Annotated in this window: 49 protein-coding genes and 1 other RNA gene (2 of these 50 cut by a window edge); 35 read left to right on the top strand and 15 right to left on the bottom strand. The window is 37.9% G+C overall.

The annotated features are described in order from the left end of the window. The 8 genes from ACFIMS_RS07145 to gshB form a co-directional block, all read right to left on the bottom strand. Nucleotides 1–290, bottom strand: the beginning of a protein-coding gene (locus ACFIMS_RS07145) for an aminopeptidase (protein WP_375639437.1). It extends 958 nt beyond the left edge of the window; 290 of the gene's 1,248 nt are visible here — the first part of the coding sequence; its start codon is at nucleotides 288–290; its stop codon lies beyond the left edge, outside the window. A 177-nt stretch (nucleotides 291–467) separates the two neighbouring features. Continuing rightward, a complete protein-coding gene (locus tag ACFIMS_RS07140; RefSeq protein WP_375613326.1) occupies nucleotides 468–1,301 on the bottom strand; it encodes a cell wall hydrolase in 834 nt (277 codons plus the stop codon). Between the two features lie 549 nt (nucleotides 1,302–1,850). Then, a complete protein-coding gene (phoU, locus tag ACFIMS_RS07135; protein WP_375611791.1) occupies nucleotides 1,851–2,573 on the bottom strand; it encodes a phosphate signaling complex protein PhoU in 723 nt (240 codons plus the stop codon). 21 nt (nucleotides 2,574–2,594) lie between these two features. Next, nucleotides 2,595–3,353 (bottom strand): phosphate ABC transporter ATP-binding protein PstB, encoded by a 759-nt coding sequence (gene pstB, locus ACFIMS_RS07130; RefSeq protein ID WP_375632304.1) that lies wholly within the window; start codon nucleotides 3,351–3,353, stop codon nucleotides 2,595–2,597. A gap of 51 nt (nucleotides 3,354–3,404) precedes the next feature. Next, nucleotides 3,405–4,694 (bottom strand): phosphate ABC transporter permease PstA, encoded by a 1,290-nt coding sequence (pstA, locus tag ACFIMS_RS07125; protein ID WP_375611793.1) that lies wholly within the window; start codon nucleotides 4,692–4,694, stop codon nucleotides 3,405–3,407. After that, nucleotides 4,691–6,151: a phosphate ABC transporter permease subunit PstC gene (gene pstC / locus ACFIMS_RS07120; RefSeq protein ID WP_375611794.1), complete on the bottom strand. Its 1,461-nt coding sequence runs from the start codon at nucleotides 6,149–6,151 to the stop codon at nucleotides 4,691–4,693. Before pstC ends, pstA begins: the two co-directional genes overlap by 4 nt. A 75-nt stretch (nucleotides 6,152–6,226) precedes the next feature. Next, nucleotides 6,227–7,273: a PstS family phosphate ABC transporter substrate-binding protein gene (locus ACFIMS_RS07115; protein WP_375611795.1), complete on the bottom strand. Its 1,047-nt coding sequence runs from the start codon at nucleotides 7,271–7,273 to the stop codon at nucleotides 6,227–6,229. Between the two features lie 133 nt (nucleotides 7,274–7,406). Further along, nucleotides 7,407–8,354: a glutathione synthase gene (gene gshB, locus ACFIMS_RS07110; RefSeq protein WP_375611796.1), complete on the bottom strand. Its 948-nt coding sequence runs from the start codon at nucleotides 8,352–8,354 to the stop codon at nucleotides 7,407–7,409. A gap of 87 nt (nucleotides 8,355–8,441) precedes the next feature. Here gshB and ACFIMS_RS07105 point away from each other — a divergent pair, with 87 nt between their 5' ends. Continuing rightward, nucleotides 8,442–9,236: a molybdopterin-synthase adenylyltransferase MoeB gene (locus ACFIMS_RS07105; RefSeq protein WP_375613322.1), complete on the top strand. Its 795-nt coding sequence runs from the start codon at nucleotides 8,442–8,444 to the stop codon at nucleotides 9,234–9,236. 926 nt (nucleotides 9,237–10,162) lie between these two features. On the opposite strand, the gene ACFIMS_RS07100 is transcribed toward ACFIMS_RS07105, so the two are convergent. Then, on the bottom strand, nucleotides 10,163–10,726 hold the full coding sequence (locus ACFIMS_RS07100; RefSeq protein ID WP_375638368.1) for a c-type cytochrome: 564 nt from the start codon (nucleotides 10,724–10,726) through the stop codon (nucleotides 10,163–10,165). A gap of 104 nt (nucleotides 10,727–10,830) precedes the next feature. On the opposite strand from ACFIMS_RS07100, the gene ACFIMS_RS07095 reads away from it, so the two are divergent. The 24 genes from ACFIMS_RS07095 to truB all read left to right on the top strand — a co-directional run bounded on the left by ACFIMS_RS07095 (nucleotide 10,831) and on the right by truB (nucleotide 36,847). Continuing rightward, a complete protein-coding gene (locus ACFIMS_RS07095) occupies nucleotides 10,831–11,562 on the top strand; it encodes a 3-deoxy-manno-octulosonate cytidylyltransferase (protein ID WP_375632301.1) in 732 nt (243 codons plus the stop codon). After that, nucleotides 11,559–12,422 (top strand): prephenate dehydratase, encoded by an 864-nt coding sequence (locus ACFIMS_RS07090; RefSeq protein WP_273790573.1) that lies wholly within the window; start codon nucleotides 11,559–11,561, stop codon nucleotides 12,420–12,422. The genes ACFIMS_RS07095 and ACFIMS_RS07090 overlap by 4 nt, the downstream gene beginning before the upstream one ends. Nucleotides 12,423–12,959: 537 nt before the next feature. Then, entirely contained in the window at nucleotides 12,960–13,367 is a 408-nt protein-coding gene (locus ACFIMS_RS07085; protein ID WP_375668310.1) for a hypothetical protein, read from the top strand. A 1,581-nt stretch (nucleotides 13,368–14,948) separates the two neighbouring features. After that, nucleotides 14,949–15,046, top strand: an RNA gene (gene ffs / locus ACFIMS_RS07080) — signal recognition particle sRNA small type. 223 nt (nucleotides 15,047–15,269) lie between these two features. After that, nucleotides 15,270–17,210 carry a DNA polymerase III subunit gamma/tau gene (locus tag ACFIMS_RS07075; protein WP_375692280.1) on the top strand — a complete coding sequence of 647 codons (1,941 nt, stop codon included), beginning with the start codon at nucleotides 15,270–15,272 and terminating at the stop codon, nucleotides 17,208–17,210. A 14-nt stretch (nucleotides 17,211–17,224) separates the two neighbouring features. Further along, complete coding sequence (locus tag ACFIMS_RS07070; protein ID WP_375611802.1) at nucleotides 17,225–17,548, top strand: YbaB/EbfC family nucleoid-associated protein; 324 nt, start codon at nucleotides 17,225–17,227, stop codon at nucleotides 17,546–17,548. A 30-nt stretch (nucleotides 17,549–17,578) separates the two neighbouring features. Continuing rightward, entirely contained in the window at nucleotides 17,579–18,184 is a 606-nt protein-coding gene (gene recR / locus ACFIMS_RS07065) for a recombination mediator RecR (RefSeq protein ID WP_273790577.1), read from the top strand. A 68-nt stretch (nucleotides 18,185–18,252) separates the two neighbouring features. Further along, nucleotides 18,253–19,281: a YeiH family protein gene (locus tag ACFIMS_RS07060; protein ID WP_375696528.1), complete on the top strand. Its 1,029-nt coding sequence runs from the start codon at nucleotides 18,253–18,255 to the stop codon at nucleotides 19,279–19,281. A gap of 734 nt (nucleotides 19,282–20,015) precedes the next feature. Next, complete coding sequence (gene tsaB, locus ACFIMS_RS07055; protein WP_375696527.1) at nucleotides 20,016–20,702, top strand: tRNA (adenosine(37)-N6)-threonylcarbamoyltransferase complex dimerization subunit type 1 TsaB; 687 nt, start codon at nucleotides 20,016–20,018, stop codon at nucleotides 20,700–20,702. Continuing rightward, a complete protein-coding gene (gene rimI, locus ACFIMS_RS07050; RefSeq protein WP_375696526.1) occupies nucleotides 20,702–21,193 on the top strand; it encodes a ribosomal protein S18-alanine N-acetyltransferase in 492 nt (163 codons plus the stop codon). Before tsaB ends, rimI begins: the two co-directional genes overlap by 1 nt. A gap of 31 nt (nucleotides 21,194–21,224) precedes the next feature. After that, on the top strand, nucleotides 21,225–22,601 hold the full coding sequence (gene miaB / locus ACFIMS_RS07045; protein WP_375696525.1) for a tRNA (N6-isopentenyl adenosine(37)-C2)-methylthiotransferase MiaB: 1,377 nt from the start codon (nucleotides 21,225–21,227) through the stop codon (nucleotides 22,599–22,601). Nucleotides 22,602–22,760: 159 nt separating this feature from the next. Beyond that, complete coding sequence (locus ACFIMS_RS07040; RefSeq protein ID WP_375613339.1) at nucleotides 22,761–23,885, top strand: PhoH family protein; 1,125 nt, start codon at nucleotides 22,761–22,763, stop codon at nucleotides 23,883–23,885. Continuing rightward, entirely contained in the window at nucleotides 23,882–24,349 is a 468-nt protein-coding gene (gene ybeY / locus ACFIMS_RS07035; RefSeq protein ID WP_375611807.1) for an rRNA maturation RNase YbeY, read from the top strand. The genes ACFIMS_RS07040 and ybeY overlap by 4 nt, the downstream gene beginning before the upstream one ends. Nucleotides 24,350–24,458: 109 nt before the next feature. Next, complete coding sequence (locus ACFIMS_RS07030) at nucleotides 24,459–25,484, top strand: hemolysin family protein (protein ID WP_375613314.1); 1,026 nt, start codon at nucleotides 24,459–24,461, stop codon at nucleotides 25,482–25,484. Continuing rightward, complete coding sequence (gene lnt, locus ACFIMS_RS07025; protein ID WP_375613313.1) at nucleotides 25,447–27,081, top strand: apolipoprotein N-acyltransferase; 1,635 nt, start codon at nucleotides 25,447–25,449, stop codon at nucleotides 27,079–27,081. The genes ACFIMS_RS07030 and lnt overlap by 38 nt, the downstream gene beginning before the upstream one ends. Before the next feature lie 148 nt (nucleotides 27,082–27,229). After that, complete coding sequence (locus ACFIMS_RS07020) at nucleotides 27,230–27,643, top strand: helix-turn-helix domain-containing protein (protein ID WP_375611810.1); 414 nt, start codon at nucleotides 27,230–27,232, stop codon at nucleotides 27,641–27,643. Nucleotides 27,644–27,773: 130 nt separating this feature from the next. Then, nucleotides 27,774–29,042: a methionine adenosyltransferase gene (gene metK, locus ACFIMS_RS07015; RefSeq protein WP_375613312.1), complete on the top strand. Its 1,269-nt coding sequence runs from the start codon at nucleotides 27,774–27,776 to the stop codon at nucleotides 29,040–29,042. Then, complete coding sequence (locus ACFIMS_RS07010) at nucleotides 29,039–29,740, top strand: tRNA (guanine(46)-N(7))-methyltransferase TrmB (protein WP_375613311.1); 702 nt, start codon at nucleotides 29,039–29,041, stop codon at nucleotides 29,738–29,740. Before metK ends, ACFIMS_RS07010 begins: the two co-directional genes overlap by 4 nt. Nucleotides 29,741–29,867: 127 nt before the next feature. Continuing rightward, nucleotides 29,868–30,518 (top strand): ribosome maturation factor RimP, encoded by a 651-nt coding sequence (gene rimP / locus ACFIMS_RS07005; RefSeq protein ID WP_375611870.1) that lies wholly within the window; start codon nucleotides 29,868–29,870, stop codon nucleotides 30,516–30,518. A gap of 47 nt (nucleotides 30,519–30,565) precedes the next feature. Then, nucleotides 30,566–32,197 carry a transcription termination factor NusA gene (gene nusA / locus ACFIMS_RS07000; protein WP_375696524.1) on the top strand — a complete coding sequence of 544 codons (1,632 nt, stop codon included), beginning with the start codon at nucleotides 30,566–30,568 and terminating at the stop codon, nucleotides 32,195–32,197. Beyond that, the gene (locus tag ACFIMS_RS06995) at nucleotides 32,198–32,833 is read left to right on the top strand and encodes an RNA-binding protein (RefSeq protein ID WP_375630008.1); all 636 of its coding nucleotides are present in this window, start codon (nucleotides 32,198–32,200) and stop codon (nucleotides 32,831–32,833) included. Next, the gene (gene infB, locus ACFIMS_RS06990) at nucleotides 32,830–35,349 is read left to right on the top strand and encodes a translation initiation factor IF-2 (RefSeq protein ID WP_375639486.1); all 2,520 of its coding nucleotides are present in this window, start codon (nucleotides 32,830–32,832) and stop codon (nucleotides 35,347–35,349) included. Before ACFIMS_RS06995 ends, infB begins: the two co-directional genes overlap by 4 nt. 123 nt (nucleotides 35,350–35,472) lie before the next feature. Next, nucleotides 35,473–35,880: a 30S ribosome-binding factor RbfA gene (rbfA, locus tag ACFIMS_RS06985; protein WP_375696523.1), complete on the top strand. Its 408-nt coding sequence runs from the start codon at nucleotides 35,473–35,475 to the stop codon at nucleotides 35,878–35,880. Between the two features lie 4 nt (nucleotides 35,881–35,884). Beyond that, nucleotides 35,885–36,847 (top strand): tRNA pseudouridine(55) synthase TruB, encoded by a 963-nt coding sequence (gene truB, locus ACFIMS_RS06980; RefSeq protein WP_375696522.1) that lies wholly within the window; start codon nucleotides 35,885–35,887, stop codon nucleotides 36,845–36,847. Nucleotides 36,848–37,309: 462 nt separating this feature from the next. Here the strand turns inward: truB and ACFIMS_RS06975 are convergent, their stop codons facing one another. After that, nucleotides 37,310–38,938 carry an MFS transporter gene (locus ACFIMS_RS06975; protein WP_375696521.1) on the bottom strand — a complete coding sequence of 543 codons (1,629 nt, stop codon included), beginning with the start codon at nucleotides 38,936–38,938 and terminating at the stop codon, nucleotides 37,310–37,312. Nucleotides 38,939–39,252: 314 nt separating this feature from the next. Between ACFIMS_RS06975 and rpsO the strand changes: the two genes are divergently transcribed. From rpsO to ACFIMS_RS06960, 3 genes are all read left to right on the top strand, one after another. Continuing rightward, nucleotides 39,253–39,522 (top strand): 30S ribosomal protein S15, encoded by a 270-nt coding sequence (rpsO, locus tag ACFIMS_RS06970; protein ID WP_375613306.1) that lies wholly within the window; start codon nucleotides 39,253–39,255, stop codon nucleotides 39,520–39,522. A gap of 250 nt (nucleotides 39,523–39,772) precedes the next feature. Continuing rightward, nucleotides 39,773–41,968 (top strand): polyribonucleotide nucleotidyltransferase, encoded by a 2,196-nt coding sequence (pnp, locus tag ACFIMS_RS06965; protein ID WP_375696520.1) that lies wholly within the window; start codon nucleotides 39,773–39,775, stop codon nucleotides 41,966–41,968. Between the two features lie 72 nt (nucleotides 41,969–42,040). Next, a complete protein-coding gene (locus ACFIMS_RS06960) occupies nucleotides 42,041–43,036 on the top strand; it encodes a class I SAM-dependent methyltransferase (protein WP_375696519.1) in 996 nt (331 codons plus the stop codon). 19 nt (nucleotides 43,037–43,055) lie between these two features. On the opposite strand, the gene hslU is transcribed toward ACFIMS_RS06960, so the two are convergent. Continuing rightward, complete coding sequence (hslU, locus tag ACFIMS_RS06955; protein ID WP_375611822.1) at nucleotides 43,056–44,366, bottom strand: ATP-dependent protease ATPase subunit HslU; 1,311 nt, start codon at nucleotides 44,364–44,366, stop codon at nucleotides 43,056–43,058. After that, nucleotides 44,367–44,948 (bottom strand): ATP-dependent protease subunit HslV, encoded by a 582-nt coding sequence (hslV, locus tag ACFIMS_RS06950; protein WP_012754621.1) that lies wholly within the window; start codon nucleotides 44,946–44,948, stop codon nucleotides 44,367–44,369. Nucleotides 44,949–45,168: 220 nt separating this feature from the next. Between hslV and ACFIMS_RS06945 the strand changes: the two genes are divergently transcribed. The 4 genes from ACFIMS_RS06945 to ACFIMS_RS06930 all read left to right on the top strand — a co-directional run bounded on the left by ACFIMS_RS06945 (nucleotide 45,169) and on the right by ACFIMS_RS06930 (nucleotide 49,684). After that, a complete protein-coding gene (locus ACFIMS_RS06945) occupies nucleotides 45,169–46,158 on the top strand; it encodes an asparaginase (protein WP_375627650.1) in 990 nt (329 codons plus the stop codon). A gap of 123 nt (nucleotides 46,159–46,281) precedes the next feature. After that, the gene (gene coaA, locus ACFIMS_RS06940; protein ID WP_375627680.1) at nucleotides 46,282–47,280 is read left to right on the top strand and encodes a type I pantothenate kinase; all 999 of its coding nucleotides are present in this window, start codon (nucleotides 46,282–46,284) and stop codon (nucleotides 47,278–47,280) included. Between the two features lie 13 nt (nucleotides 47,281–47,293). Then, nucleotides 47,294–48,661, top strand: a complete 1,368-nt coding sequence (locus ACFIMS_RS06935) for a M17 family metallopeptidase (protein WP_375668330.1) — start codon at nucleotides 47,294–47,296, stop codon at nucleotides 48,659–48,661. 159 nt (nucleotides 48,662–48,820) lie between these two features. Next, a complete protein-coding gene (locus tag ACFIMS_RS06930; RefSeq protein WP_375611871.1) occupies nucleotides 48,821–49,684 on the top strand; it encodes an NlpC/P60 family protein in 864 nt (287 codons plus the stop codon). A 912-nt stretch (nucleotides 49,685–50,596) separates the two neighbouring features. Here the strand turns inward: ACFIMS_RS06930 and mutT are convergent. The 3 genes from mutT to ACFIMS_RS06915 form a co-directional block, all read right to left on the bottom strand. Continuing rightward, a complete protein-coding gene (gene mutT, locus ACFIMS_RS06925) occupies nucleotides 50,597–51,010 on the bottom strand; it encodes an 8-oxo-dGTP diphosphatase MutT (RefSeq protein ID WP_375627652.1) in 414 nt (137 codons plus the stop codon). 125 nt (nucleotides 51,011–51,135) lie between these two features. Next, on the bottom strand, nucleotides 51,136–52,368 hold the full coding sequence (gene argJ / locus ACFIMS_RS06920) for a bifunctional glutamate N-acetyltransferase/amino-acid acetyltransferase ArgJ (RefSeq protein WP_375613298.1): 1,233 nt from the start codon (nucleotides 52,366–52,368) through the stop codon (nucleotides 51,136–51,138). A gap of 129 nt (nucleotides 52,369–52,497) precedes the next feature. Continuing rightward, nucleotides 52,498–53,451 carry a peptidylprolyl isomerase gene (locus ACFIMS_RS06915; protein ID WP_375611828.1) on the bottom strand — a complete coding sequence of 318 codons (954 nt, stop codon included), beginning with the start codon at nucleotides 53,449–53,451 and terminating at the stop codon, nucleotides 52,498–52,500. A gap of 435 nt (nucleotides 53,452–53,886) precedes the next feature. Between ACFIMS_RS06915 and secA the strand changes: the two genes are divergently transcribed. From secA to prfA, 3 genes are all read left to right on the top strand, one after another. Then, nucleotides 53,887–56,604 carry a preprotein translocase subunit SecA gene (gene secA / locus ACFIMS_RS06910; RefSeq protein ID WP_375696518.1) on the top strand — a complete coding sequence of 906 codons (2,718 nt, stop codon included), beginning with the start codon at nucleotides 53,887–53,889 and terminating at the stop codon, nucleotides 56,602–56,604. Next, on the top strand, nucleotides 56,543–57,034 hold the full coding sequence (locus tag ACFIMS_RS06905) for a Fur family transcriptional regulator (protein ID WP_375611830.1): 492 nt from the start codon (nucleotides 56,543–56,545) through the stop codon (nucleotides 57,032–57,034). Before secA ends, ACFIMS_RS06905 begins: the two co-directional genes overlap by 62 nt. Nucleotides 57,035–57,256: 222 nt before the next feature. Next, nucleotides 57,257–57,671, top strand: the 5' portion of a protein-coding gene (prfA, locus tag ACFIMS_RS06900) for a peptide chain release factor 1 (RefSeq protein WP_375668321.1). 662 nt of this gene lie beyond the right edge of the window; 415 of the gene's 1,077 nt are visible here — the first part of the coding sequence; the start codon lies at nucleotides 57,257–57,259; its stop codon lies off the right edge, out of view.

The raw sequence follows: 57,671 nt of genomic DNA, 5'->3' as shown, positions 1-57,671 counted from the left end.
GCCTTTGCCATTCCCTCATAAAGCCAAGAAGGGGCACAATCAAAACTAGCTGTATGGGCATTTTCAAACCGTGTAAGCGATAACATATCATCACTAAAAATTGGTGTAATGACACCAGCACCAACCTTATAAGCATGATATGCAATACGCCGAACAAAAGGTAACGCTGAAACTGGAGCAGTTAAAACAAGATCCTGCCCCTCTTGTAAATTCAACCCCACTTTCACTGTAATTTCTGCAAGACGATTAAGCATTTCAGGCAAAATTGTCTCATGAATATCAAAGTACATTACCAATACCCTTCTTTAAATAGAATGCGTTCTTTGTGTCGTCATATTATAAATTGTTTTTCAGATCCTTTGAGTTCGCTTTCTCTACGTATATTTATGCGTATCATTATCGCTAAAATTCACTTAATTCATAAACCGCAATGGGTATATCATCCTTCTTTGGTCATGAAAAACTTACTAGTTCCTGTGTCGTTTTTCTAACATTGCAACAATTGCATTTAACTGATCAGATGAAGGTAAAACCATAATCGTTTTATTTTCCTCTTTCCTAGCTAGATGTTGAGGTGCATAGGCAGGGATAGGAACTTTATCAAGCTGTACCATAGCAAAAGGCGCAGGATGTGCCATCTTGGACTGTGCTACTTCTGTCGAAGGAGATGTACTTTTCTCTGCCTTTACGCCCCTACTCTCTAAGCCTTCATCTATAAAGCTTGGCGCATGACCAGAACGTTCTTGAGCAAAAGCATAAGCAACATCATAAGGGCGATTATTTGTAGGAACTTGAAGCTCTCCATCACGTGATCGTTTTTCATAAAAAGCATTTCCCCCTGCAACCTGAACATAATGCATGTTTTTATACGGAAAAGACAAACCAGCGGTATGAAAAAACTTAGCGTGTTTAACTTTCTTATCTCGTTCACCCCGTAAAACGGCATCAGCCGCCTCTCTTACACGAGCAACAGATGCTTTCTCCGTCATAGGACGCGTTAAAACACCAGGAGCAAATTGCCTATATTGACCAACAACACCACAAATCGTCTTAGGATAGGCGGTTGAATTAACACGATTCATAACAACCGTTCCAACGGCAATCATTCCTTCACGGCTTGTGCGATTTGATTCAAAATACATCGCTCGCATAAGACATTGACGCTCTGTCAATGGATATGTAACCGCTTTTGTCTTATTATTATTTATTTTTCCAGCATCTAAATGACTTGAAGCACATCCCACAACAACTAACGGCGCTACACAACAGGTAACAAAAACATTCCAACGATTTTTTTTCATCTTATGCAACACATTCCTATAATCTCTGAGATATTCAAGTCTTGAAATGAGCTTTAAATGTATCTCTCAATAAAGTACATAGCTAATTGTTACCACTCAGTAAAATTTTAATACAAGAGGTAATCAAAAAGTATCTATGCAAAATAAAAAATAAAAAACTCTTAATTTACAGATCGATATTGTTATTCTTCATGGTTCAATATAGGCTATAATAACCCACACGTTTCAATTACAATAAAGTAACACTATCCACTTCTTCTACATACGAAAAAATAATACAGATATCCCCTTTAATATAAAATTTTAACAAAATGATCTGAAAGGAAATTCCCCTAGAAAACTCCCCTCCTGCCACAATACGAGTGATGATATCATCCAATATACAAATATGTCAAACCAAGAGTTAACAATCTGCCATGCTTCTCTGAAAAAACTCTTTGTTGCTTCTTTGTGCTTTGCCATAAAATGGTTATCTTATTCTTCTTATAGCTGCACTGTAAGAAAATACTCATATATCTACAAACTTATTTTATACATATAAGAAAAATTTTAATCTATTTTCTTCTCACCTACCCCAACTTTATAAGTAAGGTCATCGCGAGGACGATCAGAGGACATATGGTAACCCGTTATGATATAATGCAGCATTTCAGCAATATTAGTAACATGGTCACCAATTCGTTCAATATTCTTTAAACAAAACAGTAAGTGCGTACAAACCGTAATATTGCGCATATCTTCCATCATATACGTCAAAAGTTCACGAAAAAGAGAAGTATACAAAGCATCAATCTTCTCATCACGCTCACGCACCGCGTCAACACGCTCTAATAGGCGACTCGTATAAGCATTTAAGACTTCTTTTAATTGATTGAGTGCTAAAGCTGTAATTGTTTCAAGCCCATGATAAACAGAAGCAGATTGACGTATTTCTGAAAGTGCAACAGTCCTTTTAGCAATGTTTTTTGCCATATCCCCAATCCGTTCAAGATCAGAAGAAATACGAATGGCTCCAATAATTTCACGCAAATCGACAGCCATCGGTTGGCGTTTGCAAATAATAGCAACCGCTTTTTCATCAATGTCACGTTCTGCTTCATCTAAAAACACATCATCGGCAATCACTGTCGTTGCAAGTTGAAGATCACTACTCACAACCGATGCGACAGAACGTTCAATCATCCTTTCTGCATGGCTTCCCATTTCTGTAATCCTTACTCTTAAATATTTTAGTTCTGCATCATAAGAACGGACAGTATGTTTCATAGACATATCTTATACTCCTCAATTCACCTATCCAAAACGCCCCGTAATATAATCTTGCGTCCGTTGCTCTTTTGGTGAGGTAAAGATCATTTCAGTCGCACCAACTTCTACCAAATGCCCTAAATGAAACATAGCCGTATGTTGAGAAACACGCGCGGCCTGTTGCATGGAATGCGTTACGATAACAATTGTATAATTTTGCCGTAACGCATCGATAAGCTCTTCAATCCGTGCTGTCGCAATAGGATCAAGAGCTGAACATGGCTCATCCATCAAAATAACTTCAGGACTAACCGCAATAGCACGTGCAATACACAAACGCTGTTGTTGTCCCCCTGATAAACTTGTTCCAAGATCATGAAGGCGGTCTTTTACTTCTTCAAACAAACCTGCCTGCCTCAAACTCTTTTCAACTACATCATGCAATTCAGAGCGTGTTTTAACTAAACCATGAATGCGTGGACCATACGCAACATTCTCAAATATAGATTTTGGAAAAGGGCTGGGCTTTTGAAAAACCATTCCAACACGAGCGCGCAATTCTACAACATCAATCCGTGTGTCATAAATATTCTCCCCATCTAAGGTAATAAGACCAGTTGTTTTAGCGCCTTCAATCGTATCATTCATACGGTTAAAACAACGCAAAAAAGTTGACTTTCCGCATCCTGATGGACCAATCAAAGCAGTTACTTGATGTTCAGGAATATCAAGTGTAATACCGTGGAGTGCTTCTTTATCTCCGTAAGAAACCTTCACATCCTGACCGCGCATTTTAATCTTCATTACAAAAATTCACCTTACAAAAATCTTATCAAAGCTGTTGTTTTATTAAAATTACTGGCGGCGTTCAAATCGTCGACGTAAAAAAACCGCAGAAATATTCATGATCGCAAGAAAAATCATCAATACAATAATAGCACCTGATGTCTTTTCAACAAAAGCACGCTCTGCTTCACCCGCCCACATAAAAATTTGAACAGGCAAAGCCGTTGCTGGATCCATGGGGGTCGTAGGAATATTAACAACAAAAGCAACCATTCCAATCAAAAGCAAAGGAGCTGTTTCACCCAAAGCCTGAGCGACTCCAATAATTGTGCCTGTTAAAATGCCAGGCGCAGCTAAAGGAACAACATGATGAAAAATCATTTGTGTTTTTGATGCTCCCAACCCCAAAGCTGCAGAACGAATAGAGAGAGGAACAGCACGCAGAGCAGAACGTGTTGCAATAATGATCGTGGGAAGAGTCATGAGCGCTAAAACAAGACCACCAACAAAAGAGGCTGAACGTGGTAATCCTAAAAAATTAACAAAAAAAGAGAGTCCTAAAAGACCAAACACAATTGAAGGAACAGCTGCAAGATTATTGATATTAACCTCTATAAAATCTGTAAATTTATTTTTGCGTGCATATTCTTCTAAATAAAGAGCCGTTGCTATGCCTATCGGAAGGGAAACTAATAAAACGATGCCTATCATATAAAGAGAACCAATGATCGCAACACCTAATCCCGCAGTCTCAGGACGACTTGAAGCGCCAAATGTAAAAAAACCAATATTAAATGTTTTATAAAGCGTACCATCATGCGCTAAACGCTTTATCCATTCTATTTGTCGATTAGAAACTTTACGGTTTTTTTCTGCTACACGCAGATCAATCTGTCCCTTATAAGCAGAATCAATATCCGCAGATGCCAAAACTTTAACTTTTTGCATTGTGCCAATCAGTTTTGGATTTTTTGTCACCATTTCACGCAGTTGAACACGGACACCATTTGAAAACATACGGTTAACGTCCAAAAGAGAGGCTCGATCATTTTGATTGATATTAAGTTTCTTCGCTAAAGCATTGCGTACAAGAAGTGGATAATTCGCCGTCATGAGCACTTGTGGTTTTGTTTTACGTTGACCACTTGGATCAATGATCTTTTCATCCAAATAAATCGATAATGTCATTTCACTTTGAAAAAAAGCTGTATAACCCTGACTAATGATAGACCATAAAAGCGTAAATAAAAAAAATAAACCAATAAAAATGGCAATCAAACCATAGGCACGAAAACGACGTTCAGCCCAATACCGACGCTTGAGACTAATATTGCGACGAGGAAAAAAATCTTCATTCATTCATATTGTTCCCGATATTTACGCACAATATAAAGAGCTAGAATATTCATCAAAAGTGTCATAACAAAGAGCGTCATCCCTAAGGCAAAAGCCACCAGAGTTTGTGGAGAATTAAACTCAAAATCACCGGTCAATTGATTAACAATCTTAACAGTCATCGTAGTCATTGCTTCGAAAGGATTGAGTGTTAAATTTGCTGCAACACCTGCCGCCAAAACCACAATCATTGTTTCTCCAATTGCACGCGATGCCGTCAACAAAATAGCCCCCATAATCCCTGGAAGCGCTGCTGGTATAACAACTTTTTTAATTGTTTCAGATTGCGTTGCGCCTAAACCATAAGAACCTTCACGTAAAATGCGTGGAACAGCCGTAATAACATCATCCGATAAAGAGGAAACAAAAGGTATCAACATAATTCCCATCACAACTCCAGCAGTCAAAACACTTTGTGCCATAATAAAACTAACCCCGTCTGAGAGAGAAGCAGAGAGATCTCGTAAAAATGGTCCCACAACCTTCAAAGCAAAAAAGCCATAAACAATCGTTGGAATGCCAGCAAGAACTTCTAACAATGGCTTCACAATTGCTCGCAATCGCGCAGAAGCATACTCCGCCATATAAAGAGCTGAAAATAGTCCTATAGGTACAGCAAAAAGCATGGCAACAAATGCAATATAAAGCGTACCAGCAAGAAGCGGTATTAGACCAAATTGTCCTACTTCATCGCTGGAACCGCTCGCGGAAAAACGCGGATCCCAAACTGTTCCTAAAAAGAAATTTGAAAAGGATACAGACTGAAAAAAGCTTACTGTCTGAAAAAGCATAGAAAGCGCAATGGCTATTGTTGTCAAGACTGCAACAATAGATGCACAAATCAATCCAATAATAATAAAAGATTCAACCTTATTACGGGCACGTTGATGAGGCGCAATTTGCATCATTCCACAGATAAAACCAAAGGACGCAATAGCAAAAAGAAAAACATAACCTATAAACTTAAGCTTTTCAGAAGAGAATACCCACGACTGTGCTATTTTGAACACATCATCCGATGCTTCATCGGATAAAATCAATCCCTTCGCGAGTAATTGTGCCTGCACTTCCTTATAGGAAGCGGTAGAAAGATTCCCCTCAAAGCGATGAATCTTTTTGACGAGACTTCGAAGTGTCTCCCAAAGTAGATCGTGATTTACAGGCTCTGTTACATGCGCACTATACGCCCCCAGCTCTCGAGAGGCATTATATTCTAAATAAATTGTACTCCCAGCATCCCAAACAATTAAAAAAATAAAAGCTGGAATAACAGTAATCAAAAATGTCCACCAGCCATAATAATACGCACGAGAATGCATTTTATGTTGTCTGTATTCAAGAATGCGTGCTCGCATATAAGAAATACAAAAGCCACAAAATCCAAAAATCAATAATAGCAAAACAATGAAGGAAATGCGCATTTTATCTTTCAGTTTTTATAAAAAAATAGCACCCAAATTTCCTATCTCAGAAATCCAACAAATTTTCCCTGCAAATTATTTCAATGTCATTACTCGACCAGCAGAAAAATCAGAACGCTGTGCTTGACGTTCCTTTTCAGGAGAAACAATCAAACCATATTCAGCCAAAGGACCCTCTGGACCAATCATTTGATCAGAAAGAAAAAAATCAACATACTCTCGCAAACCTGAAATAATACCTAAATGTGCTTTCTTAATATAGAAAAAAAGCGGACGAGAAACCGGATATTGTCCACTAGAAATCGTCTCAACTGTTGGCGCAAAACCGTTAATATCGGCAACCTTTAGCCTATCAGCATTATTTTGATAAAAAGACAAACCAAAAATACCAACCCCTGTTTTATTAGAAATTAGACGCGCAAATGTTTCAGAATAATCACCATCAATATCAACCGCTTTTCCATCCTTACGTACCGCAATACAAGCAGTGTGTATCTCCTTATCATCCATTCCTAAAGACTTCATCACCTCAACTGCCCCACTCTCTTTACACCCCTCAGTAAGTAATTTTTCCTCAAAAACTTCACGTGTCCCATGCTTCTCCCCAGGAATATACGCTGCTATCGTCCAATCAGGAAGAGCACTATTGACTGCACTCCATTTCAAAACATTATTCGGTTGCAACTTTCCGTCTATAATAATTCGAGCAGCAAGGGCTTTATAAACATCTACTGGCTGTAATTTCCAATCAGGTCCCTTAATATCAGTTGCAAAAACAATGCCATCATACCCAATACGTATTTCCTCAACATCTTTTACACCAGCATCAAAACAAGACTGTAATTCACTCGGTTTCATTGCTCGCGAAGCATTAACAATATCAACAGTGTTCTCCCCAATACCACGGCAGAATTCCTTAATACCAGCTCCTGTTCCTCCCGATTCGATAACAGGAACCTTAAAATGGGGATAAATTTCTCCAAATGTTTCAGCAACAATCTTTTGATAAGGTAAAACTGTAGATGAACCAGTAATCTGTATTTGATCGCGCGCATTGCCTCCATTTGCTGACAGCAGTAGCGCAAAAATCAATCCCACTCCAATTGATAATACTTTGTTCATCTATAAACTCCCTAAAAATTGAAAACAAAGCCTCTTAATTTATATTATACGGTCATTCTAGTTCACATTTGCAACATAACAAATATAAAAAATAACATGGATCATTTTTTTAAAACCATGTTTTTGTCCTCTGTCAAATAAATTCATTTGAACGCTTGAACTCAATAACATCCCAAAACAAATGAGCAACATCCGTACCGCAGAAGCGTTTAATTTCACGAATTCCCGTAGGAGACGTCACATTAATTTCTGTTATATAATCTCCGATCACATCAATCCCCACAAAAAGAAGACCGCGTTCCTTTAAGGCTGGACCAATGCGTTCACAAATTTCATAATCACGTTTTGTTAACTCCACATTTTCCGCGCGACCTCCAGCATGCATATTAGAGCGCACATCTGTTTCTGTCGGAATTCGATTAATAGCTCCAACAGGTGTACCATCAAGCAAAATAATCCTTTTATCTCCTTTTCGTACTGCCTCTAAATAGCGCTGAACAATAAAAGGTTCGTGATAAATTTCTGCAAACATTTCTAACAATGATGCTAAATTGCGATCATCTTGTCTTAAATAAAAAATACCAGCGCCCCCATTCCCATAAAGTGGTTTAACAATAATATCGCCAAATGTCTCTCTAAAAGCTGTTATTTCTTCAATATCTTTGGTAATTAATGTTTCTGGCATCAGATCAGAAAATTCAGTAACAAAAATTTTTTCTGGACTGTTGCGTACCCATGCAGGATCATTCACAACGAGTGTTTTAGGATGAATACGCTCTAACAAATGAGTTGTTGTGATATAATTGAGATTAAAAGGTGGATCTTGGCGTAAAAGAACCACATCCATATCTGTTAATTCCGTACGAACAGGCTTTTCTAATCGATAGTGGCTTCCCTCTTTATCATGTACAATCAATGGCTCTAGTCGTGCAATCACACAACCATCGTATAGAGATAAACGATCTGGTGTATAATGGAAGAGAGAGTGTCCACGTTCTTGGGCTGCTAAAGCGAGTGCAAATGTCGTATCTCCTTGAATCCGAACTGTTGAAATATGATCCATCTGAATGGCAATTTTCATAAATAAATCCTCTCTATCCTAAAAGCAGACTGGTCTATGCATCATAAACTTAGTAAACAATAAAAGAACTATGACAAGAGAAAATTTATGACACAAGAAACAGATATAAAATTAAACAACAAAGAAATCGAACGCTATGCACGCCACATCATTTTGCCTGAGATTGGTGGTGCAGGGCAACAAAAGCTAAAAACAGCACGTGTTCTTGTTGTAGGCGCGGGTGGTCTTGGTGCTCCTGTCTTAACCTATTTGGCTGCCGCAGGTGTTGGAACCCTTGGAATTGTCGATAACGACATCGTTTCACTTTCCAATTTACAACGCCAAGTTATTCATAAAACAAATGCAATCAACAAAAGCAAAACAGACAGTGCTGAAACCACTATAAAAGCAATAAATCCCCATGTTGTAGTTAAAAAACACACCCTACGCTTAGATAAAAGTAATGTGGATAAACTGCTCAATGCTTACCACATCATTGTTGATGGAAGTGATAATTTTACCACACGCTATCTTCTCGCTGATCACGCTGCCCAATGCAAAAAACCTCTAATAAGCGGTGCTGTAGAACGTTTTAATGGCTCATTAACGGTCCTTATGCCGTATAAAGACAATAATCCTCACTATCGCGATTTATTTCCCACCCCTCCAGCTCACGGGACTATCCCAACATGCGCTGAAACTGGAATCATCGGTGTTTTACCTGGCGTTATTGGGACCCTACAAGCAATGGAAGTTATTAAAATGATCACAAACATCGGAGAGCCATTAGTAGGAAAGATTCTTCTCTATAATGGATTATTAGCGCAATTTAATATTATTACTTATAAACGCTCAAATTATAAAGAAAATACCATAGTTATTAAGAAGCTTGGAGAATCATGATTATGTCCTCTCTTCCACTAATTTTTAGCACTCTCGCAATATGTATTGAAATACTAATTAATTTTATCGCAAGTCATCGAAACATTGTAACCAATGAAACCTATTAAATTTATCACAAATATGGCAAACCTTTTGTGAAAAAATAATTCTCTATAATGGATTATCAGCATAATTTCATGTCATCGTCTATAAATGGACAGAGACTCGTGGGAACGCAGCTGCTATCAGTATTCTTGTGTAAAAAATTTTCGACGTAGATAAAAATACAATCAGCAGAACTCTATTCAACTATTTTACTATTCACACATAAAAATTGTTTCACATGAAAGTGCTTACTTCAAACCATAACCTATAAATAAATAATTTAAGTCATATTTTAGTGATCGATACTATAAAAGGTCAATGATCTGTCCGTACATCTCTAACCTCAAGAGAAAACGTCTATTCATCGAGCATCATAAAATGCAGCTTAGGATTATTGCACGTATAAGAACAATCAATTGTCTCTGTTCATAAGAAAAATACATGGGACTTGATGTAAAAGTACATAGGGATTGATGTGTATAGAAGGATTGAGATAAACCTCATGGAGAGCTTTAATTACATAATTATTGCATTCAGAAGCAGAAAGCTGCGGCTCATGAATTGATAATCCTTCAGCAATAATTTCACAGACAAGTATATGTAGAAAAAGTGAAGCACACAAATCTTGAAAACCAATCCACAGACGACAGCGTAAAGAGTGCATTTTTATAAAAGATCTCTTTAAAATAAGCGAGTAAATATGCAATGTTAAATATGTTCTGTTTTGCGTGAGGGGCGTTCCCCCCTAACAAAACATCAATAAGAGCTCTTTTTATAAAACTGTGAAACTAAAATTACAAAAAAATCAGACTTCTTTCTAAAATTAACATCTATGGTATAAGTTAATTTGGCTCGTTCGCTTTATTATTATCCATTGGTAAAGGAACAGGATGATCGGATAAACTGCGTAAATAAAGCAAGAGATCGGCACGATCTTGGTCATTTTTAATTCCACGAAAAGACATAATGGTCCCAGGAAAAGCTTCACGTGGAGAATGTAAATAACGATCTAACGTTACAAAATCCCATTTTTGATCAGAATGAGCACGTAATGCCCGTGAATAAGCAAAACCTGCTGCTGATGCCAAAGGGCGGTTAACAATCTCCCAGAGAACTGGACCAACACGCCCTGCTTCATTGCGCCCAGATGTGTGGCATATGGCACATTGGCGAAAAACTTTACGGCCATTTTCAAAATTGCCTTGTTGAAGGCGGCTATTTAGTGATAGGGAAACATCAGGTGCTTTTTGTTTTTCTTGAAATATATCATTCTTGGCAACTGTATGATGATATTGGACTGATGTAGGATGATCGTAAATTATATTGCTGAGTGTGGAAATCCCCACAATAGCGACCAGCACACATAAACAAGCACAAATAAAATAAATAAATCTCGAGCGATTCATAAAAACTCAAATGTTCACGGTTTTATTACCATTTTTAGTTTAAGCTTTTTCTTTATAACACACAATATCATAAATGCATCACAGATGACATTGGGAATCTTACAATGGCTCTTGAACCAATTATTCTTATTCCTGCCCGTATGGGCTCAACCCGTCTTCCTCAAAAAGCTCTCGCTGAAATTGGCGGAAAACCGATGATTGTTCATGTCGTAGAACAAGCCAAAAAAGCTGGAATAGGACGTACAATCGTTGCAACAGATCATAATGATATCGCTAAAGCTGTTGCAGATTATGGGCATGAATATATCATAACACGAGGTGATCATAAGTCTGGATCTGATCGTATTTATGAAGCTTTAGTGCGCATTGATCCTGAACAACGCTACAACGCCATTTTAAATATACAAGGTGACTTACCAACAATCATGCCTCGTGAAATCATTCGTGCGCTACGCCCTTTAGAAAATAGCTTTACTGATATTGCAACCTTGGGTGCCAAAATCATTGAAGAAAATGAAACAAGAGATCCCAATGTTGTCAAAATCATTGGTACACCGCTTTCTCAAAATCGCCTTCGTGCTCTTTATTTTACGCGCGCCAAAGCACCTTATGGAGAGGGTCCTCTTTATCACCATATTGGAATATACGCCTATAGGCGCGAAGCACTTGAGAAATTTGTATCATTCAAACCCTCACCACTTGAGAAACGTGAAAAACTTGAACAATTACGTGCATTAGAAAACAATATGCGTATCGATGTGGAAATAGTCGATACAATTCCCTTAGGTGTAGACACACAACATGATCTCGATAGAGTTTGTGAGATTTTAGCATGAAAATACTTAAAAAAACCAATAAAATTTCTTTCCAAGGAGAATACGGCGCTAATTCCCATATTGCTTGCTCCAATATGTTCCCCAATATGGATGCTGTTCCCTCTGCTACTTTCGAAGACGCCCTTAATTTAGTGGAAAGCGGGAAAGCTGATCTTGCTATGATCCCTATTGAAAATACCCTTGCGGGACGCGTTGCAGACATTCATCATCTTTTACCACAGTCATCTCTTTATATTATTGATGAATATTTTTTACCTATCCATTTTCAACTCATGGTTTTGCCCGGCGTTACACATGACGAAATTAAAACCGTCCACAGCCATACGCATGCCCTTGCACAATGCCGAAAAATCATACGAAACAACGGTTGGAAACCTGTTGTTTCTGCTGACACCGCTGGAGCTGCAAAATTTATTAAAAAAAATGCTAAACGTTCACAGGCTGCCTTAGCACCTTTAATCGCAGCAGAACTCTATGGACTTGATATTCTTGAAAGAGATGTTGAAGATAACCCTCATAATATTACCCGTTTTGTCATCCTTTCACGCTCCAAACGACATGTCCCCAAACCTCAAAATGGCGAAAAAATCATCACCAGTCTTCTTTTTCGAGTGCGCAATGTCCCCGCTGCTCTCTATAAAGCTATGGGAGGATTTGCAACGAATGGTATCAATATGACAAAATTAGAAAGCTATCAAATTGGTGGAAATTTCAATGCAACACAGTTCTTTGTTGATATTGAAGGACATCCTGAAGACCCGATGATGAAACTTGCCTTAGAAGAATTATCTTTCTTTTCTGCAGAACTGCGTATTATCGGTACTTATCCAGCACAAAACGATCGAACATCGTATATATAAAAGCAATTAAGCTGCTATCATTTTTTGTTGATATCAAAAAGCATCGTAAAAATTTCATAATGCAACGTATCTTGAAAGAGCTCGTTTTTTTCTACTCAACACCCTTCATAAAAACTGAAGAAGAAAAAACAGCTCGTAACAGAATATATAAATTATTTGCATAATATTTTCTCACAAATTATATCATGATAAAAAGCACTTCAACTTGTATAAAAACCAGTGTAAAAAAACACAGTAACCAAAAATAAAAACGCTTGTACCATCTATTTCCTTTTATATATTCAAAGAGAGCTTCTTGAGAAAAGTCATTTCCTCTGACAATATTCCAATAAAGATAACGAACTTCTAAATTAGCTCTCAAAACAATTCAAATTATTATACATAATAGAGCATTCAAATCTCTTAGATTAATGTCATTCTAAACATGGTTTAAAACTAGAAAATGCAACTTAGCCCTGATTTTAGCGTTAAGTTTGAGCTTTTATCTTTATAAAAATTGATTTATGATTCACCTCACTTTAGAAAAAGGAGAGGATAATGAAAAAAATCTTCATGCAAGGATTATTAGCCACAAATATTCTCGCCTACTCTAGTGGTGCGTTTGCTGGCTTTGGTGAGAGAAAATGGAATTTTGGGCTGGATGAAAGTGTTGTGATCATCCCATCCGATACAATCCATCAAGGAGCTGAATACTCTTGTAGTATCTTTGAACCGAAGAAAGTATCCTTTACTTTATCATACTCTACCCCTTCTGATTTAAACAAATTGAGAATTGCTGTTGATGATGAAAAGAAAATAACCCATGATAAAGAAAAGAAGATCTTTATCCTAAAAAATATAAAATCTCTTCATATAAGTTTTCCTTCGTCAGGACATTATATTTTTAAAAATATTACGAAGAAAAAAGTTGTTGGAACAAATTGTGACACAGGAGATTATGATTAACAATATTTCTATAACATCTAAATTTGAGTAGAGTTATTCTTTTTTTAGGTATTTTTTTCAAAATAGGGCATAATGAGCCATTAAAACTAATCGCTGAAAAGCTTATTTTTATCCTAATATGGCAAACCTTAAGCTGCTTATAAGGTTAGATATTAAAGAACTTTTGCGAAAACTAAATGACTAAAATTAAATTGTTCTGTATTTTCTACTATCAGAGCTATTTTTTTAATAAGAATATAACTTCTATCTTCGCAACTGCTTTATTTTAAGTACTATAAAGCACATCGTACCCAAATCACTTAGATAAACAGAAAAGTAAAATTTGCTCTACAGATGCATTCCTCGCTGCATTTTAAATCATACTCATTCAGCTTTTGTAAAAATTCATCTCGCTTTTCCCTCCTTATTAAAGGATATAATTATTTGAAACTATAAAATGTCGCTTATATCGAATAAGAACCATTTTTATGCTTATAAAATCAGTACCCCCTTATTTCTATAGCGTTTAATGTTGCATCTTCTCTTGCATGAGTACAGTCCCTTAAAAATATATGAAACCTTTTCTCAAATAATGAAAATTCATATATTGATCCATCTTGTGATAAACATCAATGTTTTTTAATTAAAAGAACAAGCACGCAAAAAAAGAGCGATAACATCTACTCAGTATTTATATACGTTAAAAGAAAAAATATTACATATTTGATATTCTCATTCACTATAGAAATGAGGTGGTTCTCTTATAAGATATTTAATATATTGACTTATCATTATAAGACTTTGATTTTCTTACACTGAATTACAACCACAAATAAAGTAAGATCCTCCCATCTTAAATCTCATATTGAATCCATTAAAATCGTTTCCTTGAAAGTTACAAATGAGAGTGGTGTGTGAGTAAAAACGATTAAAAAAGGAATAAAAATGCTTCTTATAAAGCCTTTCAAGTGCAAGGGATCGCAACATTGGGAGTTGTTAAGTAGTATGAGGGCTAAAATTTATACTTTTATTAAGCATAAAAAGGATAGTGCACAATGGACTTATATCTCAAGGAGAGTATGTATACTATTTACGAGTAGAGTTTGAAATATAGTTAAGAGTATTGAGCAATCGCTCTTTAAAAAGCCTGTGAATGTACAACATTAAATGTATTCTGTTTGGGATTTTTTGTATAGAGGAGCAACACCATTAAAGCAATATTTTATAATTATTTAAATAGCACTCTTCCCCCTAACTTTCAAATGTTAGCCAATTACATGATCTATCTGCTTTATTTGCTTCTTTGACTGTTGTAAATTTTTGATGATTCAATTTCGTAGTTTTAGAACAGATGTATCTATCCTAAAACTCTTACATGTTTCAGCGAATGAGAATAATTATACATTCAGACTATCTTAAGCGAAAAAATATTTTCATACCAAATAAATATGAAGAGCTACGGCTATAAAAACTGGTAAATCCACAATCTCTTTGTTGTTTATATGTCAATAAATTAAACGCAAAGGAAAATTCTTCGTCGTTCTTAGGATATTTTTCGTTTCTGATCTTGATTTTTCATTCCAAATCGACAATATGAGCTTGGGAGGTTGGTGGTGGACGGACTACTCGCCAACTGGGTCAGGTCTGGAAAGAAGCAGCCCCAACGAGTTCTGGTACGGGTCATCGTTCCAACCTCCTATTTTGCTGAAGAAATTATTTTTTATGCTGTCTTTTAGCGAGGTATTTTTAATCTTCAGAGCAGCATTTGTATGCAGCAAATAAAGGGGTTTTGTTATTTTTAAACAAATTGTCCCATAAATAATTTGATTAAGAAAAAATCCTTTTATATGAGACTACAGTATTGATCTATGCTTTTGTATTATCAAAATGTACGCATAAAGAACTTCGAAGTTGGAAATACTCATGGAAAATTTACCGGTAGAAACAGCCTATCGTGTTCTTGCTCGTAAATATCGACCCCAAAACTTCTCTGACCTCATTGGTCAGGAAGCTATGGTGCGTACTCTCACCAACGCCTTTGAAAAAGGTCGTATTGCACAAGCGTGGATGTTAACAGGGATTCGTGGCGTAGGTAAAACCACAACAGCACGTATTTTGGCACGTGCGCTTAATTATAAAACAAAAGATATTGATCAACCAACAACTGTATTGGACTCTCTTGGTGAACATTGCACACAAATTATCGAAGGACGCCATATTGATGTTATAGAAATGGATGCCGCTTCTCATACGGGCATTGATGATATTCGTGAAATTATTGAACAAATACGCTATCGTCCTGTTTCTGCACGCTATAAGGTTTATATTATCGATGAAGTACATATGCTCTCAACACAAGCCTTTAATGGTTTATTGAAAACTCTTGAAGAACCACCTTCCCATGTGAAATTTATTTTTGCCACAACAGAAATTCGCAAAGTTCCTATTACAATTCTTTCGCGTTGCCAACGTTTTGATTTACGACGTATTGACTCAAAAGCTTTGAGTGCACATTTGCGTCAAATTGCGAAATATGAAAAGGTAGAAGTAGAAGATCAAGCACTCTCTATGATTGCCCGTGCTGCAGAAGGATCTGCACGTGATGCATTATCCATTTTTGATCAAGCAATCGCCCATAGCAATGGCAATGTTAATGCTATTGCGGTGCGTACAATGTTAGGATTAGCGGATCAAGCACGTATTATTGATCTTTTTGAATTTATCATGAAGGGCGATGTTGTCAATGCGTTACATGAATTACGCAGTCAATATGAAGCAGGTGCTGATCCTCTTACTATATTGACAGAACTAGCCGATTTTAATCATCTGGTCACACGTTTACGTTTTACACCAGAAATAGTGGAAGATTTCTCTCTGACTGAAGAACAACGTTTAAGAAGTTTAGACTTTTCAAAAAAACTTTCCGTTCCTATTTTATCCCGAAACTGGCAAATGTTACTCAAAGGTTTACAGGAAGTTAATCAAACTGCACGTCCTCTTCAAGCCGCTGAAATGCTTTTAATTCGTCTTGCTCACACGGCTGACTTACCAACTCTTGATGAGGCTTTAAAAAAGCTTACGCAAGAAAAAACGCCTCTCACACTGGTTAAAAACTCTTCTCATCAAGAATCTACAAATGCAAATAATATAACAAAAGAAACAATGGTCGGAGCCCATGCTTCCTCGAGCATTTCAAATACATTAGCCGATCAATCAGATTTAAAAACATCTTTGAAAAACCAATTAGATCATTCCTTACAACCAGAAAATTTAGTTAAAAATCAAAACCATGACAAAATCAGCGCCCAAGAAGTAACAGAAATTCTAGAAACTTCTCAATCTACTGATCTTTCTGAAAAGATTGCAAATTTATCGCATTCTGTCACGCAAACAACAGAAAAGATTACTGAACCTAAAACTCTCGTGATTAATTCTTTGCACGATATTGTTCAATTAGCCGAACAGCATAATGACGTTCCTTTCAAACTCCTTGTTAAAGAATTTGTTCATCCTGTTTCTTTTGAAGCTGGGCATATTACCTTGAGACTTTCTGAAAATACCCCACAATTTCTTGCTCATGATATAGAAAAAAAGATATCTCAATGGACTGAAAAACGCTGGACAATAACTTTTGTTAATGAAGGAGGTGGCCCAACCTTACAGGAGGAAAGTATAGCGATTCAAAAGACTCTTTTTTCCAATGCAGAAACAGATCCTGATATTGCGAAAATCCTCAATCATTTCCCAGAAGCAAAAATTGTCGATATTCGACTCAATAAAGAAGAAAATGATCTTGATTTACTCTCCAATACCTTTAAAAATGCTGATATTTTTAAAAATAAAAATGATATCAATGATGAATAAGGATACCTATTCCTATGCGTGAAATGATGAGCATGATGAAAAAAGCCAAAGAAATGCAAGAAAAAATGCAGAAGATTCAGGAGGAAATAGCTAATCTGCAAGCTGTGGGCACTGCAGGGGGTGGTCTCGTCAATATCACTTTAAATGGCAAAAATATTATAACAGCAATTCAAATTGATCCTTCATTACTCAAACCTGAGGAAGGTGAAATTCTTGAAGATCTCATTATGGCAGCTTATAATGAAGCAAGAACAAAAATCGAAGTTGCAATAGAAGAAAAAACCAAAAGTATGACCGCAGGGCTACCACTCCCATCAGGTTTCAAACTTCCATTTTAATGAAACGGTTTTTTCCCGTGAGACAAAAATATGTCTAAATACATTGCAGGACCTGAGATTGAACGTCTCATTCAGATTTTATCACGGTTACCAGGTCTTGGTCCACGTTCAGCACGTCGTGCTGCGCTTCATCTTATCAAAAAAAAAGAGACATTGCTGGAGCCTTTGGGAGCGGCTATACAAGCAGCTATAGAAAAAGTTGGCATTTGTTCTGTTTGTGGAAATGTCGATACCATTGATCCTTGTTCAATTTGTACAGATTTGCGCCGCGATGATACAACAATCATCGTTGTTGAGGATATTGCTGATCTGTGGGCTCTTGAACGCGCAAAAACTTTAGCCGCACGTTACCATGTGTTGGGTGGACGACTCTCCCCCTTAGATGGAATAGGTCCTGACGAACTCAACATTGCCACCTTAATACAGCGTGTTGTACAAAACCCTATTACGGAAATTATTCTTGCTGTCAATGCGACTGTCGAAGGTCAAACAACTGCTCACTATATCACCGATCAGCTTTCTAATTTTCCAGTTAAAATTACGCGACTTGCTCATGGTGTTCCTGTAGGAGGCGAGCTTGATTATCTTGATGATGGAACTTTAGCAGCAGCTGTACAAGCAAGAACAAATCTTTAAAAATTTCTTTCTCTTACCTGTTATCTCGCTTTATTTACTATCATTTCTTTTTATGGGGAAATATTAAAATGATCAAAAAACATCTCTCACTTTTAAACGACTTTGGTCCTGGTATTCTAACATGTTTACTCATATCAGCCTTAGCTTATGGCTTAGAAGTTGTAGAAAAACAGCTTTTTGGACAAGCATGGCTTGAAAGCCTTGTTTTGGCAATTCTTTTAGGATCGATTATCCGTAGTTGTTTTCCTTTGCCAACATATTTTCAAAAAGGTATCACCTTTTGTGCAAAAACACTTCTCGAAATTGCTATCGTTCTTCTAGGAGCAAGCATTAGCATTAACGCAGTCCTTTCAGCTGGTTGGAATTTGCTTGCTAGTATCATATTCGTGATATTCGTAACGATTATTCTGAGCTTTGCCATCGGCCGACTTTTCGGGCTTTCTACACATTTAGCAATGCTGGTCGCTTGTGGGAATGCTATTTGTGGCAATTCAGCTATTGTTGCCGTTGCACCTGTCATAAAAGCAAAACATGACGATGTAGCCGCGTCAATTGCCTTCACTGCTCTTTTAGGAATTCTTATTATTTTATTTTTACCCTTTTTACATCCATCTCTGAATTTGTCATTTAGCCAATATGGTGTGCTTGCTGGCATGGTTGTGTATGCTGTACCACAGGTTTTAGCAGCAACAGCACCTATCTCTTTTCTGAGTGTTCAAATTGCAACAATTGTCAAATTAGTACGGGTTCTCATGTTAGGCCCTGTTATTTTTACTCTATCAATCATTTATCGCCGATCAGCACAAACACGCTTGCGTTTACATACCCTCGTCCCATGGTTTATCATTGGCTTTATTATCATGATGCTTGTTCGCTCAAGTGGTCTTATCCCTGAAAAGGCTATCAATCCCATCAAATTTATTGCCCAGTTGTTTACTGTTATCTCAATGGCTGCACTAGGATTAGGTGTTGATATCCGATCACTAAAAAAAGCAGGATGGCGCGTCATTTTGGCTTCAACCTGCTCCATAATTATTCTCGGTATTTGTAGCCTTATCATGATACAATTGAATGATTTAAATCATATAACATTTTAAATGTGCATTGATTATTATTTTTTCAACGTAGTATACAATCAACCCAAAGTCCTCATTATTATTAAAATCAGTTCTTTCATAAACTAGAAAAAGTTCTAAAATACTGCTCATTATTCTATACAAAAAATTGAAAGAGCTGATATTTAAGTGAAAACTGTCAAATGTGCTTTTCAGTCCATAATGATTTGCAACAGGGTAGTATCAAAATACGTAACTCATGCAAAACAATGCCATTTCTTTCATCTGCTCTCATTATGCTGAGTTTTTTATATAAAGACGGATAGAATATGTTCTTATTTGGAAAAAATGTGGGGTCATAACTTTTCCTCTTTTAAATTACTTTTACTTACTATGTAATACAAGTGGCATCAAAGTACTATTTGATAGCTTACAAGTTGTGACAACCCTTCCATTTAAACGATTCGTGAAGGAGTTTTTATTCTTTTCTTCAACAGTTTTGATTCATACGCTAACTCCGCTTGTAATATACAAGCTAATAACTTTAATTGTTTCACCATAAGTAGACTTAAAATAAGAGAATCTTACAATACTCAAGGTACTCATTCAAAAAGTGATAAAAATAAGGATTAAATCAACATCTCGTTCTATCCCATAAAAAGATATTGTTGCTTATTGTCACTAGTAACTTTCTTACAAATGAAATATACGATAATGAAAAGATTAAAAATACAGCAGGACTTTTATTTATCGTTTTATTCAACTAAAATATTTTTATGCTTATCCTTGCTATAGATACCGCTTCAATTTATTGTGCTGTTGCGCTTATTCGTCATAAATCTGTTATTGCGCGTATCAATGAGCGCATGAACAAAGGACATGCTGAAAAACTTATTGAGCAGATTACACAAATAATGAAACAAGCCAATATGACGCTTGATCAAGTTGAGCGTATTGCTGTCAATATTGGACCTGGATCATTTACTGGTGTGCGTGTCGGTGTTGCAACAGCGCGCGCTTTGGCATTAGCACTTGAAATACCAGCTGTTGGAGTGAGTGCTCTTGAAGCGTTAGCAGCACAAGTTATAAACAGTAAAAGTACAGCATCGGCAATTACTGTTGTCATTGAAGCAGGGAGAGGGATGTTCTACCATCAAAATTTTCATAATGATCTCACACCTTTGGGAGAGCCGGGATTAAAAACAATTGAAAATATCCTCGAAGATTTGCCAAAAAAAACCCGACTGACTGGCCCAGCTGCTGATGTCGTTGTGGAGCATATTAAAAACCATAAAATACACGAAAAAATTGTCCTAGAAAAAATCCCCTGCGAAGCGGCCGATATTGTAAACTATGCTTATCTTGCTGCAAACAAACAATCAAAAAATTCACCTCGCCCACTCTATCTACGCAGCGCTGATGCAAAACAACAAACCAATTTTGCTTTACCACAAAAAAAATAATGACCAAATTTTCATTGACAAAAAAGAATTTTGGAATTGCTCCGCTACAAGTTAATGATAGTGCTTCTCTTCATCAAATTCATCAGCATTGTTTTACCCCTTCTTGGGAAAAACAAGCTTTTGATAATTTCTTAACAGATCACTCTATCTTCGGATACAAAGCTTTTCTCATTGATCACTCTGATCAAATTTTAGGCTTTTGCCTATGCCGTCTCATCCTTGATGAAGCAGAAATCATCACAATTGCTGTTCACCCTCATTATCGTCAAAAAGGAATTGGTACCTTTCTTATTGAAAGCACAGTTCACTATCTTCACGACAAGGGCGCCATAAAATTATTCTTGGAAGTAGAAGCCACAAATCTTTCTGCTTTGAACCTTTATCAACGCTTTGAATTTCAAAAAATTTCTGAACGTCTTGCCTACTACGCGTCAAAAAATGGTCGTGGTGATGCAATTATCATGCAAAAAACTTTTAAGCAAATAGATTGAGATTTGTGTAAAAAACATTTACACATGCGCTATGAATAAAGTAAATCCTAAAAATACGCCTCCTGTTGCTCCTAAAAAGGTTTTTATCAAAACCTATGGATGTCAAATGAATGTTTATGATAGCCAACGGATGACTGATAGCCTCAGTTCGCAAGGCTATGTGACAACACAAATTCCCAATGATGCCGATCTTATTCTTGTTAATACCTGTCATATTCGTGAAAAAGCAGCAGAAAAACTTTATTCTGATCTTGGTCGTTTGCGCGTTATACGTCAAGAGCGCACACCTGATAAACCCCTGATGGTTGGTGTAACGGGTTGTGTTGCACAAGCTGAGGGAAGTGAAATCTTGCGCCGTGCGCCAACAGTGGATCTTGTTATTGGTCCACAAATGTATCATCGCCTGCCAGAATTGTTAGAAAAAGCCAAACAAGGAAAAAAGATTATCGAAACAGACTATGCTGTTGAAGATAAATTTGCTCATTTGCCGCCTCATAATAAACATGCAGTAAGAAAACGGGGTGTTAGCGCATTTTTAACAGTACAAGAAGGGTGCGACAAATTTTGCACTTTTTGTGTTGTTCCCTATACGCGGGGTGCTGAAATATCACGGTCCGTCGAGCAAATTACCGAGGAAGCCCGCCAGCTTATTGAAGCAGGTGTTAAAGAGATTACGCTACTTGGACAAAATGTCAATGGTTGGCATGGACAAAGTGCTGATGGCAAAACTTGGCGTCTTGGCGATCTTCTTTATCATCTTGCAAAACTCGATGGTTTAAAGCGTTTGCGTTACACAACCAGCCACCCACGTGATATGGATGATAGCCTTATTGCCGCGCATCGAGATCTTGATATGTTAATGCCTTACCTCCATCTTCCTGTTCAATCAGGTTCAGATCGCATCTTAAAAGCCATGAACCGACAACACAAAAGCTCTCATTATCTTCATCTTATCGAAAAAATTCGAACCGTACGGCCAGATATTGCCTTTTCAGGCGATTTTATTGTAGGGTTTCCAGGAGAAACAGATGAAGACTTTGAAGAAACCATTAAACTTATTCAACAAGTACAGTACAGTTCAGCTTATTCTTTTAAATATTCCCCCCGTCCTGGAACAGTGGGAGCCACAATGAAAAATCATGTTGATGAATCTGTAAAAGATGCCCGACTTCAACATTTACAAGCCCTTCTCCTTGAGCAACAAAATGCGTTTTTGCGTTCTAAAATTGATCAAAAAACGAACGTTCTCATCGAAAAACCTGGACGTCACTCAGGGCAAATGGTAGGGCGTTCCCCTTGGCTTTTACCTGTTGTTGTCGATACAGAAGCCTCTACAGGTAGCGTGATAGAAATTCATATTAAAAATGCAAGCTCAAACAGTTTTGTTGGTGAAGTGACAAATAGATAAACATGCCTCTAATACCTTGTTCAAAAATAAATATTTTGGAAAACTCTTTTATTTTAAAAGCAAATGATTACATCTAAAGCGTGCACTTTTTGTAAAAATTGTCTTTTATAAAGTTTACTTAACAAAATGTGCAATATTTATGTAAATATGGAGAATAGGCTGAAAGCTTCAACCGAAAAAATAAAGCGTATTAAAGAAAAAGTAAATATGTCCCTTGAAAAGGCTGATACCTTGAAACAAACAAGCGCTTCAGATGTGAGCCAAGTTGTTTTGATTTTCGAAAATAATAAATATGCAAAAGCAGTTTTTGGTAAATTTGACGAAAATCTCGCTTATATCGAAAAAAAACTCGAACTTAGTATTCATCCGCGTGGTAATGAAGTCTTAATCCGTGGAAATATTTCTGTTATAAAACGTGCGCAATATGCATTGCAGCAGCTTTATGAACGTGCCAAAACACATCAAGAGCTCACTTTATCAGATATAAAAGGAGCGATTGCTATGGCAAATATACCAAAGAAGCAGAAAGAAGACACAATAACACACAAATCTGCAACGAAACGTATAGCAGCTCGGTTGAGTACCCATAAAAAAATAATTCATGCAAGAACTCCAACACAAGACGCTTACATAAGTGCTATGGAGCATACTGAACTTGTGTTTGGTGTAGGACCAGCAGGAACAGGAAAAACGTATCTTGCTGTTGCTCATGCTGCAATGCTTCTAGAACGTGGTATCATTGAGCGAATTATTCTCTCACGTCCGGCTGTTGAAGCTGGAGAACATCTTGGTTTTCTTCCCGGTGATCTCAAAGAAAAAGTCGACCCATATTTACGACCACTTTATGATGCTCTTTATGATATGATGCCCGCTGAAAAAATAGAACGCATTTTAGCCTCTGGTGTCATAGAAATTGCTCCTCTCGCCTTTATGCGCGGACGAACACTTGCCCATGCTGCTGTTATTCTTGATGAGGCACAAAATACTACGCCCATGCAAATGAAAATGTTCCTCACACGTCTTGGAGAAGGAACACGTATGATTGTTACCGGTGACGTAAGCCAAATTGATTTGCCTACAGGGCAAAAATCAGGTCTCATTGAAGCAATTCGCATTCTTTCAAATGTAGAAAATATTGCAATTGTGCATTTTGATGAAAAAGATGTTGTACGCCACCCACTTGTTGCTGCTATCGTTCGTGCTTATGATCGTGATTCCGAAATACAAAATAAAAAAAAATCATTCGCATGCGATGCATTAAAAAATGAATTTGATTCATCATGATTATTATTGATATAATGATTAAAAGCGCAGGGTGGAATGATGAGAAAATGCTTTATAATATCACTGAAAAAGCATTAATGGCAACTATGCATCATGTTTCATTGGCAAATGTTGTAAGCGAGATTAGCCTGCTTTTTACGGATGATGAACATATGGCACAAATCAATGCACAATGGCGCAACAAAAACAAATCTACTAATGTATTATCCTTTCCTGCTTTTCCACTTAAAGCTGGAAATCGACCTGGTCCCATACTCGGTGATATTATTATTGCCCGAGAAACTGTTGTTTTCGAAGCAGAGAAAGAAGGAAAAACATTTCAAGACCATTTAACACATATGATTGTTCATGGTATCTTGCATCTGCTTGGTTATGACCATGAAACTGATGATGAAGCATATAAAATGGAAAAGCTCGAAAGAGAAATTCTTCAAAAGCTTTCCATAAAAGATCCTTACGCATAATTGTCTATCAATGATAAAATTTAACTTTTAAAATCAATATTACCAGCATACCATTTAAAGCCTCTTATTTATCTATTATAAAAAAGAAAGTCTAGAAGATTTCAAAACCATGGCAAACAAAATAAATGCACAAAATAATAGTCAAGCATCTTCTAATAATGAAAAAGACCCCTCTCAGCAGACGAATCATACAGAGAAATATTCCCTGATGAATCATTTATTTTCATTCTTACGGGGTCGTAATTGTGCATCTACGTCACTGCGCGATGATCTTACCGTTGCACTCACGACTAACAATGAAAAAGATACCGCCCTCTTCTCACCTGAAGAACGTACTATGCTGCATAACATTTTACGCTTACGTGAAGCACGCGTGGATGATGTTATGATACCTCGTTCTGAAATCGAAGCATTAGAAATAAACACCTCTCTTGGAGAAACCCTTAAATGTTTTGCAAAAATTGGTCATTCTCGTATCCCCGTTTATGCTGAAACTTTAGATGATCCGCGCGGCATGATCCATATCCGCGATATTCTTAACTACATCACTCGCTTTATTATCAACCCAACAAAAACCGAACAAAAATCTGATTTGCTTCAATTAAACCATACAGACTTGCATACTCCAATCGGTGAATTGGATTTGATCCGAACAGTTCTCTTTGTTCCCAGTTCTATGCTTGCAAGCAAATTATTAACACGGATGCAAACTACACGAACTCAAATGGCTTTAGTTATTGATGAACATGGAGGAACAGATGGTCTCGTTTCAATGGAAGATATTGTTGAGTTAGTCGTTGGGGATATCGAAGATGAACATGATAATGTCGACAATGCTATCGTACGTGAACCAAATAATAAATGGCTCGTTGATGCAAGAACTGAACTAGAAGATGTGGAGAAAGCTCTTGGTCCTGATTTTATCGTAGGGGAATATGGTGATGAAGTTGATACTATTGGTGGTTTGATCGTCTCAATTCTTGATCGCATTCCTGCTAAAGGTGAAATTGTCGAAGCTGTACCTGGCTATAGATTTCGTATTTTAGAAGCTGATAAACGCCGGATTAAACGATTGCGCATTTTTCGCATTCCCAAAAATGAGAATCTTGAGAACAATGCCATCCCTAAAGAATAGTCCAGTATTTTTAAACAATTTCATCGTTTTTTTGTTCTCTGTTACAGGCTGGAAGCGCCAAGCATGGATATTTCTGTGTGGTGCTCTTACTTCTTTTGCACTTCCACCCTTTTATTTAACGCCTCTTTGCTTTTTAACTTTCCCTCTCTTTATTGTTTTACTTGACTCAATACGGGCCACCAAAAACAATAAAAAACATTTTTTTACTTACGCTTTAAGCTGTGGAACCTTTGGTTTTAGTTATTTTATTTGCGGCCTTTGGTGGCTATGCAATGCTTTGTTAACAGATCCAGATTCTTTTGGTTGGGCAGTCCCATTAGCCATTTTATTCCCTCCACTCTACCTTTCTCTTTATTGGTTTTTTTCTGGTTTTATTGTCGGTTTATTATGGACAAAAGGAATAGCACGCTTTTTTGTTTTAGCCTTTGCATTAGGATTATCCGAGTGGTTGCGTGCGTTTTTATTCACAGGATTTCCATGGAATTCTCTTGGCTATACAGCCATGCCAACCCCAATGTTCATGCAATCTGATGCAATCGTAGGACTTTACGGAATGAATATTCTTGCTGTCTTAGCCTACAGTTTGCCAACTGTTTTATTAACGGATGAAAAAAAGAAAGTGGCACTTTCTCTTTGCTTATCACTTATATTCATTCACTGTGGTTTTGGGTTTTATCGTCTTCATACTATAGAAAACACAACTGAAGATCAAAAAAGTGCTTATTGGGTGCGCATTGTTCAACCGTCCATCCAACAAAATATAAAATTGCGTGATAATACACGAGAATCTATGTTGGAAGCACATATGAAGCTAAGTGCAACGCCAACAACCGATCAAAATTCAGAACCCGATTTTATCGTATGGCCTGAAGCTTCCGTTCCTTACCTTCTCTATGATAATTCATCTATCACAATGCGCATTGCCTCTCTTTTAAAACCTAAACAATGGGCTATTGTTGGAGCAATACGCGCCAGCAATGATCTACCTCATTCCCAAACACAATATTTTAATACAATTGCAGTCATTAATGCTCAAGGTAATATTTTAAATACTTCCGATAAACTTCATTTGGTTCCTTTTGGTGAGTATCTTCCTTATCAGAATTTATTGAAAAAAATTGGATTGCGTACCCTTGCTGATAATATTGGTGGATATAGTGCTGCAAGTGTGCGCAAAATTGTTACAATGCCAAACGGATTTTCTTATCTACCCTTAATTTGTTATGAAGCAATATTTCCCCATGAAATGACTTTTAAAGGCTCCCCACCTCAAGCAATTATTAATATTACAAATGATGCATGGTTTGGTGTAACACCTGGACCCTATCAACATCTTCAACAAGCACAGCTTCGTGCCGTTGAACTGGGAATCCCCCTCATACGGGCCGCCAATAATGGCATATCAGCTGTTATTGATTCTTATGGACGAATCGTTGTAGCTCTTCGACAAAATGCTGTGGGCATTATTGATTCACAAGTTCCATCATCCATTACCCCTATAGGAAGCAATGAATACAGAACTTTCTCTACTTTTATCTTATTCATCCTTATGCTATTGTGTCGTATTGGTTTTGGTTTTACAAAACAGCTTAAATGATTCAAGTGCCCTTTGTACGGTATTGTGTTGTGTGTACCAGTGATATTGGGAAAAAATATTACATATTGTTTTAATTATATGATAAATCAACTGCGCATAAATATGATGTTGGTTTAGAAGAAAAATGCTGGAAATAAAGAGTTGCATTATGACCGAAACTAGAAAAAAACCTGACCCTATAGATATCTATGTTGGAACTCGTATCCGTTTACGTCGTAATATTTTAGGACTCACTCAAGAGAAACTAGGTGAAAAATTAGGAATTACTTTTCAGCAAATCCAAAAATATGAAAAAGGAACAAACCGTATTGGTGCCAGCCGTCTTCAAGCGATAGCGGAAATTATGGATGTTCCTGTTTCTTACTTTTTTGATAAAGGTATTACCTCCCAACAAGTAGAGGGTTTTGCTGAAAGTGAACACAATTTTATAGACTTTTGTTCTAGCAGCGAAGGGATTCAGCTCATGCGCGCTTTTACAAATATATCTGATGCTAAAGTGCGTCGAAAAATTATTGACTTGGCAAAAGCACTTTCTGAGGAAGATTTGACAAATAAGTTATAAATTAAAATTATATCTTTTCTCTTTTATTCATATACATTTGCATTGACTATTTGCTGTAGAATTAGCAAATGGTGACGACTTTAGTAAGCAATTGATTAAATCGTTGGTTTTCTTTTTTGAAGGAGTTCCTATGCCGCATCAAGATTATCTTTTTACGAGCGAATCGGTATCGGAAGGACATCCTGATAAAATTTGTGATCGTATTTCCGATGAAATCGTTGATATGATCTATAAAGAAGCTGAAAAGACTGGTACTGATCCATGGTTAGTACGCGTTGCCTGTGAAACTCTCGTCAGTGTCAACCGTGTTGTTATCGCTGGTGAAGTACGTGTTCCCGATACGCTATTAAAAAAAGATAAAAATAAAGAATTCATCTATGATGAAACTAGCTTTCCACTCATTAATCCTACACGTTTTCGTACAGCAGCGCGCCGTGCTATTCGTACCATTGGCTATGAACAAGCAGGCTTCCATTGGAAAACTGTTAAAATTGATGTTCTTTTGCGCCCACAATCAGCTGATATAGCAAGAGGGGTTGATAATGCTACGGATCGGCATGGTGAAGAAGGAGCGGGTGATCAAGGTATCATGTTTGGATATGCTTGCCGTGAAACACCTGATCTCATGCCTGCGCCAATTTATTATGCGCATAAAATTCTCAAACTTCTTGCCGCAGCTCGTCATAAAGGAGAGGGAGAAACTGGAAAATTAGGACCAGATGCTAAAAGCCAAATAACCATACGTTATAAAAATGGAAAACCGATAGAGGTCACATCCATTGTTCTTTCAACGCAGCACCTTGATGAAAGCTGGGATTCCAATAAAGTACGTACAGTGGTTGAACCTTACATTCGCCAAGCTTTACATGACATTCCCATTGCAGCTCAATGTAGTTGGTATATTAACCCAACAGGAAAATTTGTCATTGGAGGCCCTCAAAGCGATGCCGGATTAACGGGACGCAAAATTATTGTGGATACTTACGGAGGTGCAGCACCCCATGGAGGCGGTGCTTTTTCAGGAAAAGATACAACAAAAGTTGATCGTTCTGCTGCCTATGCGGCACGCTATCTGGCTAAGAATATTGTTGCTGCTCATTTAGCAGAGAGATGCACCATTCAACTCTCCTATGCAATTGGTATTGCACAACCTTTATCTATTTATCTTAATCTTCATGGAACAGGAAAAGTCGATGAAAAGGTTATTGAAGAAGCCATCCGCAAAATAATGGACCTTTCACCTACCGGCATTCGAAAACATCTTGACCTCAATAAACCTATTTATGCGAAAACAGCTGCCTATGGTCACTTTGGTCGTAAACCAAAACACGATGGTTCGTTTTCATGGGAAAAAACTGATCTCGTGAAAACGCTTCAAACAATGATCCAAATCCCATGATTAAACATAATATACGTAAGAGTGAAGCATTTTTTGGACGCCGACAAGGAAAACAACTTCGAGACAGTCAGCTTACACGTATACAAATGCTTCTCCCCAGTTTGAATATTGATTTAAATGTCCCTCCTCCCTTAAACCTTACATCCTTATTTTCAAGCAAAGTAAGAGAAATTCGACTTGAAATCGGTTTTGGTGGAGGTGAACATTTACTTCATGAAATGGCATATTTTCCAAAAACCGGTTTTATCGGCGTCGAGCCCTTTATCAATGGCATGGCAAAAATATTATCGTCTCTTGAACAGCATCAAAACCATCAAAATCGTCTTCGCCTCTATAATGATGATGCTACACGCCTTCTTGATTGGCTCCCTGATAACTCGCTTGATGGAATAGACCTCTTCTATCCTGATCCTTGGCCGAAAAAGAAACACTGGAAACGACGCTTCATCAATATAAAAAATCTTAACCGTTTTGCTCGTGTTCTTAAAATAGGAAAATTTTTTCGCTTTGCTAGCGATATAGACAGTTATGTAAACTGGACTTTGTACCATTGTGCACAACATGATCACTTTGAATGGAAAGCAGAAAGCCCTCAAGACTGGAAACTCCCTTATCCACTATGGAGTGGAACCCGCTATGAAGCAAAAGCTTTACGCGAAGGACGAACGCCTGCCTATCTTACCTTTATCAAGAAATAAATGATCAAGCGCTTTTCTCATAAACAACTTGAAAAATTTTGAATTTAAGAGTATCAATAGTTAAATTCTTGGTCTTATGATGAAGAGTGGGCCGTTGGACCCGCTCTTTTTTAATATCATAAAACTGATGAAACCAACTTGGATAAAATGTATGAACGAAGCTGAAAAAATAAGCAATCTTGACGAACCGCGCCTGTTTGAAGAAGATGGTATCGAAGCACAGGTTGCTGCTCTTGTCATACCACTACTTAAACCTTTAGGTTTTCGTTTGGTTCGTGTGAAACTTCTTGGTCAAAATGGTTTAACACTTCAAATTATGGTTGAACGTGCCGATGGTTCTATGACCATAGAAGATTGTGAAACTGTTAGTCGAACAGTTTCTCCCCTCCTTGATGTACAAAATGTTATTGAACGCAAATATCATTTAGAAATCTCATCACCTGGAATTGATCGTCCATTGGTAAGAAAATCTGATTTTTTTCATTGGCAAGGGCATCTTGCAAAAATTGAAACCAAAATAACAATTGATGGGCGCCGAAAATTTCGTGGGACACTTACAAATATCACGCAAGATGGATTTATTTTAAACACTGATAAAGCTGCTTATGGAGAAGCCATGTATACCCCTATTTCCTTTTGTGATATCATAAATGCGCATTTAGTGCTTACCGATGAGCTTATTCGCGATGCATTGAAACAAAATAAAGATTTAAGTCAACAATTCATTGCCGAAGAGAACGCTAACGACTCTATACAGACGCTCAATTTCAAAAAATAATATCACTGGGAAATACCCATCGTGTGGCACAAAGAAGGAGAAAATTGATGGCTACAAGCGCTAACAGGCTTGAGATTCTGCAAATTGCAGATGCTGTTGCACGTGAAAAGTCAATCGACCGTGAAATTGTCATTTCTGCGATGGCTGATGCTATTCAAAAAGCAGCACGTTCTCGTTATGGTCAAGAAACCAATATTCGTGCTGAAATCAATTCTAAAACAGGTGAAATTAAATTACAGCGCCTGCTTAAAATCGTTGATGTCGTTGAAGACTATACAACGGAAATTACTTTGTCTGATGCTCTCAAACGTCAAGCAGAAGCAAAAATTGGTGATTTTTTTGCTGATCTTTTACCTCCTATGGATTTTGGACGTATCGCAGCACAATCTGCTAAACAGGTTATTGTACAAAAAGTACGCGATGCAGAGCGCGATCAGCAATATGAAGAATTCAAAAATAAAGTTGGTGAAATTATTTCTGGTACAGTTAAGCGTGTGGAATATGGTAACGTCATCGTTGATCTAGGGCGCGGTGAAGCTATTGTTCGCCGTGATGAATTAATTCCTCGTGAATCATTCCGCTATGGAGATCGCATTCGTGCTTTTGTCAATGATGTACACCGTGAAACGCGTGGTCCGCAAATTTTCCTTTCACGCACACATCCCCAATTTATGGTAAAACTTTTCACTATGGAAGTACCAGAAATTTATGATGGTATTATAGAAATCAAATCTGTTGCTCGTGATCCAGGTTCACGGGCTAAAATCGCCGTTGTTTCACGTGATGGTTCCATTGATCCTGTTGGAGCATGCGTTGGAATGCGAGGAAGTCGTGTACAAGCTGTTGTTGCTGAATTACAAGGCGAAAAAATTGATATTATTCCTTGGTCGCCTGATGCGGCAACATTTGTCGTTAATGCACTGCAACCTGCTGAAGTTTCTAAAATCATCCTTGATGAAGATGCTGAACGGATTGAAGTTATTGTGCCAGATGATCAACTTAGCCTTGCTATTGGACGACGTGGGCAAAATGTTCGCTTGGCTTCGCAACTAACAGGATGGAACATTGATATTTTAACGGAAAAGGAAGAATCTGAAAATCGTCAAAAAGAATTTACTGAACGGAGTAAATTGTTTATGGAAGCCTTAGAGGTTGACGAAATGATCGGACAGGTTATGGCATCAGAGGGTTTTTCTTCTATTGAAGAAATCGCCTATATTGATCTTGAAGAAATCGCTTCTATTGATGGTTTTGACCATGATACCGCCGCTGAAATCCAAAGTCGTGCCCGCGAATATCTTGATCATCAAGAAAAAGAACTTGATGAAAAACGCAAAAAGCTTGGAGTTTCTGACGAATTGCGAACACTTCCTGGAATGACAAGTGCTATGTTGGTTGCTATAGGTGAAGATGGTGTAAAAACAATAGAAGACTTTGCTGGCTATGCCGTTGATGATTTAGCTGGTTGGAGAGAACGTAAAGAAGGTCAAACACAGAATTTTTCTGGTATTTTAACCCCTTTTGACATTACACGCGCAGATGCAGAAGCTATGGTTTTAGCCGCACGTGTACAAGCAGGCTGGATAGACCAAGCTGATCTTGTTACAGAAAGTCCTGTAGAAGATGAAAATTCTGCAGAAAATGAAAAAACAGATGATTTGGATGTGGATACACTTTAAATGAACGAACGGACTTGCATTGTGACCCGAAAAAATGCTTCAGCACAAACGCTGATCCGTTTTGTTATTGGTCCCAATAACCAAATTGTTCCTGATCTTAAAGCGAATTTACCAGGGCGTGGCGTTTGGATTTCTGCCCATCACGCTGTTATTGAGAAAGCAATCAAACAGAAAGCTTTTCATAGAAATTTTAAAACAGATGTTGAGGTTGCACCAAATCTTGTGCATATTGTTGATACGCTTTTACTAAAAGCCGCTCTTTCAAGCCTTTCCATGGCACGAAAAGCGGGAGCAATTGTTATGGGAGCAACAAAGGTTGACGCTGCTATCCGCTCTGGTAAAGTTATTCTTGTACTTCATGCTAAAGAAGCAACAGAAGATGGGAAACGAAAAATTGCACAGGCCATCCATTCAATACAACAACAAACAAATCGGACTATAAAAACCATATCTTTATTTACAAGTGATGAAATGCGAGTGGCTTTTGGCTCTAATCCTGTAATGCACGCGGCCTTACTGGACACAAAAGCTGCTGAAGGATTTCTCAAAACAACATGTAAATTGATCAGCTATCGTGACGACAAGCATAGTAAGTCTAGTGAGATGACGGCACAAGCCGTGAAGGAAGTACAATGAGTGAAAATAACAACGACAAAACAACCGTCAAGAAGACACTAACTCTCAAGAGGTCTGTCTTGGAAACGAGCACGGTTAAACAAAATTTTAGTCATGGCCGTACGAAGGCTGTCGTTGTCGAAACCAAACGGCGTAAAATTACGCGACCTGATGAAAAAGCTGAAACCCTACAGCCCATTACAAAGCCGCATGTGGCCCCCCAGCGTTCTAAACCGCGTTTTGAGGGGAAAAAGCCTCAAGAATCTGTGACCAAAAGCAATCTTTCATCAACTGAAATGGAAGCGAGACTTCGCGCGTTAGAAGAAGCACATATCCAAGAAAAAATAACGCGAGAACAAGCCGAAGAAGAAGCAAGACGCGCTAAAGAGCGTGAAGAAATTTTACAGCAAGAAATTAAAGAAAAAGAAATACATCTCCAACAAGAAGAAGAAATATTGCCAGTACAGACTCCACCTGTTCCCCCTCTCATTGAACAGACAGATATTCCTATTGCGCCTAAACACACAACCGTGGTTGAAAAACGCAAAATAGATGACAATAAAGAGGAAGAACGGCATAGTCGACGTGCTAATCCTGCTAAGTCAGAAATACGTGTACCCAAAGTTGTCAAAGGAGCTGATGAGCGGAGACGCGGAAAGCTAACTCTGAATAGTGCACTGGATGAAGAAGGAAGCGCACGTGGGCGCTCAATGGCTGCAATGCGGCGTAGACAGGAAAAGTTTAAGCGTGCACAAAATCAAGAACCAAGAGAAAAAATTTCTCGCGAAGTTGTTCTTCCTGAAACGATTACCATTCAAGAGCTCGCACAACGTATGACTGAGCGTTCTGTTGATGTGATTAAATTCTTGATGAAACAAGGACAAATGATGAAACCTGGCGATGTTATTGATGCAGATGTTGCCGAACTCATCGCTGTTGAATTTGGCCATACTGTTAAACGTGTTTTAGAATCTGACGTAGAAGAAGGTATCTTTAATATAACAGATAATCCTCAAAACATGCAGCAGCGCGCCCCTGTTGTAACCATTATGGGCCATGTTGACCACGGAAAAACTTCGCTTTTGGATGCTATTCGTAAAGCAAATGTTGTTTCTGGCGAAGCAGGAGGTATTACGCAGCATATTGGTGCCTATCAAGTAGAACAAAATGGTCAAAAAATTACCTTTATTGATACACCAGGTCATGCTGCATTTACCGCTATGCGTGCACGCGGAGCTCGTGTTACTGATATTGCTGTTCTCGTTGTAGCCGCTGATGATAGTGTTATGCCTCAAACGATTGAATCAATCAATCATGCGAAAGCTGCTGGTGTACCTATCATTGTTGCTATCAACAAAATTGATAAACCAGCTGCGAATGCACAAAAAGTGCGTACAGAACTTCTACAACATGAAGTGTTTGTTGAAACTATGGGTGGAGAAACTTTGGACGTTGAAGTTTCTGCTAAAACTGGTCAAAATCTTGATAAACTTCTCGAAGCTATCCTTCTTCAAGCTGAAATGCTTGATCTGAAAGCAGATCCTCAACGAACTGCAGAGGGCGTTATCATTGAAGCCAAATTGGATCGCGGACGTGGGTCTGTTGCAACAGTTCTTGTTCAAAAAGGTACATTACACCCTTCTGATATTATCGTTGCTGGAAATGAATGGGGTCGTGTACGTGCTTTGATTGACGACCATGGCCGCCATGTCAAAGAGGCCGTTCCCTCTACACCAATTGAAATTTTAGGCATGCAAGGAACACCACAAGCCGGAGACCGTTTTGCTGTTGTCACACATGAAGCAAAAGCACGTGAAATTTCTGAATATCGGCAACGATTAGCACGTGATAAAGCTGTTGCGCGGCAAACTGGTTCGCGTGGTTCTCTTGAACAGATGATGACAAAATTGCAAACGACTGGTGTTAAGGAATTTTCTCTTATTATAAAAGGAGATGTGCAAGGATCAATTGAAGCAATCGCTTCAGCATTGGAAAAACTCGGAAATGACGAGGTTCGTGCGCGTATTGTACATTCTGGTGCTGGAGGAATTACCGAAAGTGATATTTCTCTTGCAGAAGCTTCTAACTCTGCTGTAATTGGCTTTAATGTTCGAGCCAATAAGCAGGCACGTGATTTTGCTAAAACACAAGGAATTGAAATTCGTTATTACAACATCATTTATGATCTTGTTGACGATATCAAGGCTGCTATGTCTGGATTACTCTCACCAGAACAGCGTGAAACTTTCCTTGGTAATGCTGAAATTCTAGAAGTCTTTAACATTACAAAAATTGGAAAAGTTGCAGGATGTCGTGTTACAGAAGGTAAAATAGAACGAGGAGCCGGTGTTCGCCTTATCCGCGATAATATCGTTATTCACGAAGGAAAGCTGAAAACACTCAAACGCTTTAAGGATGAAGTCAATGAAGTGCAAAGTGGTCAAGAATGTGGAATAGCCTTTGAAAATTATGAAGACATGCGCGCAGGAGACATCATTGAGACCTTCCGTATCGAACATATTAACCGCACATTATAAAATAATCCAATAACTTTCCTCATTTCACGACAGAGTTAAAGTGATTGGATTTTATAAACAATGTCTCTTTTTTCCTTATCTTGATGATTAAAAAAGAGATCTTGTAGCAGGGATAAAACTTTGATGAAAAATGCAAGGCCATCACAACGGCAACTTAGAGTAGCAGAGCAAGTACGTCATGCAATAGCGCATATATTACAGCGTGATATTTTGCTTGATGATGTCTTGAAAGATATTGTTATTTCTGTCTCTGAAGTACGCATGTCACCAGATTTAAAAATTGCTACTTGCTTTGTATCACCTCTCAGTACTCTTAAAAATGCTTCTCATACCGATGTTGTTGATACCCTCAATAAACATAGTCGTTTTCTCCGTGGAGAAATCAGTCATGCGTTGCGACAAATGAAATATATGCCAGAACTGCGTTTCCGACTTGATAATAGCTTTGATAATTTTTCAAAAATTGATGCCCTCCTTCGCTCGCCTGAGGTTGCACGCGATCTTCACCATAGTGATACAGATGAGGATTAAAGATATGGCGCGGCAACACAAGAAAAAAGGGCGTCCTGTTTCTGGCTGGGTCATATTTGATAAACCAAAAGGAATGAAATCAACAGAAGCTGTCTCACAAATCAAATGGCTCTTCCATGCTCAAAAGGCAGGACATGCGGGTACACTTGATCCTCTTGCTTCTGGTCTCCTTCCCATTGCATTGGGCGAAGCAACCAAAACCGTCCCTTACGTGATGCAAGGCAAAAAAACTTACCGTTTTCATATTGCTTGGGGGCAAGAGCGCTCAACAGATGATTTAGAAGGAGAAATAACGAAAACTTCTCTCATACGTCCAACACAAGAAGAAATACTTGCTCTTCTTCCTCAATATACAGGTGTTATTTTGCAAACACCTCCACAATTTTCAGCAATCAAAATTGCTGGAAATCGTGCCTATGATTTAGCGCGTGAAGGGGAAGTTGTTGAAATTCCGCCCCGTGAAGTGGAAATAGAAACTTTCAAGTTATTAGAAATGCCTACTAAAGAGCATTCTATCTTTGAAATAACCTGCGGAAAAGGAACTTATGTGCGCTCTTTAGCACGCGATATGGGACGTGATCTCGGTTGCTATGGGCATATTGCTGATTTAAGACGTATTGCCGTCGCACCTTTTGATGAAGAAGATCTCATTACATGGGAGGAACTAAAAGCGGCCATTCCGCCAAATAAAAACACTACAGATGAAAATAATCGTTCTTTTGAAAAAAACTTCTCAACACTCGATGGGCTCTTAATTGACACAAGTGCCGCATTAGATTGCCTCCCTCACTATATCCTTAATGAAACTCAAGCACAGAGAATTATCAAGGGTCATTCTATCTTCTTGAATCATCACAAAGCACCTCTTGATGAAGAGGAAATTTGTGTCCTCTATAAGGAACAACTTCTTGCTATTGGCACTCTCGACAAAGGTCTATTTAAACCAAAGCGGATTTTCACAATTTAATCGATTCTTTTCCCAACCACCTTTTGCGGAAAGATATTTTTCTCTATCAATTAAGAAAAATATGGTGCTTTTCATTGTCTATATTTACCGTATTCATATCAAAATTTAAGTCAGTGCTATAAGCTAACACCACCACACACTTTTTCCTCTTAATGTCGCAACAATCCTTGCATTTAAAGGATTCATAAGAGGCTTTTTATTTCTTTTTCAATCGTTTTTTACTCATACTTTAGTCCTCGTTTATAATGTACAAGCAAAGATATGGACTGATTTACTCTAAATAGATTTGAAACGAGAAAAGCTTAAGATTTTCAGAACTATCACTCAACATGAAAAATGACAAATAACCATTATAAATCAATTCATTAAATATTGAAATAGCAATTTTTTATGATTATGCTAACAAATTGATCGAAATAATATTAACATAATTTAATATTTTACAAAAAAACTGTTTTAACCCTAAGGGAGATGATCAGAGGAGGATTTTAAAAGCATCTCATTGGCTTGGGGTATTGTTTGGCGTTCAATCATGCGGTGCACTCTTATACCGTTAGGAGCACAATTTAAATGGCGCAGACGCTTATTGACTTCTGCATCTGCTTTTGTACGACGATGATTATGGCGTAAATAGTCTACCCATGTTGGCATATGATAAGCCTCTGTCCAATATTCAGGTCTTTCAAGATCTCGTAAAAGGACCCATTGACGCGCACCATCACGTAATCGAATATGGCGTCGACGCGTCATCACTTTGAGAAACTCTTCGAGTTCATTTTCATGAATTTGGTAATCAATCATTATCATGATCGGGCCACTTCTTGCTTTGAGGTCGAGTAATAGTTCCGGCTCTCTAAAATGATCAAGAGGATTTAAATCTATCTGAGGAATTTCTTGAATTCTAAATTTTACCCCTGCAAGAGCACCAAAAATCAAGAATAGAGAACAAACGCTCAAAGCAATTGTTGGAGAATAACCATCAGCTAAACCTCCCCAGATTGCACTTCCAATAGCCATCCCCCCGGCAGATGCCGTTTGATAAAGAGCTAAAGAACGTGCAACAACCCAGCGTGGTGTAGAGAGTTGTACAGATGTATTAAACAATGATAAGGCCAAAACCCAACATAAACCTGCAGGAAATAAAGCAATATGGCTTATAATCAGTGAACGACTGATTCCCAATAAAAAGCAAGAAAAGGCGAAACCAATAAATGCACTTGCAATAATTGTTTCTGAACGAAAATGATGCCGTACAACTGCATTAATAATACCTGCTGTCATGGCTCCTAACCCAAAACAACCGAGCAATGTACCATAAAGAAGGGCACTTCCTCCAAGAACTTTATGCGCAACAATTGGCAAAAGTGCTAAAATAGAAGTTGCTCCTATACCAAAAAGGAACGCTCGAACCATAATACTTAAGAGATTAGGTGACATCGCAACATAACGCAAACCATCTGAGACAGCTCCTAACAGCCTTTCTCGTGGCAATGAGTTGTTTTCATAATTCGACTTCCAGAAAAACAACGCACCAATAAGAGGAATATAGCTTATAGCATTAAACAAAAAAGCAGCCGATGCCCCTAAAGTTGCAATGATGGCACCACCAATAGCAGGACCAACACTCCGCATCAAATTAAAGCCAACACTATTCAAACTAACAGCAGCAGGAATATTTTCCCTGCTCACAATATCTCCTATCGTTGCTTGCCAAGAAGGATTATAAAAAGCTGTGCCACATCCAATCAAAAACGTAAAACATAACAAAAGCCAAGGTGTTAGAAATCCCATATAGGCTAAAACAGATAAACTCATCGATATGACCATCATCATAATCTGTACACACAACATAATTTGACGCCGATTAAAATTATCAGCTAATGCCCCTGCCATCAAAGAAAACATAACAAGTGGTAATGTTGTGGCACTTTGAACTAGCCCAACCATGGAATGCGAAGAACTAATCAACGCCATTAACCACCCTGCTCCAACAGCTTGTATCAGCCCCCCTAAATTAGAAATAAGAGTAGATGACCATAAATTTCGAAATACCGAATTACGAAAAAGTTTTAATGTTGAAATGCTCTGCATCTTTTCCCTCCAACGCTATTTATCACTTTTGTTACCACTCACACACACTCATAATCTTTGTATCAAAAGGATGCATAATTGTTTAAAAAACTTCTCATAAAACTCTATTTAAATCAATATTTCAAAACAAAAGCTTTTATTTAAAGAAAGACTTCAAAATGCTGTCAAGGACTAGTATTTTAACCTTCTTTCCTATATAAGAACGAAAATAGGTAAGAGTCTTCGACTTTTCCTGTTTTCTCACAGACCCTTGCTGAACGACATCTCGGCTATGGGTGACTTTATGTTTCTTCGTTTTTGGAAAGGATAATACGATGTCGATTACAGCTGAACGTAAAAAAGCTCTTGTCTCAGAATACGCAAACAAAGTTGGTGATACAGGATCACCAGAAGTGCAAATTGCTGTACTTTCTGAACGTATTTCTAATTTAACAAACCACTTTAAATCTCACAAAAAGGATAATCATTCTCGTCGTGGTCTTTTGAAGATGGTGTCTCAACGTCGGCGTCTTCTTGATTATCTTAAAGGAGTTGACCAAAATCGTTATCAGACACTTATAAAGAAGTTAGGTTTGCGTCGCTAAAAGAAAAATGGAAGTGGTATTAAAAAAAAACACCCATTTTTTCAACGTGTTGCTTTTAATTAAAAATTTTAAAAACTGATAAGTTATTATGGGATAGAACTGCTCATCGTTTCGCATTTAAGCAGTTTACTTCTCTTTTCTCGCAACAAAGATAAAAAGTATGTTGTCCACCCCAGATCTTGGAAGTATGCTACGCAAAACCAGAATGTGAGCAATCAAAGATTTAAACACTGGTCATTAAGGATAAAAAATGTTCAAAACGCACAAGATAGAAATTGAATGGGCCGGGCGTCCGCTCACCCTTGAAACAGGGAAAATAGCGCGTCAAGCTGATGGTGCAGTGATTGCTACCTATGGAGAAACGATTGTCTTAGCTACCGTTGTATCGGCCAAAAGCCCAAAGCCAGACCAGGACTTTTTTCCACTCACCGTTAATTATCAAGAAAAATCCTATGCTGTTGGTAGAATACCTGGTGGCTATTTGAAACGTGAAAGTCGGCCAAGTGAAAATGAAACTTTAGTTTCACGTTTGATTGATCGTCCAATTCGTCCCCTCTTCGTTGAGGGTTATAAAAATGATACACAAGTCATTGTTTCCGTTATACAGCATGATCTCGAAAATAATCCCGATATCCTTGCAATGATTGCATCCTCTGCCGCATTGACCCTATCAGGTGTTCCTTTCATGGGGCCTATAGCCGGTGCCCGCGTTGGCTATTGTAACGGACAATATGTTCTCAATCCTCATATCGATGAAATGCCTGAATCAAAACTTGATCTTGTTGTTGCTGGAACAGAAAGTGCTGTTTTGATGGTTGAATCAGAAGCACAAGAATTACCGGAAGATATCATGTTGGGAGCTGTGATGTTTGGTCACAAAGGCCTTCAACCTGTCCTTGATGCCATTATAAAGCTTGCTGAAGTTGCTGCAAAAGATCCTCGTGATTTTGTTCCTGAAGATCTTTCTGAGCTTGAAAAAGCGATGCAGAAAATGGCAGAACAGGATATACGAAAGGCTTACACAATTACTGATAAGCAAGAACGTTATGCTGCAATTGATGCACTAAAGACAGAAATCCTCAATAAATTTATGCCAGAACCAGAAAAAGACTGTCAATTTAGTGCAGATCAAATTGCAACCGTATTTAAACAGTTGCAAGCAAAAATTGTTCGTGGAAACATTCTTGATACCCAAAAGCGGATTGATGGACGCAATCTTTCTACCGTACGCCCTATCCAATCAGAAGTAAGTATTTTACCCCGCACACATGGATCAGCACTCTTTACCCGCGGAGAAACACAAGCGATTGTCGTTGCAACATTGGGAACTGGTGAAGATGAACAATATGTTGATTCCTTGACAGGAATGTATAAGGAAACATTCCTTCTCCATTACAATTTTCCACCATTTTCAGTGGGTGAAACGGGACGCCTTGGTTCTCCAGGTCGTCGTGAAATTGGACATGGCAAATTGGCATGGCGGGCAATTCACCCCATGTTGCCAACGAAAGAATCTTTTCCTTATACCATTCGAGCTGTCTCAGAAATCACTGAATCCAATGGCTCTTCTTCTATGGCAACGGTTTGTGGAACCTCACTTGCTCTTATGGATGCTGGTGTTCCTCTAGCACGCCCTGTTGCTGGTATTGCTATGGGCTTGATTAAAGAAGGAGAACGCTTTGCTGTTCTTTCTGATATTTTAGGGGATGAAGATCATCTTGGAGATATGGATTTTAAAGTCGCAGGAACAGAAAATGGTATTACTGCCTTGCAAATGGATATCAAAATTGATGGTATTACCGAAGAGATTATGAAAATCGCGCTTGAACAAGCCAAAGGTGGACGAATCCATATCCTTAATGAGATGGCGAAAGCTTTAACCAGTGCACGTGCTGAGCTGAGTGAATTTTCTCCACGAATCGAAGTTATGAATATTTCTGTCGATAAAATCCGTGATGTTATCGGCTCTGGTGGTAAAGTTATTCGGGAAATCGTGGAACAAACTGGAGCAAAAATTAATATTGAAGATGATGGTACCATTAAAATTGCTTCTGCTGATGCTAAAACCATTGAAGCAGCAAAACGTTGGATCCATTCTATTGTCGATGAGCCTGAAGTTGGTGCTATCTACCAAGGAACAGTTGTAAAAACTGCAGAATTTGGTGCATTTATAAACTTCTTTGGTTCTCGTGATGGACTCGTTCATATCTCTCAGCTTGCATCAGAACGCGTCACCAAAACAACCGATATTGTAAAAGAAGGTGACAAAGTTTGGGTTAAATTAATGGGCTTTGATGAGCGTGGAAAAGTTCGGTTATCAATGAAGGTCGTTGATCAAACAACCGGAAAGGAAATCACCGGTGATAAAGCGATGAATGAAGAAAAGTGCGTGGATGAAAAAAAACAACCTGAAAATAAGCGCCGCCGAAAGAAAAAAGAAGAGTAAGTTTTTCCTCTTATCGTATCATGAAATGCCATCCCAATATTGGAGTGGCATTTTTCTTTGAAAGAGTCATATGTGTTATTATTTTTGCCTTTTGAAAATCATGAACTCCCGTATCCTGATCCAAACCAGTGTTGGCTAAGTTTTGGTTTAACAGAAATCCCAGCTCCAGAATGGGCACAAAATTTAAAAGTTATTACGCCTTGGCGACCAGATTTTTTAAAATTTGTCGATACTCAATTTCACTGCTCTCCTCAAATAGATAAAACTTTCAGCTATGATGGTGCATTTTTACATTTGAGCAAATATCGTGGTTTGAACCAAAATTGTTTTCTTGATTTATTAGAATGCGTTAAACCCAATGGATGGATTGTAATCAGTGGGGATAAAACTGCTGGTGCTGCTTCAATGATGAAATGGGTCAAAACAATTGTTCCCATCACCAATAAATTGTCTAAAAATCATGGTCTTGTATTTTGGTTGCAAGTTCCTCAACAAATTGAGAGACATAACATTGCGCAATTGCGCTCACCACCGCTCACTTTTGGTAAATTTCAAACCACTTCTGGTATGTTCTCACACGGACGTATTGATCCAGGATCTGCTGCGCTTGCTTCTTATATGCTCAAAATTATTTCTGGAAAAACGGCTGATTTTGGTGCTGGATGGGGTTATCTTTCTCACGTTGCGCTTGAAAGAAGTGAAAAACTCACCGCTCTCGACCTTTATGAAGCAGACTACAACGCTTTGAGAGCAGCAAAACAGCACCTTAAATCCATAACAGCTCCTTTTCCAATTCATTTTTATTGGCATGACCTTGTACATGAACCTATCACAAATCTATATGACACAATCATTTCAAATCCACCGTTTCACACACAACAAACAACAGATGTTGCATTAGGAAAAAATTTTATTATAAATGCTGCAAAGTGCTTAAAGCCAAGCGGCAATCTGCTTTTTGTTGCAAACCGCCACCTGCCTTATGAAACATTATTAAAAAATATTTTCCGCACAGTGTTGATACATGAACAAGCCCATGGTTTCAAAATTATCGAAGCACGCAGATAAACAGAATAAGCAATAACTTTCAAAGAATAAAACGTGAAAGATCGATATCAGCAGCAAGCTCGCCAATAGATTTTCTCACGTAAGCAGCATCAATTTTAAACGATGTTCCAGCTTTATCAGGTGCAGTGAAAGAAATCTCATCCAAAACGCGCTCCATCACTGTTTGCAAACGACGTGCCCCTATATTTTCAATCCTTGCATTTAAATCTACAGCAATATCTGCTAAAGCATCAATTGCATCATCGGTAATTTCCAAATGAACCTCTTCCGTTGCCATAAGAGCGATATATTGTTTAATCAAACTAGCTTCTGGTTCCGTTAGAATGCGCCGTAAATCTTCCCTTGTTAAAGGGTTCAGCTCCACACGGATGGGCAAACGTCCTTGAAGTTCCGGTAATAAATCAGATGGCTTGGAAACATGAAATGCACCTGAGGCAATAAAAAGAATATGATCTGTTTTGATTTGCCCATATTTTGTAGCAATTGTTGTTCCTTCAACCAAAGGCAAAAGATCCCGTTGAACGCCCTCACGCGAAACCGCAACACTTGCTCCACCATCCCTGGTTGCAATTTTATCAATTTCGTCGATAAAAACAATACCGTCATTTTCAGCAACACGAAGCGCCTCTTGAATAATTTGCTCCTGATCAAGGAGTTTTTCAGATTCATCATCAATGAGCGGTTTAAAAGAATCCTTTACTGTCGTCTTACGGACTTTTGTACGACTGCCCATTTTGCCCAAAATATCTGATAAATTCATAATACCCATTTGTGCCCCAGGCATACCAGGAATATCAAAGGTTGAAGCACTATTGCTATTATTATCGGCGACTTCAATTTCAATCTCTTTCTCATCCAATTCACCTTCACGCAATTTTTTACGAAAACTATCACGGGTAGCAGGACTTGCTGTTTTACCAACAAGGGCGTCTAAAACGCGCTCTTCAGCATTCACGTGAGCCTTTTCTTTTATTTCATCCCGTTTCTTTTCACGCACAAGAGAAATGGCAATTTCAACAAGATCTCGAATAATTTGCTCAACATCACGTCCCACATAACCAACTTCAGTAAATTTAGTCGCTTCTACTTTAACGAAGGGTGCTCCAGAAAGTTTTGCTAATCGACGTGCAATACCAGTTTTACCAACTCCTGTTGGCCCTATCATTAAAATATTTTTTGGCATAACTTCTTCACGCATCGGCTCATCAAGCTGTTGCCTACGCCACCGATTGCGCAATGCAATAGCTACAGAGCGTTTGGCATCATTTTGGCCAATAATAAAACGATCAAGTTCAGAAACAGTCTCACGAGGGGAAAATACAACACACATTTAAATAGCTTTCTCTAAAGAAGATAATTCTGCATCCAATGTTTCAATCGTAAAATGATCATTGGTGTAAACACAAATTTTAGCGGCAATAGCCATAGCTTTACGAGCAATAGTTTCTGCATCCAAATCCAAATCCATGAGTGCACGCGCTGCTGAAAGAGCAAAATTTCCTCCAGAGCCAATTGCCATAACCCCATCTTCTGGCTCTAAGACATCACCAAGCCCTGTTAGAGCCAAAGTTACTTTCTTATCAGCCACGAGCATCATTGCTTCGAGACGACGCAAATAGCGATCTGTTCTCCAATCTTTTGCAAGTTCCACACAAGCACGCATAAGCTGATCAGGATATTGTTCAAGCTTTGTTTCCAATCTCTCCAGTAATGTAAAAGCATCTGCCGTAGCACCTGCAAAACCAGCAATAACCACTCCGTTCTTTCCAAGACGACGCACTTTACGTGCATTGCCTTTCATAATTGTCTGTCCAAGAGAGACCTGACCATCACCGGCCATCACGACTTTTCCACCTTTTCGTACCGTAATAATTGTTGTACCATACATTATGTCTGGCTTATGTTCTGTCATAAGGAAACTCCTTAATATTAACTTTACTTTTTAATATTGATTTCTTTTCATACAATGTAAAACTCAATTACTATTGTCCTATTTAAGAACATATACAGCAAAACACAATGATTCAGCATAACTCAATTTGTTGAAAATGGAAAAATGATATCATTGTTGTCAATGTAAATTACTGCTAAATAGCTTTATATAAACAGTTTGTGCTTTTTAGAGGAAAATTATGAAAAAAATAGCCATAGGGACCTTAGGTGGAACAATTGCAATGACTGCTGATAGTTTTGGTCACATGCAACCGACTTTAACTTCAGATAACCTCATAAAAAGTGTTCCTGATTTAAATAACGTTGCTGATATTCATGCACAAACATTGATGCAAATACCAAGTGGATCTTTATCGTTTCAAATGCTTTTTGAAATAATTAAGTGGGCAAAACAACAAATAAACGCTGGTGCAGAAGGTATTGTTTTAACACAAGGGACTGATACTCTGGAAGAAACAGCTTTTTTTCTTTCTCTTTATTGGAAAGAAGCCGAACCACTCATCATAACCGGTGCTATGCGCATGCCTCATGAAGCAGGCGCCGATGGCCCCGCCAACATTTTAGCAGCCACTCGTGTCGCAGCAGCCACACAAAGTCGTAACAGGGGCGTTCTCGTTGTCATAAATGATGCAATTCATTCACCTTATTGGCTCTATAAAAGCCATACCGTCAAAGTCGAAACATTTCAATCAGGTCTTGCAGGTGTTTTAGGAACTATTTTAGAGGGAAAACTTATTTATTTCAATGATCGAAAATTTTTCCCAAAAACGTTTGATCTTCCCCAAAACCATGATCATCAAATTGCACTCCTCTATTCCTCTTTATCATCTGATGCAAAATTAATGAAACTATGCCTTGAAAGTGGGTATTATGCTGGAGTTGTTATTGCTGGTTTTGGTGCAGGACACTGTAGTTTTCAAGAAGCAGACCTTGTACAACAATATGCACAAAAAATACCAATCATTATTGCTAGTCGTTGTTGTAATGGCTCAACAACTCGTATAACTTATGGCTATAAAGGCTCCGAAATCGATATGATTGCTTCTGGTGCTCTCATGTCTGGTTATTTATCAGCCGTAAAAGCGCGTCTACTTTTATGGACTTTTTTGGCGCAAGGGCACTCATTAGCACAAATCCGTGCAAACTGGAATGACTGGACTATAAGTTAATGAAAAATGATCTACTATCTTAAAAGAAGAGAGCATGCAAAACAAAATTTACTTGAAAATGAAGCCGCTCATCTGTCTACTCTTAAATCAATTGCTGCTGCAAAAAATTCTCGACCAATACAAATGATTGATACGACTATACAAAAAATTAATCAGAAAGATAATCTGATCAAATCCGTTTCTGACCGATATTCACCCTATCGCGTTTTTACTGCACAAGAATGGTCAGAGTTTCGTGCAGACACACCTCTTACTTTGACTTTTGATGAAATTAAGCGTTTACGCTCTATTGATGATCCTATTGATCTTAAAGAAGTCCAACGCATTTATCTTTCTTTATCGCGTCTATTATCATGCCATGTTGAAGCAGTACAGGAACTTTTTCACAAACGTCAGCAGTTTCTCCATCAAGAAGAGAGTAGAAAAACACCCTTTATTATTGGAATTGCTGGTTCTGTAGCTGTAGGAAAATCAACCACGGCTCGCATTCTTCAAGAACTGTTGAAAAGATGGACATCTAGCCTTAAAGTTGATCTAATCACAACGGATGGTTTTCTCTATCCTAACGCAATCTTACAGCAAAAAAATCGAATGAATCGCAAAGGATTTCCTGATTCCTATGACATTAAAAAGTTGCTGTGCTTTCTTTCGGCTATAAAAGCAGGTATCGGAAATGTCCGTGCCCCGCTTTACTCACATATGATCTATGATGTTCTAGAAAATCAGACTATTACCATTGATCGTCCTGATATTTTAATTGTTGAAGGTATTAATGTATTACAGGTCAGTGATCTTCCTAAAGATGGAAAAGCTATTCCTTTCGTATCAGATTTTTTTGATTTTTCAATCTATGTCGATGCTGAAACAGAAGTCATTCGTCACTGGTATTTGGAGCGCTTTAAACGTTTGCGTAAAACAGCTTTTCAAAATCCTGAATCCTATTTTCATCGTTATGCCCATCTCAATGAAAAAGAAGCTTCAAAAATCGCTGAGGATCTTTGGCAAACGATTAATTTAAAAAATTTACAGGAAAATATATTGCCAACACGACCACGGTCCAATCTCATTCTACGAAAGGGAAAAAATCATTTGGTCGAATATGTCGCACTTAGACGACTATAAGGATCTCATAACTATGCAGCACCACCACATTCATTTTACCTCAACACGTATCGATAACAGTTGCCCTATCATCTTGGTAAACCAAAGAACTCTTGCCAACTTATCACTTGATGCGTCAACAACAGCATGGATAAAAGTTAATGACTTTACTGGTAAAGCGGGACAAATACTCTTTATTCCTCACGAAACGGGGCATTTAAAAAAAGTTTTATTTGGAATTGGCAATGGTAACGATCCTTTTATCACAGGAGTTCTTGCTCAAAAACTTCCTGCTGGTCAATGGCATTTAGAAGGTACAACCTCTGATGAAATAAATACCTATCTTGGATTAGCATTCGGTAGCTATCAATTTAATCGCTATCGTCAAAATTCTTCTTTCAAATCATTATCTATCCATGTCAATGAGGCTATTGATCTTAATGAACTCCAACGAATTTATGAAGCTGTCTTTTTCGTCCGTGATCTCATTAATATTCCAGCCAATGATATGAACCCTGATACTCTCGAAAAAGAAGCTCGAAAACTAGGAAAAACCTATGGTGCTCATATCAAAAGTATTTGTGGAGACGATCTCTTAACCCATAACTTTCCGATGATTCATGCTGTAGGACGAGCAGGCAGCACTGCACCACGACTGATTGAGTTACTCTGGGGGCAAGAACATCATCCTAAAATAACGTTGGTGGGCAAAGGCGTAACTTTTGATACTGGAGGCCTCGATATTAAATCAGCCAATAACATGTTGCTTATGAAAAAAGACATGGGGGGTGGAGCAAACGTTTTGGGATTGGCTAAACTTATCATGGATGCAAAATTGCCTTTCCGTTTACGCGTTTTGATTCCAGCTGTAGAAAATGCAATTTCTGCGAATGCTTACCGACCAGGTGATATTCTTAAAAGTCGTAAAGGTTTAAGTGTTGAAGTAGGTAATACAGATGCTGAAGGGCGCCTTGTCCTTGCCGATGCACTCGCCTATGGTGATGAAGAAAGTCCACAATTCATGCTTTGTATGGCTACTTTAACAGGGGCAGCGCGTATAGCATTAGGACCAGATCTTCCCGCATTTTATTGTAATGATTCAATATGGGCACAACAAATTTCTGAATCTGCTCACGCTGTCTTTGATCCTCTTTGGCAAATGCCCCTTTGGAAACCTTACCAAGAGATGTTATCATCACCAATTGCCGATCTTAACAATGTAACTGGAAATAGCTTTGCTGGTTCTATAACGGCTGCTTTATTTCTTAATTCTTTTGTTGAAAAAGCTGAACATTTTGCGCATTTTGACCTTTATGGATGGGTTCCAAAAGAAAAACCAGGATACCCTATTGGTGGATCAGCACAAACTATTCGTGCCCTTTATAATATTTTTAAAAAATGAATTTTGACACAAATATCCACAAAAATGGACAATTTTGCAGCTTAAAGAATAATTGGTCTTACACTGTGTTCTTAGTTTTGTTTGAGGATAAAAACCTTACCAATACAGTTTTCATGAGTTTGTTTAAAGGTAAGGAGTAACAAAATGGAAAGCAAAAAGATGATCTCTAAAGACCCAAGACTTCATGCATTCAGAGATGATCTAGCAGATCAACGTCTTGAAACAGAAATTACAGCTCAACGCTTTGTTCAAGGTGAAAAAAGACGTGTTAATACAGCGGTCGCTGGACTTTTTAAAGAAAATAGTAAAAAAAGTGAAAGACAAACAGAATGCTTATTGGGAGAAGAACTTCTCATTTTTGAACAAGGGGAAACATTGTCGTGGGGACAATCACTCAAAGATGGTTATGTCGGTTATATTGATACAAAAGTTCTTTGTACATCAACCATAAAACAAACACATGTGGTTTCAGTACCACGCACATTTAAATATTTACACGCTGACTTACGTGGACCAATAGTATCCCCATTATCTATGGGAAGCAAAGTCAGTGTTGTTGATGAAATTGAAGTCCGTGACACAATGTATTCTATTCTTGAAAATGGAACAGCAATCATTACGAGCCATCTCAGCCCCATTGGACGCGTATATGAAGATTATGTCACAGTTGCAGAAACCTTTATCCGTACACCTTATCTTTGGGGTGGTGTCAGCGGTTTTGGAATTGATTGTTCGGGACTCATTCAGCTCTCTATGATGATGACCGATCAAATAGTCTTACGTGATACCGATATGCAGCAAGAAACTATAGGCAGTCTTCTTACAGATACTGATAAACTTCAACGAGGTGATTTAATTTTTTGGAAAGATCATGTTGCTATTATGGTCGATCACGCAAATATTATTCACGCAAATGGTTTTTCTATGGACGTTATGATTGAGCCATTGGAAAAAGCAATTACGCGTATCGCTAAAAAAAATCAATATCCTATCGCAAAACGCCGTCCAATTCAAGAAACTTAATACATGCCTCCTATAAAAAATTAATTGAATGTTTTTATTATGCAATAGATTGATTTATAAGGATAATTATCCATCATTCACTCTGCATCAAGCATTCTAAATATCGTAAAATTCTCTTATTTCAAATCTGTTTTTATGTTGAATCAATCAAAATCGCTTGCTTGTTCATCACAAGCGAAATTGATGTATAAGTAAAAATGATTACGAAAAGAAAAATATCCCTTCTGAATGCTCTCAAATGCCAAGAGCTATCATAACTAACATTGGAACCAGCTTACTCCTTCACAAGCGTAAAGATAGTGGCGCTCAATAGATTTTATCTTATAAAGCTCTACCATTATACCATTCACGAGTGCCGGCACGAAATGGGCTTTGGAATATTGCGAGATGCCTCTTTTAAACAACCCCGCAAATATGCAACACAATGGCGTTCTATATTACGTAAGGGATATGCCCCTCTTAATCAAAAGCAACATTTTTTGAAATTTTTCCTATTATCGATATCTTATGAAAGAAATACTCCTAATATCTCTCGGTGCATCCAAGACAATCTCTCAATAATAATCGCGAAAAGTATAAATCCATTATCTACCACCATTTTTATGCTTATGAAGCGTGCAAAGGCATCATTATACACTTTGCCAATTCTCAATGTTGCGATAACCCTTGGCTATTGGAGAGTATTCTTTCAACACGTATTTTATTTCTTTCTTAAATAATTTTATCCACATGACCCGCCCCGCTTGGAACGTGCAAAAGAATGGTTTTGACTAATTTAACATAAAACAGATTTGAAATGAGAAAATTTTTATGACCCTGGACTTTCCCATTCAACATAAAAAAATTATAAATTATCATTATAACTCAATATATTGATTTATAATTTAAGCAATATTTCCTCCTTATAACACATTAAAGAAGGTGATTTTTCAATACCTGAACCAATGGTTTATCAGCATCAGGCATAGGGTATTTATCAAGATCATTAATAAAAACCCATTCTAAATTTTGGCCCTCTCGTCCTTGCGCAACGCCCTCATAATGGTCACAAAGATACAATGGCATTAAGAGATGAAATGTTTTATAGCTATGACTTGCAAATGTTAAAGGGTGTAAATTATTTGGTTGAACATAAATACCAAGCTCTTCCTCTAATTCACGAATCAATGATGCTTCCGGAGTTTCACCTTGCTCAACCTTGCCACCAGGGAACTCCCATAAACCAGCCAATGATTTTCCTTCAGGACGCTGTGTAAGCAAAACACGATTATTCTGATCTAACAGAGCACATGCAACAACAAGAAGAATGGAACTTTTCATACACATATCACTCCCCAATAGGGAACATAAAGATAACTGACTTTTCTATCATATCCCCTCTGCTCCTAAAAGAGCTCACATACCCCATTTGCTCTGAAAAATAATAAACTGTTAAATATAAAGTGCATCCATTAACTTCTGTAATCGCTATTGATCATAACGTACTCTTTTGTTAAATCGCAAGACCAAACCGTCGCCGTACTCTTACCCAAACCGATATCAACACGAATCGTGATGTGCTTACCTTGCATATAAGTACCTATTGTCTCTTCACAATACTCAGGATCTCGTACGCCATTCACGGCCACACGATGCTCACCAAACCAAATCGTCAATAGATCACGATCGACTTCAACACCGGCCTTCCCAACTGCCATAACGACCCGCCCCCAATTCGCATCTTCACCGGCAATAGCCGTTTTTACGAGCGGTGAATTTGCAATTGATAAAGCAATAGTTTTAGCTGCATTATTTGTTGTAGCACCCACCACATTAACCTCAATTAAATGACGAGCACCTTCACCATCACAAACAACTTGTAGTGCAAGTTCATGCAGAAGTGCACTCAATTGTTTCACAAAAACCCCATAACGCGGATCAGATTTACTTGTAAGACATGGAAAATGTTCTTTTCCTGTCGCAAACAACATAAGCGTATCTGAAGTTGAGGTATCGCTATCAACAGTAATTGAATTGAAAGAACCCTCAACTGCCTCTGATAACATGGATTGGAGTGCATCCGAAGAAATGGTAGCATCACTAACCACAAATGACAGCATTGTCGCCATATCGGGTGCAATCATACCAGCACCTTTTGCAATTCCATTAATGGTAACACGCTCTCCCCCACAGTCAAAAGTGCGGGTCGCAAGTTTTGGAAATGTGTCCGTTGTCATTATGGCTTTTGCAGCTTCCAACCAATTTCCCTCTTCTGCTGTCTCTGTCATACTTGGTAAAAGATTGACAATACCCGATGCATCCATTGGCTCACCAATAACACCCGTAGAAGCTATAAAAATTTCATCTTCTCTAACCTTTAAAGCGTTCGCTGCTGCACAAATAATTGCATCGGTTGTGTGCTTTCCTTTGCTTCCTGTAAAAGCATTTGCATTTCCAGAATTCACAACAACACCCCTCGCAACCCCATGAGGAAGCGATGCACGACAATGCTCTACAGGGGAAGATGGACATTTTGAACGGGTAAAAACACCGGCCACACTCACTGGCTTATCGAATATGATGAAAAGAAGATCTGTACGATCTTTATATTTAATCCCAGCTTCAGCTGTTGCTATCCGTACACCAGATAATGGAGAAAGCTCTTGGATCTTTTGAGGCGACAAAGGAGAGATTTTCAAAACCACAATATGCTTTCTATAAAAAAATGAAATGATTGCAGATCAATAACCTCTCATAGAAAACTGCTAGGCTTTTTGAACAAAACTAACCTAGCAAATTATCTATTAAAGAGGCTATCTACTTATTTTTCCTAGCTATTCCGTATCTTCTTCATCAGATGTCTCATCGGGAAGTAGCGTCCCATTTTGATGAAGCGATTCCATGATTTTTGTAACATTAGGATCAGGGTATTTCACATCTATCTTGCTACGCAAATCAACAATCAGTTCTTGATAGCGCTTTTTTATCAGCTGTGTCCGCAACATCTCTTTAACATCATCAAATGCAGGCGGTTGTTTTACACGACGATCTTCTAATTTAATAATATGCCAACCAAAAGGACTTTCAACGGGTTGTTTTGTGTATTCGCCAACTTTCAAACCAAATGCGGCATCTTCAAAAGGCTTGACCATTTGACCATGGCTAAAATAACCAAGATCACCCCCAACGGCAGCAGAACCATCTGTTGAACTTTTCTTTGCAATCTCTTCAAAATTTTCGCCTTTATTTAAATGCTTAATGATAGCTTCTGCTTCTTTTCTCGTTTTGACCAAAATATGACGCGCTTTAACCTCATCCTCTTTAGGTAAAGCAGCAACTTCTTGCTTATAAAGAGCTTCCAAATCAGTATCCGATATTTTATCAACAATCGCCTGTTTAAAATAAAGCTGTTGAAGAACATTGTCACGCATGACTGCCATACGTTTATCGTAAGCTTCTGTCTTATCAAGACCTTTGCTTCTTGCTGCTTTTGCGAGGGCCTGCATATCTAAATAAGCTTTTAGAACCATCATACGGCGTTGTTCATCAGGAAAACGTGCTAAATTAGGATTTATTTCAAGCGCTAAATCATCCAATTGGCCTGCTGTAATATTTTTCCCATCAATAACCGCCATAACATGAGAAGGAGAAACGGCTTTTTCAGAAGCTTTCTCTAAAGTCTTTAAATCACTCGACGATGAATTCAAACCTTCTTGAGCACTCACCCCTAAACTTGTACTTGCCAATAAAGTTGATGCTAAAAAAAGCGTGATAAAGTTAAATTTCATAAATATACTCCTTAAAAATGAAGGCAGGTTCAAGATTCCAATTTTCTTTACCATAACACTTTAATCTTTAAACATAGAGAAATAAATTAGTAATTTTATTTAAAAAAAGTATAAAATTATCCTTTTATCTCAGTTTCTCCAATCCTATCTAATGCAGATGAAAAACATGATAATAGAGAAAAATGACAGATTGTATCTTAAATTACTTTGTATTGTATCAGTTAAATAGCATACTTAAAGTTGACATAAAGCGCTTAGCCTCTTATCTCTACTTTACAATTAGAGTGAAAAATTGCACACCAGCAAGTATAATGGTACCATCTGCATTTCATGATGTCACTAATGATATCAGATAATTTGAAGAAAATGTAGAGTATGGGGAGAGCGTATGAATTACCCAACAAGAGTGACAACAATTAAAAGAAAGGGCCAGAGATGGTCAGTTTAGGTGTTTTTGCCCGTAAGTTTTTTGGTTCAGCTCATGAGCGACATCTCAAAGCACTCCGCCAAAAAGTTGCACAAATTAATGCTTTGGAAGAACAATTCGTAAAATTAAGTGATGAGCAGCTTTGCCAAAAAACAGATGCCTTTCGTAAACGTCTTAGTGAAGGTGAGAGTGTTGATTTGCTCTTACCAGAAGCTTTCGCGACTGTTCGTGAAGCCGCAAAACGTGTTTATGACATGCGTCCTTTTGACGTGCAACTTATTGGTGGAATGGTCCTTCACGACTGCGGCATAGCTGAAATGCGTACTGGTGAAGGTAAAACATTAATGGCAACTCTACCAATTTATCTCAATGCATTGGAAGGTAAAGGCGTTCATGTTGTGACAGTAAACGATTATCTCGCCAGTCGTGATGCTGAAACAATGGGGAAAATTTTTAGTTTTCTAGGGCTTACAACAGGCGTGATTCTTCATGATCTTGATAGTGATGCCCGTCGAGAGGCCTATGCATGCGACATCACCTATGCCACAAATAATGAACTAGGTTTTGATTATTTGCGTGATAATATGGCCTTCGATCATAGTCAAATGGTCCAACGTGGACATCATTACGCAATTGTTGATGAAGTCGATTCGATTCTTATTGATGAAGCCCGTACCCCCCTTATTATTTCTGGTCCTCTAGAAGATCGTACTGACTTCTATAACCTTATTGATACATTTATTCCTGCCTTAACTCCAGAAGACTATGAAATAGACGAAAAACAAAAAACAACGACCTTTACCGAAGTTGGTACTGAAAAAATTGAAAAAATGCTCGAACAAGCTGGGCATCTTAAAGGTGAGAGTCTTTATGACATAGAAAATGTCGCTATCGTTCATCATGTCAATAATGCTCTAAAAGCTCATAAACTGTTTGCTCGCGATAAAGATTATATTGTTCGCAATGATGAAATCGTTATTATTGACGAATTTACAGGGCGAATGATGCCTGGGCGGCGTTATTCTGAAGGACTTCATCAAGCGTTAGAAGCTAAAGAGCATGTTGCTATTCAACCAGAAAACCAGACACTTGCTTCCATCACTTTCCAAAATTACTTCCGTATGTATAGAAAATTATCTGGCATGACTGGAACTGCAACAACAGAAGCCGAAGAATTCAGAAATATTTATGGTCTTGACGTTGTCGAAGTCCCTACAAATTTGCCAATACAACGTATTGATGAAGATGATGAGATTTATCGAACAGCAGAAGAGAAATATCGGGCAATTGTGCGTGATATCCGTCAAGCTCATGAAAAAGAACAGCCTATTCTTGTTGGAACAACCTCTATTGAAAAGTCAGAACAATTGGCAGAGCGTTTGCGAAAAGAAGGCATTACCGATTTTAGAGTCTTAAATGCTCGCTATCACGAACAAGAAGCATATATCATTGCGCAAGCAGGAGTTCCTAGAGCTCTCACCATTGCAACCAACATGGCAGGACGCGGTACGGATATACAGCTTGGTGGTAATGTTGAAATGCGCATCCGACAAGAGTTACAGGATATTCCCGAAGGTCCAGAACGGACAGCTAAAATTGAAGAAATAAAAAAAGATGTCAAGCAACTTAAAGAAAAAGCTTTAGCGGCTGGAGGGCTTTATGTTATCGCTACTGAACGTCATGAAAGCCGTCGTATTGATAACCAGCTTCGTGGACGTTCTGGTCGCCAAGGCGATCCTGGTCGCTCAAAATTCTTTCTCTCTCTTCAAGATGATCTTATGCGTATCTTTGGCTCTAACCGTATGGATGGTATGCTGCAAAAACTTGGATTGAAAGAAAATGAAGCTATTATCCATCCATGGATTAATAAAGCCCTTGAAAAAGCACAAAAAAAGGTTGAAGCACGAAACTTTGAAATTCGTAAAAATCTGCTAAAATATGATGATGTCATGAATGATCAACGCAAGGTTATTTTTGAACAGCGTATGGAGGTCATGAACGCAGATGATTTATCAGAAATGATCCTTGAAATGCGCAATGAAGTCGTAGAGGATCTCGTAGAGGCTTATATTCCTTCAGGGACATATTCTGAAAAATGGGATGCAAAAACTCTTGAAGAAGAGCTTCAACAACTCTTTAATCTTGAGCTTCCAGTGGAAGAATGGGCAAACGAAGATGGAATTGCCGAGGAGCAAATTCTAGAGCGTGTATCAAATGCTGTTACAAAACTTGAAAATGAGCGTACTGAACGATATTCTCCAGAAGTTATGGCTTATTTTCACAAAGCAGTATTGCTCGAAACTATTGACACGTTATGGCGTGAACATCTGGTGAGTTTAGACCATTTGCGTTCTGTTGTTGGTTTTCGTGGTTATGCGCAGCGGGATCCGCTCAATGAATATAAGACAGAATCATTTGAACTCTTTCAAAGTATGTTGAAAAATTTGCGCCGAATTGTCACTTCTAAGCTTATGCGCTTTGAAATCATTCAACACCCCACAGAACCGGCCATGCCTGAGCAAACTGATGCTGCTTCTTCTGTCTTTAATGATCAAAGTCAAGAAAATGCTCCCACCTTATGGGCACGATCACAAGAAAATAGATTTGTTAATCCACAAGATCGTGACCCTAACGATATAACCACATGGGGAAAAGTTGGACGTAATGAGCGTTGTCCTTGCGGTTCAGAGAAAAAATACAAACACTGTCATGGAGCCTTTGTTTGAAAAGCAAACTATGCAAATGAATAAAAAGCGAAATTATGAGCAAGAATTGCGCACAGCTGGTTTAAGAGTAACACGTCAACGACGAGTTATTCTTGATATTTTGACTGATACAAATGATCATCCTAATGCATTTGAAATTTTTCAGCGTGCAAACAAAATAGATTCGAATATTTCACTCTCAACTGTTTATCGAACCATGAAAATATTAGAAGGAAATGGAACAATTCATCGCCATAGCTTTAGTGGTGGTCCATCTCGTTTTGAGCAAGCAGATGGGCAACATCATGATCATCTAATTGATATAGAAACAGGACAAGTTATCGAGTTTCATTCTGATGTTATTGAAAAGCTGCAAGAGGAAATTGCAAAATCCCTTGGCTATGATATTATTCATCACCGCCTTGAACTTTACGGAAAAAAAAACTCTTAAAAAAGTGATCATATATCATTAGATAAAATACCTCAGGCAAATCAAATTTTATAAAAATTTACCTTTAAAATATAATAGTTTTCATTGGCAAAAAAAAAGAATTGCTTTATTACCCCTCTTTGTATGATGCTATACGGTAATTCATTGCCAATATTATAACAAACAATCATTGCAACAAAATATTATAAAAATTGTATTATGAAAAATTAGGCCAATATTATCATGGTTTCCTTGCCACAAGATCGTATGAGACAGCTTGAAAAGCGCTTTGAAATAATTGAAAACCAAATGACGACGAATCCAAATGCTGAAACATATGTCAAATTAGCTTCTGAATATGCAGAACTACAACCCGTTATTACCTCTATACGCGCATTAAATGCTCTTTACGAAGAGATTACAGAATTAGAAACGATTATCAACGATAAACAAACAGATATAGAGATGCGTAATCTTGCCCAGGAAGAGCTACCATCGTTATATAAAAAAGTAGAGCAATTTGAAAAAGAACTCCAGATTCTGCTTTTACCTAAAGATGTTGCTGATGAAAAAAACGCTATTGTTGAAATTCGAGCAGGAACGGGTGGCTCAGAAGCAGCACTTTTTTCCGGTGATCTTTTCCGCATGTATGAACGTT

The sequence above is a fragment of the Bartonella sp. AP331QHHD genome (assembly GCF_042195905.1).
Classification (GTDB): Bacteria; Pseudomonadota; Alphaproteobacteria; order Rhizobiales; family Rhizobiaceae; genus Bartonella.
The sequence above is the reverse complement of the archived record's forward strand: the minus strand, read 5'-3'. Positions and strand labels throughout refer to the sequence as shown.

Excerpts from the sequence above, each read along its gene's own strand:
- ACFIMS_RS07140 (WP_375613326.1), bottom strand. The coding sequence starts at position 1,301 with ATGAAAAAAAATCGTTGGAATGTTTTTGTTACCTGTTGTGTAGCGCCG.
- phoU (WP_375611791.1), bottom strand. The coding sequence starts at position 2,573 with ATGTCTATGAAACATACTGTCCGTTCTTATGATGCAGAACTAAAATAT.
- pstB (WP_375632304.1), bottom strand. The coding sequence starts at position 3,353 with ATGAAGATTAAAATGCGCGGTCAGGATGTGAAGGTTTCTTACGGAGAT.
- pstA (WP_375611793.1), bottom strand. The coding sequence starts at position 4,694 with ATGAATGAAGATTTTTTTCCTCGTCGCAATATTAGTCTCAAGCGTCGG.
- pstC (WP_375611794.1), bottom strand. The coding sequence starts at position 6,151 with ATGCGCATTTCCTTCATTGTTTTGCTATTATTGATTTTTGGATTTTGT.
- ACFIMS_RS07115 (WP_375611795.1), bottom strand. The coding sequence starts at position 7,273 with ATGAACAAAGTATTATCAATTGGAGTGGGATTGATTTTTGCGCTACTG.
- gshB (WP_375611796.1), bottom strand. The coding sequence starts at position 8,354 with ATGAAAATTGCCATTCAGATGGATCATATTTCAACAGTTCGGATTCAA.
- ACFIMS_RS07105 (WP_375613322.1), top strand. The coding sequence starts at position 8,442 with ATGACACAAGAAACAGATATAAAATTAAACAACAAAGAAATCGAACGC.
- ACFIMS_RS07100 (WP_375638368.1), bottom strand. The coding sequence starts at position 10,726 with ATGAATCGCTCGAGATTTATTTATTTTATTTGTGCTTGTTTATGTGTG.
- ACFIMS_RS07095 (WP_375632301.1), top strand. The coding sequence starts at position 10,831 with ATGGCTCTTGAACCAATTATTCTTATTCCTGCCCGTATGGGCTCAACC.
- ACFIMS_RS07090 (WP_273790573.1), top strand. The coding sequence starts at position 11,559 with ATGAAAATACTTAAAAAAACCAATAAAATTTCTTTCCAAGGAGAATAC.
- ACFIMS_RS07085 (WP_375668310.1), top strand. The coding sequence starts at position 12,960 with ATGAAAAAAATCTTCATGCAAGGATTATTAGCCACAAATATTCTCGCC.
- ACFIMS_RS07075 (WP_375692280.1), top strand. The coding sequence starts at position 15,270 with ATGGAAAATTTACCGGTAGAAACAGCCTATCGTGTTCTTGCTCGTAAA.
- ACFIMS_RS07070 (WP_375611802.1), top strand. The coding sequence starts at position 17,225 with ATGCGTGAAATGATGAGCATGATGAAAAAAGCCAAAGAAATGCAAGAA.
- recR (WP_273790577.1), top strand. The coding sequence starts at position 17,579 with ATGTCTAAATACATTGCAGGACCTGAGATTGAACGTCTCATTCAGATT.
- ACFIMS_RS07060 (WP_375696528.1), top strand. The coding sequence starts at position 18,253 with ATGATCAAAAAACATCTCTCACTTTTAAACGACTTTGGTCCTGGTATT.
- tsaB (WP_375696527.1), top strand. The coding sequence starts at position 20,016 with ATGCTTATCCTTGCTATAGATACCGCTTCAATTTATTGTGCTGTTGCG.
- rimI (WP_375696526.1), top strand. The coding sequence starts at position 20,702 with ATGACCAAATTTTCATTGACAAAAAAGAATTTTGGAATTGCTCCGCTA.
- miaB (WP_375696525.1), top strand. The coding sequence starts at position 21,225 with ATGAATAAAGTAAATCCTAAAAATACGCCTCCTGTTGCTCCTAAAAAG.
- ybeY (WP_375611807.1), top strand. The coding sequence starts at position 23,882 with ATGATTATTATTGATATAATGATTAAAAGCGCAGGGTGGAATGATGAG.
- ACFIMS_RS07030 (WP_375613314.1), top strand. The coding sequence starts at position 24,459 with ATGGCAAACAAAATAAATGCACAAAATAATAGTCAAGCATCTTCTAAT.
- lnt (WP_375613313.1), top strand. The coding sequence starts at position 25,447 with ATGAGAATCTTGAGAACAATGCCATCCCTAAAGAATAGTCCAGTATTT.
- ACFIMS_RS07020 (WP_375611810.1), top strand. The coding sequence starts at position 27,230 with ATGACCGAAACTAGAAAAAAACCTGACCCTATAGATATCTATGTTGGA.
- metK (WP_375613312.1), top strand. The coding sequence starts at position 27,774 with ATGCCGCATCAAGATTATCTTTTTACGAGCGAATCGGTATCGGAAGGA.
- ACFIMS_RS07010 (WP_375613311.1), top strand. The coding sequence starts at position 29,039 with ATGATTAAACATAATATACGTAAGAGTGAAGCATTTTTTGGACGCCGA.
- rimP (WP_375611870.1), top strand. The coding sequence starts at position 29,868 with ATGAAACCAACTTGGATAAAATGTATGAACGAAGCTGAAAAAATAAGC.
- nusA (WP_375696524.1), top strand. The coding sequence starts at position 30,566 with ATGGCTACAAGCGCTAACAGGCTTGAGATTCTGCAAATTGCAGATGCT.
- ACFIMS_RS06995 (WP_375630008.1), top strand. The coding sequence starts at position 32,198 with ATGAACGAACGGACTTGCATTGTGACCCGAAAAAATGCTTCAGCACAA.
- infB (WP_375639486.1), top strand. The coding sequence starts at position 32,830 with ATGAGTGAAAATAACAACGACAAAACAACCGTCAAGAAGACACTAACT.
- rbfA (WP_375696523.1), top strand. The coding sequence starts at position 35,473 with ATGAAAAATGCAAGGCCATCACAACGGCAACTTAGAGTAGCAGAGCAA.
- truB (WP_375696522.1), top strand. The coding sequence starts at position 35,885 with ATGGCGCGGCAACACAAGAAAAAAGGGCGTCCTGTTTCTGGCTGGGTC.
- ACFIMS_RS06975 (WP_375696521.1), bottom strand. The coding sequence starts at position 38,938 with ATGCAGAGCATTTCAACATTAAAACTTTTTCGTAATTCGGTATTTCGA.
- rpsO (WP_375613306.1), top strand. The coding sequence starts at position 39,253 with ATGTCGATTACAGCTGAACGTAAAAAAGCTCTTGTCTCAGAATACGCA.
- pnp (WP_375696520.1), top strand. The coding sequence starts at position 39,773 with ATGTTCAAAACGCACAAGATAGAAATTGAATGGGCCGGGCGTCCGCTC.
- hslU (WP_375611822.1), bottom strand. The coding sequence starts at position 44,366 with ATGTGTGTTGTATTTTCCCCTCGTGAGACTGTTTCTGAACTTGATCGT.
- hslV (WP_012754621.1), bottom strand. The coding sequence starts at position 44,948 with ATGACAGAACATAAGCCAGACATAATGTATGGTACAACAATTATTACG.
- ACFIMS_RS06945 (WP_375627650.1), top strand. The coding sequence starts at position 45,169 with ATGAAAAAAATAGCCATAGGGACCTTAGGTGGAACAATTGCAATGACT.
- coaA (WP_375627680.1), top strand. The coding sequence starts at position 46,282 with ATGATTGATACGACTATACAAAAAATTAATCAGAAAGATAATCTGATC.
- ACFIMS_RS06935 (WP_375668330.1), top strand. The coding sequence starts at position 47,294 with ATGCAGCACCACCACATTCATTTTACCTCAACACGTATCGATAACAGT.
- ACFIMS_RS06930 (WP_375611871.1), top strand. The coding sequence starts at position 48,821 with ATGATCTCTAAAGACCCAAGACTTCATGCATTCAGAGATGATCTAGCA.
- mutT (WP_375627652.1), bottom strand. The coding sequence starts at position 51,010 with ATGTGTATGAAAAGTTCCATTCTTCTTGTTGTTGCATGTGCTCTGTTA.
- ACFIMS_RS06915 (WP_375611828.1), bottom strand. The coding sequence starts at position 53,451 with ATGAAATTTAACTTTATCACGCTTTTTTTAGCATCAACTTTATTGGCA.
- secA (WP_375696518.1), top strand. The coding sequence starts at position 53,887 with ATGGTCAGTTTAGGTGTTTTTGCCCGTAAGTTTTTTGGTTCAGCTCAT.
- ACFIMS_RS06905 (WP_375611830.1), top strand. The coding sequence starts at position 56,543 with ATGAGCGTTGTCCTTGCGGTTCAGAGAAAAAATACAAACACTGTCATG.